General features: G+C 58.9%; 56 protein-coding genes (2 of these 56 running past the window's edge). 23 read left to right on the forward strand and 33 right to left on the reverse strand.

The features are described from left to right. A protein-coding gene (gene purL, locus GHO03_RS00275) for a phosphoribosylformylglycinamidine synthase (protein ID WP_153398770.1) crosses the window boundary here: on the reverse strand, positions 1-2647 show its 5' portion. The gene continues 1250 nt to the left of window position 1, outside the view; the window shows 2647 of its 3897 coding nt (coding positions 1-2647); its start codon is at positions 2645-2647; the stop codon falls past the left edge of the window. A 285-nt stretch (positions 2648-2932) separates the two neighbouring features. Between purL and mltF the strand changes: the two genes are divergently transcribed. Continuing rightward, on the forward strand, positions 2933-4390 hold the full coding sequence (mltF, locus tag GHO03_RS00280; RefSeq protein ID WP_095001239.1) for a membrane-bound lytic murein transglycosylase MltF: 1458 nt from the start codon (positions 2933-2935) through the stop codon (positions 4388-4390). Between the two features lie 87 nt (positions 4391-4477). On the opposite strand, the gene pdxJ is transcribed toward mltF, so the two are convergent. From pdxJ to lptF, 8 genes are all read right to left on the reverse strand, one after another. Then, on the reverse strand, positions 4478-5221 hold the full coding sequence (gene pdxJ, locus GHO03_RS00285) for a pyridoxine 5'-phosphate synthase (protein ID WP_372241690.1): 744 nt from the start codon (positions 5219-5221) through the stop codon (positions 4478-4480). 51 nt (positions 5222-5272) lie between these two features. After that, the gene (gene recO, locus GHO03_RS00290) at positions 5273-5962 is read right to left on the reverse strand and encodes a DNA repair protein RecO (RefSeq protein WP_153398773.1); all 690 of its coding nucleotides are present in this window, start codon (positions 5960-5962) and stop codon (positions 5273-5275) included. Positions 5963-6123: 161 nt separating this feature from the next. Further along, complete coding sequence (gene era / locus GHO03_RS00295) at positions 6124-7026, reverse strand: GTPase Era (protein WP_095001236.1); 903 nt, start codon at positions 7024-7026, stop codon at positions 6124-6126. After that, positions 7019-7708, reverse strand: coding sequence for a ribonuclease III (gene rnc / locus GHO03_RS00300; protein ID WP_095001235.1), 690 nt, complete (start codon positions 7706-7708; stop codon positions 7019-7021). The genes era and rnc overlap by 8 nt, the downstream gene beginning before the upstream one ends. Before the next feature lie 218 nt (positions 7709-7926). After that, positions 7927-8781 (reverse strand): signal peptidase I, encoded by an 855-nt coding sequence (lepB, locus tag GHO03_RS00305; protein ID WP_095001234.1) that lies wholly within the window; start codon positions 8779-8781, stop codon positions 7927-7929. Between the two features lie 5 nt (positions 8782-8786). After that, on the reverse strand, positions 8787-10586 hold the full coding sequence (gene lepA / locus GHO03_RS00310; RefSeq protein ID WP_095001233.1) for a translation elongation factor 4: 1800 nt from the start codon (positions 10584-10586) through the stop codon (positions 8787-8789). A 161-nt stretch (positions 10587-10747) separates the two neighbouring features. Continuing rightward, positions 10748-11809 (reverse strand): LPS export ABC transporter permease LptG, encoded by a 1062-nt coding sequence (gene lptG / locus GHO03_RS00315; RefSeq protein ID WP_095001232.1) that lies wholly within the window; start codon positions 11807-11809, stop codon positions 10748-10750. Further along, positions 11802-12920, reverse strand: coding sequence for an LPS export ABC transporter permease LptF (lptF, locus tag GHO03_RS00320; protein WP_095001231.1), 1119 nt, complete (start codon positions 12918-12920; stop codon positions 11802-11804). The genes lptG and lptF overlap by 8 nt, the downstream gene beginning before the upstream one ends. Positions 12921-13230: 310 nt before the next feature. Between lptF and GHO03_RS00325 the strand changes: the two genes are divergently transcribed. The 5 genes from GHO03_RS00325 (at position 13231) to rlmF (ending at position 19761) form a co-directional block, all read left to right on the forward strand. Beyond that, a complete protein-coding gene (locus GHO03_RS00325) occupies positions 13231-14721 on the forward strand; it encodes a leucyl aminopeptidase (RefSeq protein WP_153398777.1) in 1491 nt (496 codons plus the stop codon). A 59-nt stretch (positions 14722-14780) separates the two neighbouring features. Continuing rightward, positions 14781-15233: a DNA polymerase III subunit chi gene (locus GHO03_RS00330; protein WP_095001229.1), complete on the forward strand. Its 453-nt coding sequence runs from the start codon at positions 14781-14783 to the stop codon at positions 15231-15233. A gap of 7 nt (positions 15234-15240) precedes the next feature. Beyond that, positions 15241-15636, forward strand: coding sequence for a DNA polymerase III subunit chi (locus tag GHO03_RS00335; protein WP_153398780.1), 396 nt, complete (start codon positions 15241-15243; stop codon positions 15634-15636). A gap of 172 nt (positions 15637-15808) precedes the next feature. Further along, positions 15809-18655: a valine--tRNA ligase gene (locus GHO03_RS00340; protein WP_095001227.1), complete on the forward strand. Its 2847-nt coding sequence runs from the start codon at positions 15809-15811 to the stop codon at positions 18653-18655. Between the two features lie 89 nt (positions 18656-18744). Further along, positions 18745-19761, forward strand: a complete 1017-nt coding sequence (rlmF, locus tag GHO03_RS00345; RefSeq protein ID WP_095001226.1) for a 23S rRNA (adenine(1618)-N(6))-methyltransferase RlmF — start codon at positions 18745-18747, stop codon at positions 19759-19761. A gap of 133 nt (positions 19762-19894) precedes the next feature. Here rlmF and GHO03_RS00350 read toward each other — a convergent pair whose 3' ends face one another. Next, a complete protein-coding gene (locus tag GHO03_RS00350) occupies positions 19895-20176 on the reverse strand; it encodes an HU family DNA-binding protein (protein WP_003440137.1) in 282 nt (93 codons plus the stop codon). A 386-nt stretch (positions 20177-20562) separates the two neighbouring features. On the opposite strand from GHO03_RS00350, the gene yejK reads away from it, so the two are divergent. Continuing rightward, complete coding sequence (gene yejK / locus GHO03_RS00355; RefSeq protein ID WP_095001225.1) at positions 20563-21567, forward strand: nucleoid-associated protein YejK; 1005 nt, start codon at positions 20563-20565, stop codon at positions 21565-21567. Further along, on the forward strand, positions 21567-21917 hold the full coding sequence (locus GHO03_RS00360) for a glutaredoxin family protein (RefSeq protein WP_016781886.1): 351 nt from the start codon (positions 21567-21569) through the stop codon (positions 21915-21917). Before yejK ends, GHO03_RS00360 begins: the two co-directional genes overlap by 1 nt. Positions 21918-22033: 116 nt before the next feature. On the opposite strand, the gene GHO03_RS00365 is transcribed toward GHO03_RS00360, so the two are convergent. The 4 genes from GHO03_RS00365 to GHO03_RS00380 all read right to left on the reverse strand — a co-directional run bounded on the left by GHO03_RS00365 (position 22034) and on the right by GHO03_RS00380 (position 24805). Then, positions 22034-22303: a GIY-YIG nuclease family protein gene (locus GHO03_RS00365; protein ID WP_095001393.1), complete on the reverse strand. Its 270-nt coding sequence runs from the start codon at positions 22301-22303 to the stop codon at positions 22034-22036. Further along, positions 22300-22770: a nuclear transport factor 2 family protein gene (locus GHO03_RS00370; protein WP_095018208.1), complete on the reverse strand. Its 471-nt coding sequence runs from the start codon at positions 22768-22770 to the stop codon at positions 22300-22302. The genes GHO03_RS00365 and GHO03_RS00370 overlap by 4 nt, the downstream gene beginning before the upstream one ends. A gap of 66 nt (positions 22771-22836) precedes the next feature. Then, complete coding sequence (locus GHO03_RS00375; RefSeq protein ID WP_095001223.1) at positions 22837-24156, reverse strand: CynX/NimT family MFS transporter; 1320 nt, start codon at positions 24154-24156, stop codon at positions 22837-22839. After that, complete coding sequence (locus tag GHO03_RS00380) at positions 24146-24805, reverse strand: FadR/GntR family transcriptional regulator (RefSeq protein WP_095001222.1); 660 nt, start codon at positions 24803-24805, stop codon at positions 24146-24148. The genes GHO03_RS00375 and GHO03_RS00380 overlap by 11 nt, the downstream gene beginning before the upstream one ends. Before the next feature lie 165 nt (positions 24806-24970). Here GHO03_RS00380 and GHO03_RS00385 point away from each other — a divergent pair, with 165 nt between their 5' ends. Next, positions 24971-25282, forward strand: coding sequence for a type II toxin-antitoxin system MqsR family toxin (locus GHO03_RS00385; RefSeq protein WP_153398783.1), 312 nt, complete (start codon positions 24971-24973; stop codon positions 25280-25282). Then, positions 25279-25749, forward strand: coding sequence for a type II toxin-antitoxin system MqsA family antitoxin (locus GHO03_RS00390; RefSeq protein ID WP_095001220.1), 471 nt, complete (start codon positions 25279-25281; stop codon positions 25747-25749). Before GHO03_RS00385 ends, GHO03_RS00390 begins: the two co-directional genes overlap by 4 nt. Before the next feature lie 67 nt (positions 25750-25816). Here the strand turns inward: GHO03_RS00390 and GHO03_RS00395 are convergent, their stop codons facing one another. The 4 genes from GHO03_RS00395 to GHO03_RS00410 form a co-directional block, all read right to left on the reverse strand. After that, positions 25817-26581 carry an amino acid ABC transporter ATP-binding protein gene (locus GHO03_RS00395; protein ID WP_095018210.1) on the reverse strand — a complete coding sequence of 255 codons (765 nt, stop codon included), beginning with the start codon at positions 26579-26581 and terminating at the stop codon, positions 25817-25819. Between the two features lie 12 nt (positions 26582-26593). After that, a complete protein-coding gene (locus GHO03_RS00400) occupies positions 26594-27691 on the reverse strand; it encodes an amino acid ABC transporter permease (protein WP_095023049.1) in 1098 nt (365 codons plus the stop codon). A gap of 10 nt (positions 27692-27701) precedes the next feature. After that, positions 27702-28883: an amino acid ABC transporter permease gene (locus GHO03_RS00405; RefSeq protein ID WP_095024906.1), complete on the reverse strand. Its 1182-nt coding sequence runs from the start codon at positions 28881-28883 to the stop codon at positions 27702-27704. Between the two features lie 65 nt (positions 28884-28948). Then, positions 28949-29980: an amino acid ABC transporter substrate-binding protein gene (locus GHO03_RS00410; RefSeq protein ID WP_095001216.1), complete on the reverse strand. Its 1032-nt coding sequence runs from the start codon at positions 29978-29980 to the stop codon at positions 28949-28951. A gap of 406 nt (positions 29981-30386) precedes the next feature. Here GHO03_RS00410 and GHO03_RS00415 point away from each other — a divergent pair, with 406 nt between their 5' ends. After that, the gene (locus GHO03_RS00415) at positions 30387-31043 is read left to right on the forward strand and encodes an alpha/beta hydrolase (protein WP_095001215.1); all 657 of its coding nucleotides are present in this window, start codon (positions 30387-30389) and stop codon (positions 31041-31043) included. 86 nt (positions 31044-31129) lie between these two features. After that, the gene (gene rhlB, locus GHO03_RS00420; protein WP_095001214.1) at positions 31130-32626 is read left to right on the forward strand and encodes an ATP-dependent RNA helicase RhlB; all 1497 of its coding nucleotides are present in this window, start codon (positions 31130-31132) and stop codon (positions 32624-32626) included. A gap of 127 nt (positions 32627-32753) precedes the next feature. Here rhlB and moaE read toward each other — a convergent pair whose 3' ends face one another. Genes moaE through moaC form a run of 3 tightly spaced genes read right to left on the reverse strand, consistent with a single transcriptional unit; the run spans position 32754 to position 33921 of the window. Then, positions 32754-33203 (reverse strand): molybdopterin synthase catalytic subunit MoaE, encoded by a 450-nt coding sequence (moaE, locus tag GHO03_RS00425; protein ID WP_095001213.1) that lies wholly within the window; start codon positions 33201-33203, stop codon positions 32754-32756. A 2-nt stretch (positions 33204-33205) separates the two neighbouring features. Continuing rightward, positions 33206-33451: a MoaD/ThiS family protein gene (locus GHO03_RS00430; RefSeq protein WP_095001212.1), complete on the reverse strand. Its 246-nt coding sequence runs from the start codon at positions 33449-33451 to the stop codon at positions 33206-33208. Then, positions 33448-33921: a cyclic pyranopterin monophosphate synthase MoaC gene (gene moaC, locus GHO03_RS00435; protein WP_095001211.1), complete on the reverse strand. Its 474-nt coding sequence runs from the start codon at positions 33919-33921 to the stop codon at positions 33448-33450. Before moaC ends, GHO03_RS00430 begins: the two co-directional genes overlap by 4 nt. 145 nt (positions 33922-34066) lie before the next feature. On the opposite strand from moaC, the gene GHO03_RS00440 reads away from it, so the two are divergent. Then, entirely contained in the window at positions 34067-34513 is a 447-nt protein-coding gene (locus GHO03_RS00440; RefSeq protein WP_095001210.1) for a DMT family transporter, read from the forward strand. On the opposite strand, the gene GHO03_RS00445 is transcribed toward GHO03_RS00440, so the two are convergent. Both GHO03_RS00445 and GHO03_RS00450 read right to left on the reverse strand, forming a co-directional pair. Further along, complete coding sequence (locus GHO03_RS00445) at positions 34502-35413, reverse strand: LysR substrate-binding domain-containing protein (RefSeq protein ID WP_372241691.1); 912 nt, start codon at positions 35411-35413, stop codon at positions 34502-34504. The two genes, GHO03_RS00440 and GHO03_RS00445, sit on opposite strands and share 12 nt — an antisense overlap. Before the next feature lie 183 nt (positions 35414-35596). Beyond that, positions 35597-36991, reverse strand: a complete 1395-nt coding sequence (locus GHO03_RS00450; RefSeq protein ID WP_153398789.1) for a PhoH family protein — start codon at positions 36989-36991, stop codon at positions 35597-35599. Between the two features lie 565 nt (positions 36992-37556). Here GHO03_RS00450 and GHO03_RS00455 point away from each other — a divergent pair. After that, entirely contained in the window at positions 37557-37877 is a 321-nt protein-coding gene (locus GHO03_RS00455; protein WP_095018213.1) for a hypothetical protein, read from the forward strand. 47 nt (positions 37878-37924) lie between these two features. Here the strand turns inward: GHO03_RS00455 and GHO03_RS00460 are convergent, their stop codons facing one another. Next, positions 37925-39052: a polysaccharide deacetylase family protein gene (locus GHO03_RS00460; protein WP_095018214.1), complete on the reverse strand. Its 1128-nt coding sequence runs from the start codon at positions 39050-39052 to the stop codon at positions 37925-37927. Between the two features lie 143 nt (positions 39053-39195). On the opposite strand from GHO03_RS00460, the gene yaaA reads away from it, so the two are divergent. The 3 genes from yaaA to GHO03_RS00475 are packed head-to-tail and all read left to right on the forward strand — an operon-like array spanning position 39196 to position 41331. Next, positions 39196-39975: a peroxide stress protein YaaA gene (gene yaaA / locus GHO03_RS00465; protein ID WP_153398792.1), complete on the forward strand. Its 780-nt coding sequence runs from the start codon at positions 39196-39198 to the stop codon at positions 39973-39975. Positions 39976-40031: 56 nt separating this feature from the next. After that, on the forward strand, positions 40032-40496 hold the full coding sequence (locus GHO03_RS00470; RefSeq protein WP_095001204.1) for a multidrug transporter: 465 nt from the start codon (positions 40032-40034) through the stop codon (positions 40494-40496). Positions 40497-40506: 10 nt separating this feature from the next. Then, the gene (locus GHO03_RS00475) at positions 40507-41331 is read left to right on the forward strand and encodes an SDR family oxidoreductase (RefSeq protein WP_153398796.1); all 825 of its coding nucleotides are present in this window, start codon (positions 40507-40509) and stop codon (positions 41329-41331) included. A 40-nt stretch (positions 41332-41371) separates the two neighbouring features. On the opposite strand, the gene GHO03_RS00480 is transcribed toward GHO03_RS00475, so the two are convergent. Then, positions 41372-42256 carry a LysR family transcriptional regulator gene (locus tag GHO03_RS00480; protein ID WP_153398799.1) on the reverse strand — a complete coding sequence of 295 codons (885 nt, stop codon included), beginning with the start codon at positions 42254-42256 and terminating at the stop codon, positions 41372-41374. A gap of 109 nt (positions 42257-42365) precedes the next feature. On the opposite strand from GHO03_RS00480, the gene GHO03_RS00485 reads away from it, so the two are divergent. Both GHO03_RS00485 and GHO03_RS00490 read left to right on the forward strand, forming a co-directional pair. Further along, the gene (locus tag GHO03_RS00485) at positions 42366-43589 is read left to right on the forward strand and encodes an MFS transporter (RefSeq protein ID WP_095018216.1); all 1224 of its coding nucleotides are present in this window, start codon (positions 42366-42368) and stop codon (positions 43587-43589) included. A gap of 13 nt (positions 43590-43602) precedes the next feature. Next, the gene (locus tag GHO03_RS00490; RefSeq protein ID WP_095018217.1) at positions 43603-43998 is read left to right on the forward strand and encodes a DUF4440 domain-containing protein; all 396 of its coding nucleotides are present in this window, start codon (positions 43603-43605) and stop codon (positions 43996-43998) included. Between the two features lie 109 nt (positions 43999-44107). On the opposite strand, the gene GHO03_RS00495 is transcribed toward GHO03_RS00490, so the two are convergent. Genes GHO03_RS00495 through GHO03_RS00510 form a run of 4 tightly spaced genes read right to left on the reverse strand, consistent with a single transcriptional unit; the run spans position 44108 to position 48916 of the window. Next, positions 44108-44971, reverse strand: a complete 864-nt coding sequence (locus tag GHO03_RS00495; RefSeq protein ID WP_016781860.1) for an HlyD family secretion protein — start codon at positions 44969-44971, stop codon at positions 44108-44110. A 10-nt stretch (positions 44972-44981) separates the two neighbouring features. Beyond that, positions 44982-45182, reverse strand: coding sequence for a DUF1656 domain-containing protein (locus GHO03_RS00500; RefSeq protein ID WP_016781859.1), 201 nt, complete (start codon positions 45180-45182; stop codon positions 44982-44984). Continuing rightward, positions 45172-47358, reverse strand: coding sequence for an FUSC family protein (locus tag GHO03_RS00505; RefSeq protein WP_153398802.1), 2187 nt, complete (start codon positions 47356-47358; stop codon positions 45172-45174). Before GHO03_RS00505 ends, GHO03_RS00500 begins: the two co-directional genes overlap by 11 nt. 46 nt (positions 47359-47404) lie before the next feature. Next, on the reverse strand, positions 47405-48916 hold the full coding sequence (locus GHO03_RS00510; RefSeq protein ID WP_218723003.1) for an efflux transporter outer membrane subunit: 1512 nt from the start codon (positions 48914-48916) through the stop codon (positions 47405-47407). A gap of 223 nt (positions 48917-49139) precedes the next feature. Here GHO03_RS00510 and GHO03_RS00515 point away from each other — a divergent pair, with 223 nt between their 5' ends. Together GHO03_RS00515 and GHO03_RS00520 are read left to right on the forward strand one after the other, a co-directional pair. Beyond that, positions 49140-50072, forward strand: coding sequence for a LysR family transcriptional regulator (locus tag GHO03_RS00515; RefSeq protein ID WP_095001197.1), 933 nt, complete (start codon positions 49140-49142; stop codon positions 50070-50072). A 170-nt stretch (positions 50073-50242) separates the two neighbouring features. After that, the gene (locus GHO03_RS00520; RefSeq protein ID WP_153398807.1) at positions 50243-51232 is read left to right on the forward strand and encodes a D-glycerate dehydrogenase; all 990 of its coding nucleotides are present in this window, start codon (positions 50243-50245) and stop codon (positions 51230-51232) included. Positions 51233-51344: 112 nt separating this feature from the next. Here GHO03_RS00520 and GHO03_RS00525 read toward each other — a convergent pair whose 3' ends face one another. After that, positions 51345-52241, reverse strand: a complete 897-nt coding sequence (locus tag GHO03_RS00525; protein ID WP_095018257.1) for a DMT family transporter — start codon at positions 52239-52241, stop codon at positions 51345-51347. Positions 52242-52359: 118 nt separating this feature from the next. Here GHO03_RS00525 and GHO03_RS00530 point away from each other — a divergent pair, with 118 nt between their 5' ends. Then, complete coding sequence (locus GHO03_RS00530) at positions 52360-53232, forward strand: helix-turn-helix domain-containing protein (protein ID WP_153398810.1); 873 nt, start codon at positions 52360-52362, stop codon at positions 53230-53232. Between the two features lie 11 nt (positions 53233-53243). Here GHO03_RS00530 and GHO03_RS00535 read toward each other — a convergent pair whose 3' ends face one another. The 3 genes from GHO03_RS00535 to GHO03_RS00545 form a co-directional block, all read right to left on the reverse strand. Continuing rightward, on the reverse strand, positions 53244-55661 hold the full coding sequence (locus GHO03_RS00535) for a TonB-dependent receptor (RefSeq protein ID WP_153398935.1): 2418 nt from the start codon (positions 55659-55661) through the stop codon (positions 53244-53246). 182 nt (positions 55662-55843) lie between these two features. Then, positions 55844-56830, reverse strand: coding sequence for a FecR domain-containing protein (locus GHO03_RS00540; RefSeq protein ID WP_372241692.1), 987 nt, complete (start codon positions 56828-56830; stop codon positions 55844-55846). After that, positions 56827-57381 carry an RNA polymerase sigma factor gene (locus tag GHO03_RS00545; RefSeq protein ID WP_095018221.1) on the reverse strand — a complete coding sequence of 185 codons (555 nt, stop codon included), beginning with the start codon at positions 57379-57381 and terminating at the stop codon, positions 56827-56829. Before GHO03_RS00545 ends, GHO03_RS00540 begins: the two co-directional genes overlap by 4 nt. A 182-nt stretch (positions 57382-57563) precedes the next feature. On the opposite strand from GHO03_RS00545, the gene GHO03_RS00550 reads away from it, so the two are divergent. Continuing rightward, positions 57564-57671: the 5' portion of a sigma-70 family RNA polymerase sigma factor gene (locus GHO03_RS00550; protein ID WP_095023060.1), read on the forward strand. 381 nt of this gene lie beyond the right edge of the window; only the first 108 of its 489 coding nucleotides appear in the window; its start codon is at positions 57564-57566; its stop codon lies off the right edge, out of view.

The following is a 57671-nucleotide window of genomic DNA, read 5'->3' on the forward strand; positions in this document are numbered from 1 at the left end:
GGTAAGCCAGCAGGTGACCATCGGCATTCAGGCCCTGGATCACCGCGAAGAAAGCCTTGAGGTCTTCTGCGTCATCAACGTCAGGGGCCTGCTTGCCCAGCTTGCCGTAGGTCTGGGCCAGGATCGAGGCGCCCATGCGGTTCTGGCCACGGCCCAGGTCGATCAGGATCAGATCGGTCAGACCTTTGTCCATGCGCAGTACCGGGGTCAGGGTCTGGCGAACGTCGAGCACCGGGGCAAAACCGGTCACAACCAGCGACAGCGGCGAGGTCACGGTTTTGTCCGTGCCCTCTTCGCTCCAGCGGGTTTGCATCGACATCGAGTCCTTGCCCACCGGAATGGTGATGCCCAGCTCAGGGCACAGCTCCATGCCGACAGCCTTGACGGTGTCGTACAAGCGGGCGTCTTCACCCGGGTGGCCTGCAGCGGACATCCAGTTGGCTGACAGCTTGATGTCGCTGATCTTGCCAATGCGCGAAGCCGCGATATTGGTCAGGGTCTCACCAATTGCCATGCGGCCCGATGCCGGAGCATCCAGCAGTGCCAGCGGCGTACGCTCGCCCATGGCCATGGCTTCACCGGTGTAGACGTCGAAGCTGGTTGCGGTGACAGCAACGTCAGCCACAGGAACCTGCCACGGCCCGACCATCTGGTCGCGGGCAACCAGACCGGTGATGGTGCGGTCGCCGATGGTGATCAGGAAGCTTTTGCTGGCAACGGCCGGGTGATGCAGAACGCGCTCGACGCACTCGCCGATGCTCAGTTGTGCCGGGTCGAAATCATCGCCCAACTCTTCTTCGCGAACAGCCGAACGGTGCATGCGCGGCGCCTTGCCCAGCAACACTTCCAGTGGCATGTCCACCGGGTTGTTGCCGAAGTGGCTGTCGGTCACGGTCAGTTGCGGCTCGGCAGTGGCTTCACCGACGACGGCAAACGGGCAACGCTCGCGTTCGCAGATCGCCTGGAAGCGCTCGAAATCTTCGACGCCCACCGCCAGAACATAACGTTCCTGGGATTCGTTGCTCCAGATTTCGTGCGGGGCCATGCCCGGCTCGTCGTTTGGAATGTTGCGCAGTTCGAAACGGCCACCACGGTCGCCGTCGTTCACCAGCTCAGGGAATGCGTTGGACAAACCGCCAGCACCCACATCGTGGATAAAGCTGATCGGGTTCTTGTCACCCAGCTGCCAGCAGCGGTCGATCACTTCCTGGCAACGACGCTCCATTTCCGGGTTTTCGCGCTGTACCGAAGCGAAGTCCAGGTCAGCCGAGCTTGCGCCGGTGGCCATAGAGGATGCTGCACCGCCACCCAGGCCGATCAGCATGGCCGGACCGCCCAGCACGATGAGCTTGGAGCCCACGGTGATTTCGGCTTTCTGCACGTGTTCGGCGCGGATGTTGCCCATGCCGCCGGCCAACATGATCGGCTTGTGGTAACCACGCACTTCTTCGCCACGGGGGGTGGTGATGGACTGCTCGAACGTACGGAAGTAACCGGTCAGGGCAGGACGACCGAATTCATTGTTGAATGCAGCACCGCCCAGCGGGCCTTCGATCATGATGTCCAGCGCGGTAACAATGCGCTCAGGCTTGCCGTACGGCACTTCCCACGGTTGTACAAAGCCCGGGATCTGCAGGTTGGACACGGTGAAACCGGTCAGGCCGGCCTTTGGCTTGGCACCACGACCGGTTGCACCTTCGTCACGGATCTCACCACCGGAGCCTGTTGCTGCACCCGGGAACGGGGCAATGGCGGTCGGGTGGTTGTGGGTCTCTACCTTCATCAGGATGTGCACTGGTTCCTGCACCGCACCGTACTGGCGGGTTTCGGGATCAGGGAAGAAACGCCCGGCAACACTGCCGACGATAACCGACGCGTTGTCTTTATAAGCAGACAGAACGCCTTCGCTGTGCATCACGTAGGTGTTCTTGATCATGCCAAACAGGCTCTTGTCCTGGCTTTGGCCGTCGATGTCCCAGCTGGCGTTGAAGATCTTGTGGCGGCAATGTTCGGAGTTGGCCTGGGCAAACATCATCAATTCGATGTCGTGCGGGTTGCGACCCAGACCGTTGAAGGCATTGACCAGATAATCGATTTCGTCTTCGGCCAGGGCAAGGCCCAGCTCGACGTTGGCTTTTTCCAGCGCGGCACGACCGCCACCCAGTACGTCAATCGCGGTCAGCGGCTTTGGCTCGGCGTGGCTGAACAAGCCTGCAGCCTGCTCCAGAGTGCCCAGCACGATTTGCGTCATACGGTCATGCAATACAGCGCCGATCAGTTCGGCATCCGCATCGCTGAACTGGCCAGCTACATAGAATGCAATGCCGCGTTCCAGGCGCTGGATTTTAGCCAGGCCACAGTTACGGGCAATGTCGCTGGCCTTGCTCGACCAGGGAGAGATGGTGCCAAACCGCGGCAACACCAGGAACAGTCGGCCGCTCGGCTCTTGGACCGGCACGCTTGGGCCGTACTTCAGGAGACGAGCCAGTACCTGCTGTTCATCGCTGGTCAGCTCACCGGTGGTATCGGCAAAGTGGGCGAATTCAGCATACAAACCAGTGACAGACGGAACCTTGAGGCTCAGTTGTGCAAGGAGTTTGCTGTGGCGAAAGGCAGAAAGGGCAGGAGCGCCGCGCAGGATCAACATCTTCGGGACAGCCTCGGGAGGGGTATGCTTTGAGGCCGGGCATTCTAGCCTAAACCGTTCGCCACGGCACCCGAAACGGCACACCTGAAGCGCACCAGACGTCGCGAATCGACCAAAGCCTTATTCTTTATAGCTATCAGCCGCTTAACGGATGCTCGATTATGATCTTTAAACAGAGCTCTACCCCCCATTTTACAAGGGTTTGAGCGATTTTCGCGGTCAATATCAGAATGACTGGAAATTGTCGAGATATGGCACCCGTGCTGCTTTGCGTATACTGCGCGGATGTTTTCTCTAACTGATATCCGCCCGCGCTGCGCCAAATGGCTGCTCGCAACCGGACTCTTCCTGATGCTCAGTGCCTGCGTTGAAAAACCCAGCACCCTGGAGCGCGTAAAGGAGGATGGGGTACTGCGGGTGATTACCCGCAACAGCCCTGCGACCTACTTTGAGGATCGCAATGGTGAAACCGGCTTTGAATACGAGCTGGTGAAGCGTTTTGCCGACGATCTTGGGGTTGAGCTCAAAATCGAGACCGCGGACAACCTGGACGAACTGTTCAATCAACTGGGCCAGCCTGACGGCCCGGTTCTGGCTGCTGCCGGACTGGTCAGCAGCGAGAAACGCCTGCAACAAGCCAGATTTTCCCACCCGTACCTCGAAGTCACACCACAGATCATCTACCGCAACGGCCAGTCCCGCCCCACCTCTGCTGCAGATCTGGCCGGCAAGCGCATCACGGTCCTTAAAGGCAGCTCCCACGCCGAGCAACTGGCCGAACTGAAAAAACAGTACCCCGGAATCGAGTACGACGAATCCGACGCGGTCGAAGTCGTCGATTTGCTGCGCATGGTCGATGAAGGCCAGATCGACCTCACGCTGGTCGACTCCAACGAAGTGGCGATGAACCAGGTGTACTTCCCCAACGTGCGCGTCGCCTTTGACCTGGGCGATGCACGCAGCCAGCGCTGGGCAGTGGCGGCCGGTGAAGACAACAGCCTGCTCAACGAGATCAACGCCTATCTGGACAAGGTCGAAAAGAACGGCACCCTGCAACGCCTTAAAGACCGCTACTACGGGCATGTCGATGTCCTTGGCTACGTTGGCGCGTACACCTTCGCCCAGCACCTGCAACAGCGCTTGCCCAAGTACGAAAAGTTCTTCAAGGAAGCGGCCAAAAAAGAACAGATCGACTGGCGCCTGCTGGCAGCCATGGGTTATCAGGAATCTTTATGGCAACCCGCCGTCACCTCAAAAACAGGTGTGCGCGGCCTGATGATGCTGACCCAGAACACGGCTCAAGCGATGGGCGTGTCCAACCGCCTGGATGCCAAGCAAAGCATCATGGGCGGCGCCAAATACCTCGCATTGATCAAGAGCGAGCTGGACGATGATATTCAGGAACCGGATCGCACCTGGTTCGCACTGGCTGCCTACAACGTGGGTGGCGGTCATCTGGAAGACGCACGCAAGCTGGCCAAGAAAGAAGGCCTGAACCCGAACAAGTGGCTTGATGTAAAGAAAATGCTGCCTCGCCTTGCGCAGAAGCAGTGGTACAGCAAAACCCGCTATGGCTACGCCCGTGGCGGCGAGCCAGTACATTTTGTGGCCAACATCCGTCGTTACTACGACATCTTGACCTGGGCCACGCAGCCACAGCTCGAAGGTGATCAGGCGGCCGACAGCAAGCTGCATATCCCCGGCATCGACAAGACCAAGCCCAAAGAAGAGCCGCAGTTGTAGAACACAATTCTGTGGGAGCGAGCCTGCTCGCGAATGAGCTTCGCGAGCAGGCTCGCTCCCACAATTGAATGATCCCCGTAGCCGTTTTTAAACCTTGGCCGCAGCCACAATCAGCGCTTTCATTTCAGCCACTGCCGACTTGAAGCCCACGAACAATGCATGCGCCACCAGCGCATGGCCAATGTTCAATTCATTGATGCCCTTGATCGCGGCTACCGCTTCCACGTTGTGGTAATGCAGACCGTGGCCAGCATTGACGATCAGCCCTTGAGCCAGGCCAAACGCAACGCCATCGGCGACACGCTGCAACTCTTCGGCGACTTCGGTCGGGGTCTGGGCATCGGCATAGCGTCCGGTGTGCAGTTCGATTGCCGGTGCGCCTACGCGCCTGGACGCTTCGATCTGACGCTCATCGGCGTCAATAAACAGCGACACTTCACAGCCAATCTTGCTCAGCCGCTCGACAGCTGCCTTGATCCGCGCTTCCTGCCCGGCAACATCCAGACCGCCTTCGGTGGTCAGTTCCTGACGGGTTTCAGGCACCAGGCAGATATGCGCCGGGCGAATGCGCTCGGCAAACAGCATCATCTCTTCGGTAATGCCCATTTCGAAGTTCATGCGCGTTTGCAGGACATCCTTGAGCAGCAACACATCGCGTTCCTGGATATGTCGACGATCTTCGCGCAAGTGCACGGTAATGCCGTCGGCGCCCGCCTCTTCTGCATCCAGCGCTGCCTTGACCGGATCAGGGTAACGGGTGCCGCGAGCCTGACGCAGCGTGGCTACGTGGTCGATGTTCACGCCGAGAAGAATGCGATTGCTTTGGGTCACGGGGGGCTCTCCTGAAGAGTTGACGATTCGGCGCACAGCATACCGGTCTATTCAGGGCTTGCGAAACAACTCACGACTGGCCAGCGGTTTACCAGCCAAATGCACGGCCAATGCCTGACGCATCAAGCGCTTGGCGGCAGATAAGGCTCCGGGCACGGTCCAGTCAGCCTCGGCCATTGCGTGCAGTTCGGTGCCATGAAACAGACCGGGCTGCACCAGATAAATCCGTTCAAGCCCGGCATCTACCTGCAAACGGTACATGCCATCGCTGGCCACCGGTTCGCCTTGAATGTCCCGGGTCAACGAAAAGCCATAGCCCAGATCGTCCAGCAGGCGCCATTCGAACGCTCGCAGCAGAGGCTCGAGCGCGCGTCCTTGCGCAAGCGCCACCAGCGTCGCGGCATAGTGGTCGAAGACCGCGGGATGCGGGTCTTCGGCTGGCAACAGCCTGATCAGCAGCTCATTGAGATAGAAGCCGCTGAACAGCGCTTCGCCATTGAGCCAGGTGGCAATCCCGGCACTCTCCATGCGTCCGACGTTTTTCAGCTCGCCACGGCCGCGAAATTCGATTTCCAGCGGCACAAAAGGCCGGGCCAGCGTCCCCGCCTTGCCCCGCGCACTGCGCAGCACGGCCCGCAGGCGCCCTTGAGGCGTGATGAAATCCACCAGGGCACTGGTTTCACGATAGGGGCGACTGTGCAGGACGTAGGCGAGTTGGGGGGCCGGGGGTTTACTGGACATGGAAGTCAGCTATCTCAAAAGGCAAACACTGCCAGGAAGAACAGCATAAAACTAATGTGGGAGCGGGCTTGCTCGCGATAGCAGCAACTCGGCCTGTCTGAAGTTCCGAGTTGATGCTATCGCGAGCAAGCCCGCTCCCACAGGGGGGGGTAATGCTGTGCTTACAGGTCGCCGTAGCCCAGCGAACGCAGGGCGCGCTCGTCGTCGGACCAGCCACCTTTCACTTTAACCCAAAGGTTAAGCATGATCTTGGAGTCGAACAGCAGCTCCATATCCTTGCGCGCTTCGGTACCGATACGCTTGATACGCTCGCCCTTGTCGCCAATGATGATTTTTTTCTGACCATCACGCTCAACCAGAATCAAGGCATGGATATGCAGGGTTTTGCCCTGCTGCTTGAACTCTTCGATCTCGACGGTGATCTGGTACGGCAGCTCGGCACCCATCTGGCGCATGATCTTTTCACGTACCAGTTCGGCGGCCAGGAAGCGGCTGCTGCGATCGGTGATCTGGTCTTCCGGGAAGAAGTGCTCGTTTTCCGGCAGGTGATCGGCAATCACGCGCTCAAGGGCTTCAAGGTTGTGCCCGTGCTGAGCCGAGATCGGGATGATCTGGGCGTTCGGCAGTTGCTCCTGAAGCCAGCTCAGGTGCGGCATCAGCTCGGCTTTGTCTTCGATACGATCGGTCTTGTTCAACGCCACGATCAGCGGGCCGGTTACGTACTGCACGCGCTCCAGCACCATCTGGTCTTCGTCGGTCCACTTGGTGCGGTCAACAACGAAGATCACCACATCGACGTCTTTCAACGCAGCCGAAGCGGTTTTGTTCATGTAGCGGTTCAGGGCCTTTTCGCCGCCCTTGTGCATGCCCGGGGTATCCACGTAGACCGCTTGCACGTTGCCTTCGGTCTTGATGCCCAGCATGTTGTGGCGGGTGGTCTGAGGCTTGCGCGAGGTGATCGCCAGCTTTTGACCCAGGATATGGTTCAGCAGTGTGGATTTACCCACGTTTGGACGACCAACAATGGCAACGTAGCCACAGCGAGTTGCGGTTGAATCAGTCATGACCATTCTCCACGCCAAGGGCAATCAGTGCTGCGGCGGCCGCTACCTGTTCGGCAATACGACGGCTCACGCCCTGTCCCCGGCTTTTTTCATTCAATAAGGCAATCTCGCACTCGACAAAGAAGGTGCGGCAATGCGGTTCGCCCTGGATATCCACCACTTCGTAACGTGGCAGGTCGCAGGCACGCGACTGCAAGAACTCTTGCAGTCGGGTCTTTGGATCTTTGTTGGTGTCGACCAGGGTCAGCGTCTCGAACTCGCTGGCCAGCCAGGCCAGTACGCGGTCGCGAGCGACATCCATGCCGGCGTCCAGGTAAATGGCGCCGATCAGCGCCTCAAGGGCATCGGCCAGGATCGATTCACGGCGAAATCCGCCGCTTTTCAGTTCACCGGAACCCAGGCGCAGGTACTCGCCCAGCTCAAAGCCGCGGGCCAGTACTGCCAGGGTCTCACCCTTTACCAGCCGCGCACGCAAGCGTGACAACTGGCCTTCACGCGCCAGCGGGAAACGGTCAAACAAGGCTTCGCCGGCAACAAAATTGAGAATGGCATCCCCCAGGAACTCAAGACGCTCGTTATTGCGCCCCGCGAAACTGCGGTGTGTCAGGGCCAGAACCATCAGTTCCTGGTCTTTGAAGGTGTAGCCGAGCTGACGCTCTAAACGTTCTAAAGAAAAACTCACGATTTACCCACGCTGAGTTCGTGGCCGAATGTCACCACCGGACCGATATTAGGGATCAGTGATGCTCGTTTATCGCATAGCAAATGGACAGGGAACAGGCTGTTCGCCGCCGTCACACTTAACGCTTTGTTCAAATCCACATCCTGAATACTCAGGCGCGCGACTTGTTTCGCACACCTGAAAAGCAATCGGCGCTGTTATAAACAGCGCCGTTCTGGCTACTTGATCAGACCAACCCGCGAGAAGTTCGGCAGGTTGCTCGCCTTGGGTTCCGGCCAGCTCATCCAAACAGCGAAGGCCTTGCCGACAATATTCTTGTCGGGAACCATGCCCAGCTCGTCTTTGGGAATGTTCGGATCATCCCAGTAACGGCTGTCGTTCGAATTGTCACGGTTGTCACCCATCATGAAGTAATGCCCGGCCGGAACCGTCCACTCCTTGTCAGGCGGCGCACGATAGCGGCTCATTTCCTTGCGGATCATGTGCTCGACTTCGCCCAGCTTCTCTTTGTACAACTCGGCACTGCCCAGGGTTCCAGGCTCGGCCTTGACCAGTTGCTCGGCAACCAGTTGGTCGTTGACATAAAGATGCTTGTCGCTGGTATAGCGGATCTTGTCGCCCGGCAGGCCAACTACACGCTTGATGTAGTTGACTGTCGGATCGCTTGGGTAGCGAAACACCATCACATCGCCCCGCTTCGGATCACCCACTTCGATGATTTTCGTGTCGAGTACCGGCAAGCGGATCCCGTACGAAAACTTGTTCACCAAAATGAAATCGCCCACATCCAGGGTCGGTTTCATCGAGCCGGACGGAATCTGGAACGGCTCAACCAGAAACGAACGCAACACCAGCACGATAAACAACACGGGAAAGAACGACTTGCCGTATTCAACCAGCAGCGGCTCCTTGTTGAGCTTTTCGACTACCTGCATATCAACCGGCGTAACGCTGGCTTGATAGTTGGCAATGGCCTTGCGCCGGCGCGGAGCCAGGAAGACCAAATCGAGCAGCGCCAGCAAACCGCACACGGCAACAGCAATGACCAGCAACAGCGGGAAATTTAGTGACATAGGACCTAGCTATCCAAACGGAGCACTGCAAGGAAGGCTTCTTGTGGAATTTCCACGTTGCCCACTTGCTTCATGCGTTTTTTACCGGCCTTTTGCTTTTCCAACAGCTTGCGCTTACGGCTAACGTCACCACCGTAGCATTTGGCCAGTACGTTCTTTCTGAGTGCCTTGACGGAGGTCCGTGCAATGATCTGCCCGCCAATGGCGGCCTGGATCGCGACGTCGAACATCTGGCGCGGAATCAGTTCTTTCATCTTCTCGGTCAACTGGCGACCTTTGTAGTGCGCGTTTTCCTTGTGCACGATCAGGGCCAGCGCATCTACCTTGTCACCGTTGATCAGTACATCGAGCTTGACCAGATTAGCTGACTGGTAACGATCGAAGTGGTAATCAAGCGAAGCATAGCCGCGACTGGTGGATTTGAGACGGTCGAAGAAGTCCAGAACCACTTCGTTCATCGGCAAATCGTAGGTCACTTGTACCTGGGTACCCAGGAACAACATGTCGTGCTGCACGCCACGTTTTTCAATGCACAGGGTAATGACGTTACCCAGGTGCTCCTGAGGCACAAGAATGTTGGCACGCACGATTGGCTCGCGCATGTCTTCAATCATTGAAAGATCTGGCAGCTTGGACGGGTTATCGACGTAAATCGTTTCACCGGTCTTGAGCAGCAGTTCGAAAATTACGGTTGGCGCAGTGGTGATCAGGTCCAGGTTGTACTCGCGCTCCAGGCGCTCCTGAATGATCTCCATGTGCAGCATGCCCAGGAAGCCGCAACGGAAGCCGAAGCCCAGTGCGTCAGAGCTTTCTGGCGTGTATTGCAGCGAAGAGTCGTTCAGCGTCAGTTTTTGCAACGCATCACGGAAGTCTTCGAAGTCATCGGAGCTAACCGGGAACAGGCCCGCGTATACCTGAGGCTGAATACGCTTGAAACCGGGCAGTACATCAACATCCGGAGTCGTGCTCAAGGTCAGGGTATCGCCCACTGGCGCACCGTGAATGTCCTTGATACCGGCGATGATGAAACCTACTTCACCGGCTTTCAGGTCTGCAGTGGCGGTGTGTTTCGGGTTGAATACACCAACGCTGTCCACCAGGTGGATCTTGCCGGTGGATTTGACCAGAATCTTGTCGCCCTTTTTCACGCGGCCGTGGCGCACGCGAACCAGGGACACAACGCCCAGGTAGTTGTCGAACCAGGAGTCGATGATCAACGCTTGCAGCGGATCTTCGATATTGCCGGTCGGCGCAGGAATGGTGTGTACCAGGCGCTCAAGCACCTCGTCCACGCCCAGGCCGGTCTTGGCACTGCAGGTCACGGCATCAGTGGCGTCGATGCCAATGATTTTTTCGATTTCTTCCTTAACGCGATCAGGATCGGCCTGTGGCAGGTCGATCTTGTTCAGCACCGGCATGACTTCCAGGCCCTGCTCAATCGCGGTGTAGCAGTTGGCTACGGACTGGGCTTCTACACCCTGCCCCGCATCGACCACCAGCAACGCACCTTCACAGGCCGCCAGGGAACGGCTAACTTCGTAGGTGAAGTCAACGTGGCCCGGGGTATCAATGAAGTTCAACTGGTAGGTATTACCGTCTTTGGCCGTGTAATACAAGGTGACGCTGTGGGCCTTGATGGTGATCCCGCGCTCACGCTCGAGGTCCATGGAGTCCAGTACCTGGGCCTCCATTTCGCGGGCAGTCAGGCCACCGCACATCTGGATGAAACGATCGGCCAGCGTCGACTTGCCATGGTCAATGTGGGCGATGATGGAGAAATTGCGGATATGACTCAGATCACTCACGGGTCAACACTCAAAAAAGTCGCAGGCAGACTGCCCGCCGAAAAATAGCCGGGAATTGTACCTGAACATCGCGCCAAGCGTCACGTTCACAGGCCAATGGGCACCTACAAAAAAGCCCCTATCGCGAGATAGAGGCTCTTGATTGGCTCAATGAGCGCTACTCAACCCGCCCGACGTAACAGCCAGATACCGGCCACGGCACAAATGGAAGCCGGCAGCAGCACCGCAAACAGCGGCGAGAAGCCGAACACCAGGCTCAAAGGCCCCAGCAGGTCCTGGGCGATCTTGAAGGTAAACCCTACCAGCACCCCGGTAAAAACCCGCTGCCCCAGCGTAACAGAGCGCAACGGGCCGAAGATGAAAGATATGGCCATCAATACCAGCGCGGCAGTCACCAGCGGCTGCAACACCTTGACCCAAAAAGCCAGCCAGTAACGGCCGTTGTTCAGGCCCTGATCCTTGAGGTAGTGGATATAGTTCCACAACCCGGAAATCGACAGCGATTCGGGCGCCATGACCACGGTATTGAGCAGTTGCGGGCTCAACGACACGTCCCATTTTTCTTCAGGCGCCTTGACTACCTCAGTGCTGTCGCCATGAAAAAGAGTGGTGCTCACATCACTCAACTGCCAGTCGCCCTGGTGGTACTGGGCCTTTTTGGCAAAGCTTGCCGACTGCATCTGATGGTCTTTGTCGAAGCGATAACGGGTCACACCGTAAAGCAGGCCATCGGGCTGAACGGCGTTGATATGGATAAACTCATCACCCTGGCGGTGCCACAAGCCATGCTTGGAGCTTTGCGAGTCGCCACCGCCCTGGGCCAGCGCGCGGTTGGCCTGGGCAATGTTTTCCGTGGCAGGCACTACATATTCGCCAATCAGCACCCCTGCAACCATCAGCACCAGCATCGGCTTCATCACGGCCCAGACGATGCGCCCAAGGGACACACCTGCGGCACGCATGATGGTCAGCTCACTGTTGCTGGCCAGGCCGCCCAAACCGATCAGGCAGCCAATCAACGCTGCCATCGGCAACATTTCATACAGGCGTCGGGGCGCAGTCAGCATGACAAAACTGAACACATCCAGAACGGTGTAGGTGCTGCTGAGACTGCGCATCTCGTCGATCACGGCAAACAGCAGGGCCAGCCCGAGGATGATCCCCAACACGGCCAGAATCGCCAACAACACACTGCTACCAATGTAGCGGTCGAGCTTAACCACGGGCCATCTCCTCGGCACTACGGCGACTTGCCAGTTTCAAGCGCAGCGGCTCCCAGTACATCAACCCCAGGCCAATGATCAGGAACAGCCCATGCACCCACCACAGGCCCAGCGCCATCGGGGTCTTGCCATCCTGAAGAAGCCCCTTGCCCCAGGTCAGCATGCTCAGGTAGCTCATATAAAGAAGAATCGCCGGCAACAACTTGAGGAAGCGCCCCTGACGCGGATTGACCCGCGACAACGGCACTGCGATCAAGGTCACGATAAAGACCAGCACGGGGAAGGCAATCCGCCAATGCAGCTCGGCAACCACACGAGGATCCGTGCTGCCGAGAAGGCTAGCGGTAGGGATCGCATCGCGGTCTGTCACTTCATTGCTGACTTCCGGCTTGGGCAGCAGCACACCATAGGTGTCGTACTTGATTGCCCGATAATCGGCCTGCCCAGGATTGCCGTCATAGCGATAGCCATTGTTCAGCACCAGCCAGCGACTGCCGTCAGGACGCACTTCCTGATGACCCTTCTCGGCCAGCAGCACGGAAATACTGCGATCCTTGGCCTCTTCTCCGAGTTTCTTCTGCGAAATGAATACGCCGGACAAGAGGCTGCGGTCATTGCTCAATTCTTCGGTGTAGGTCACCCGTGTACCGTCACTCAGCGACTGGAAGCGCCCGGCCTCCAGGGTGTCGAATTCGGTCAGGGCATCCTGCTTGTTGAGCAGCAGCTGAAATTCATTGTTGCCCTGCGGGGCCAGGCTCAGACTGAGCCAGGCCACGATCAGCGCGACCAGCGCAGCCGGTGCCATGGTCATGGCCAGCAACCGCTGACGACTCATGCCGGTGGCCGACAGCACGGTCATTTCGCTCTCAAGGTACAAGCGACCATAAGAGAGAAGAATGCCCAGGAACAGCCCCAGAGGCAGGATCAGCTGCATGAAGCCCGGCAGGCGAAAGCCCATGATCAGGAACAACGAACCCGGGTCCAGGGCGCCCGAGGCGGCCTGGGCCAGATATTTGATGAAGCGACCGCTCATGATGATGACCAGCAGCACAGCACTGACAGCGCTCAATGTAAGCAGGACTTCGCGGGACAGATAACGGAAGACGATCAAACCAGACACTCCAGGGTCGTCAGGCTAAGGCGGCCAAACAAACAGCATAACGAGTCGGCACATACCTCATCATAGATGAGATGGGCCGTCTAAAAAGATGGCGCATTATCCTGTGAATGCCCTCCCCTGTCACTGCACAGTCTTGAAAGTGGCAACTTGGCCCTAAACCGGGGTTGTCAGGCTCCTCCGACGGGGTTCAAACTGCCCGCCTTGACGCCAGCCTTGATCACAGGTGAAGCGCTTCTTCTATATAAGCAAACAAACAGAACTGTTTGTGCGCATGTTGACCATTTGACTCAGGGACCCGGACATGGAACTGGTTGTAAAAAGCGTTAGCCCAGAAACGTTGAAAACGGCCACTCTGGTGGTCGCCATCGGCGAAGGCCGCAAGCTCGGCCCAACCGCCAAAGCCCTCGACGAACTCACCGGTGGCGCCATCAGCGCAGTCCTCAAGCGCGGCGACCTGGCCGGCAAAACCGGTCAAAGCCTGCTGTTGCACAGCTTGCCCAACCTCAAAGCCGAGCGCGTGCTGCTGCTGGGTACCGGCAAGGATGAAGAACTGGGCGATCGCCCGTTCCGCAAAATCATCAGCGGCGCACTGGGTGTACTCAAAGGCCTGGGCGGTAGCGATGCGGTGTTCGCACTGGACGAATTGGTGGTCAAGGGCCGCGACAGCTACAGCAAGACCCGCTTGCTGGCCGAAACCCTCGTAGACGGCGAATACACCTTCGACCGTTTCAAAAGCCAGAAGGCCGAACCCCGCGCCCTGAAAAAAATCACCCTGCTGACCATCAAGGCCGCGCAGGCTGAAGTGCAGCGCGCCGTGACCCACGCCCAGGCAATTGCCGCCGGCATGGCGTTCACCCGCGACCTGGGCAACCTGCCGCCGAACATCTGCCACCCGAGCTTCCTTGCCGAGCAGGCCAAGGACCTGGGCAAAGAGTTCAAAGGCCTGAAAGTCGAAATCCTTGACGAGAAAAAGATCAAGGATCTGGGCATGGGCGCGTTCTACGCTGTAGGCCAGGGCAGCGACCAGCCGCCTCGTCTGATCGTGATGAACTACGCCGGTGGCAAAAAATCCGAAAAACCGTACGTACTGGTAGGTAAAGGCATCACCTTCGACACCGGCGGCATCAGCCTCAAGCCGGGCGCCGGCATGGATGAAATGAAGTACGACATGAGTGGTGCTGCCAGCGTGTTCGGCACCCTGCGCGCCGTACTCGAGCTGAAACTGCCGATCAACCTGGTGTGCATTCTGGCCTGTGCTGAAAACATGCCTAGCGGCGGCGCGGCACGCCCGGGCGACATCGTGACGACCATGAGCGGGCAGACGGTCGAAATCCTCAACACCGACGCCGAAGGCCGTCTGGTGCTGTGTGACGCCCTGACCTACGCCGAGCGCTTCAAGCCACAGGCCGTGATCGACATCGCCACCCTGACCGGCGCCTGCATGGTTGCATTGGGCGCTCACACCTCGGGCCTGATGGGCAACAACGACGACCTGATCAACCAGTTGCTGGAAGCCGGCAAGCAAGCCGACGACCGTGCATGGCAACTGCCGCTGTTCGACGAGTACCAGGAACAACTGGACAGCCCGTTCGCCGACATGGCCAACATTGGCGGGCCTAAAGGCGGCGCCATCACTGCTGGCTGCTTCCTGTCGCGTTTTGCCAAGGCCTATAACTGGGCGCACCTGGACATCGCCGGCACGGCATGGGTCAGCGGCGGCAAGGACAAGGGCGCAAGTGGCCGCCCAGTGCCCCTGCTGACCCAGTACCTGCTGGATCGCGCCAACGCTTGAAGCTGACAATCGAAGACTGCGCCGCTTGAGGGCGGCGCAGTCCCGATTCAGGAACCGCAATGACCCCCGAAGCAAACCAAGAACTCACCAAGATCGACTTTTATATCCTGCCCAGCGCCGAACCCTCTGCGCGGCTGGACTTTGCCTGCAAACTCACCGAGAAGGCCTGGCGCCTGGGCCATCGCGTGTATCTGCATTGCTCTGACAGTGCCCAGCGCCAGGACCTGGATGAACGCCTGTGGCGCTTCAAGGGCGAAAGCTTCGTGCCCCACAGCAACACTGAAGACCAACCCGATGGCGTCGTGGTCATGGGCTGTACGGATGCACCCGCAAGCCACCAAGACTTACTGATCAACCTGGACCTCAAAGTCCCCGACTTTTTCAAGCGCTTCGCCCGCGTGGCCGAAGTGGTGGTCGAAGACCCCGCCGTGCGACAGGCTGCACGGGAGAGTTTCCGTTTCTACCGAGAACAGGGCTATCCTCTGCAGGACCACAAGTTACAACGACTCTGAGCACACGATGGACACCTTCAATTCGCCGCAAAAAGCTGCACACCTGCTTGATGATCTTGAGTCCATTCGCAAGCTGCTCGGCGATGAGGGGCTGCAACCGCCGCTGCTGACAGAGATGGTAGGTCGGCCCGACGAACAGATCCCGTTGCTCGACGAAGTTATCAGCGATGAACCAGAGCCGGAGCCGGTGCCCACGCAAATACCGCTGGTCGGCATCACCCCGGCGCCCGCGACGGAGAAAGCCCCTGACGCACTGCTTGCGCACCTGGACCGAGAGCTGCGCACTGCTGCCCAGGCCATCATGCAGGACGTGATCAACGACTTCGCCCCGCACATCGAAACCGAGATCAAGCGCCGCCTTGATGCCCACATGGAGCGTCTGCTCGCCCAACATCAAAGCTGACCCTGTGGGAGCGGGCTTGCTCGCGATTGCAGCACCTTAATGAAGCCGATGCACCGGGTTGCCCGTATCGCGAGCAAGCCCGCTCCCACAACAGCAATAGGTTCCCCGCGCAGTCCCACCCCGCTATACTTGCCGGCTTTCCTGAATTAATGCCAATAGGGTCCCGCCGCGCATGGATAAGACCTACCAGCCGCACGCCATTGAAACTTCCTGGTACAAAACCTGGGAAGAAGAGAATTATTTTGCCCCGCAAGGCGCGGGCGACCCGTACACCATCATGATTCCGCCGCCGAACGTCACCGGCAGCCTGCACATGGGGCACGGCTTCAACAACGCGATCATGGATGCCCTGATCCGTTTCCGTCGCATGCAGGGCCGCAACACCCTGTGGCAGCCGGGTACCGACCACGCCGGTATCGCCACCCAGATGCTGGTCGAGCGTCAGATCGAAGCACAAGGCCTGAACCGCCACGATTTGGGTCGTGAAAAATTCCTCGACAAGATCTGGGAATGGAAAGATCAGTCCGGCGGCAACATCAGCCGTCAGATCCGTCGCCTGGGTTCGTCCGTAGACTGGAGCCGCGAGCGCTTCACCATGGATGACGGCCTGTCTGAAGCCGTGAAGGAAGCCTTCGTGCGCCTCCACGAAGACGGCCTGATCTATCGTGGCAAGCGCCTGGTCAACTGGGACACCAAGCTGCACACGGCCATCTCCGACCTTGAAGTGGAAAACCACGACGAGAAAGGTTTCCTGTGGAACCTGCGCTACCCGCTGGCTGACGGCGCCAAGACCGCCGAAGGCCTGGACTACCTGGTGGTTGCTACCACCCGTCCGGAAACCATGCTGGGCGACGCAGCTGTTGCGGTAAACCCGGAAGACGAGCGCTACAAGGCCCTGATCGGCAAGTTTGTCGAGCTGCCGCTGGTTGGCCGCCGCATTCCGATCATCGCGGACGATTATTGCGATCCTGAATTCGGTACCGGTTGTGTGAAAATCACCCCGGCCCACGATTTCAACGACTACGAAGTCGGCAAGCGTCACAACCTGCCGCTGCTCAACATCTTCGATAAAAACGCCGCCGTGCTGCCTGCTGCCCAGGTGTTCAACCTCGATGGCACGCTGAACGAGTCCATCGACGGTACCCTGCCGGCCAAGTATGCAGGCCTGGACCGCTTCGAAGCGCGCAAGCAAATTGTCGCTGATTTCGACGAAGCCGGCCTGTTGGTCAGCGTCGATGATCACGCCCTGAAAGTGCCGAAAGGCGACCGTTCGGGCACCGTGATCGAACCGTGGCTGACTGACCAGTGGTACGTGTCGACCAAGCCTCTGGCAGAGCCTGCCATTGCTGCCGTGGAAGACGGGCGCATCGCGTTCGTGCCTAAACAGTACGAAAACATGTACTTCTCGTGGATGCGCGACATCCAGGACTGGTGCATCAGCCGTCAGCTGTGGTGGGGCCACCGCATTCCGGCCTGGTACGACGAGTCGGGCAAAGTCTATGTAGGCCGCGACGAGGCCGAAGTACGCGCCAAGAACAACCTGGGCCCGGACGTTGCCTTGCAACAGGACAACGACGTGCTCGACACCTGGTTCAGTTCGGGTCTGTGGACGTTCTCCACCCTCGGTTGGCCGGAAAAAACCGAAGCACTGAAAACCTTCCACTCCACTGACGTGCTGGTTACCGGTTTCGACATCATTTTCTTCTGGGTTGCCCGGATGATCATGCTCACCATGCATTTGGTGAAAAACGAAGACGGCACCCCGCAAGTTCCGTTCAAGACCGTGTATGTCCACGGCCTGGTCCGTGACGGTCAAGGCCAGAAGATGTCTAAGTCCAAGGGCAACGTCCTGGACCCGCTGGACATCATCGACGGCATCGAGCTCGAAGACCTGGTGGCCAAACGCACCACCGGCCTGATGCAGCCAAAACTGCTGAAGAAAATCGAGAAGCAGACCCGCGACGAATTCGCCGACGGCATCGCCAGCTACGGTACCGACGCCCTGCGCTTCACGTTCTGCTCGCTGGCGTCCACCGGCCGTGACATCAAGTTCGACATGGGCCGCGTCGAAGGCTATCGCAACTTCTGCAACAAGATCTGGAACGCCGCACGCTACGTGCTGGACAAGGGCGAAGACTGCGGCCAGAACGGCGAAGCCTACGAACTGTCGCTGGCTGACCGCTGGATCATCTCGCAGCTGCAGCGCACCGAAGCAGAAGTGACCCGTCACCTCGACCAGTTCCGTTTCGACCTCGCGGCGCAAGCGCTGTACGAGTTCATCTGGAACCAGTACTGCGACTGGTACCTGGAACTGTCCAAGCCTGTGCTGTGGGACGAAAACGCCCCGGTAGAACGTCAGCGCGGCACTCGCCGTACGCTGGTTCGGGTGCTGGAAGTGGCGTTGCGCCTGGCGCATCCGTTCATGCCATTCATCACCGAAGAAATCTGGCAGCGCATCGCTCCGCTGGCCGGTGCTGAAGGCAAGACCATCATGCTGCAACCGTGGCCGGTACCGAACGAAGCGCGCATCGACCAGGCCGCCGAAGACGATATCGAATGGCTCAAGGGCCTGATGCTGGGTATTCGCAACATCCGTGGCGAAATGAACATCGGCCCGGGCAAGCCTTTGCAGATCTACCTGAAAAACGTCAGCAGCGAAGATCAACGCCGTCTGGCCGAGAACGATGCCTTGCTCAAAAAGCTGGCTAAACTCGAAGCGATCACCGTGCTGCAAGAGGGCGCCGAAGCACCGCTGTCGGCTACCGCACTGGTAGGCGAGATGGAAGTGCTGGTGCCCATGGCCGGCCTGATCGACAAAGATGCAGAGTTGGCGCGTCTGGACAAGGAAATCCAGCGTCTGAACGGCGAAGTGGCCCGCGTAGGTGGAAAACTCTCTAACGCCGCGTTCGTTGACAAAGCTCCGGCCGAAGTCATCGAAAAAGAACGAACCAAGTTAGCCGAAGCCGAACAAGCCTTGAGCAAATTGGCCGAACAGCACGCGCGGATTTCCAGCCTGTAATAAAGCTGCGCACCTGATCGCGGGCAAGCCCTTAGCTCTGAAAGGAACTAAGGGCTTGCCCGCGATTGCTTTTGTGGAATGAATTGAACATGACAACCCCACGCACTTCCAAAGCCACACGCCACAAGCCCAAGGCTGTCAGCGACGCCAAGCCGGCTGAGCCACGGGTCAAGCCAAGCCTGCACCCACGTAACCGCCATCAGGGCCGCTACGACTTCCCGCAGCTGATTTCGGTCTGCCCTGAGCTGGCAGAGTTCGTGATCATCAACCCGTACGGCAAAGAAAGCATCGACTTCGCCAACCCGGATGCCGTGCGCGTATTCAACCGTGCGCTGCTCAAGGCGTTCTACGGTATCGCCCACTGGGACATTCCGGCTGACTACCTGTGCCCGCCTGTGCCCGGTCGCGCTGACTACGTGCACTTTCTGGCCGACCTGCTGGCCACCATGAACGATGGCGTCATCCCGCGTGGCCCGAGCGTGCGCGTGCTGGACATCGGTATGGGCGCAAACTGCGTTTACCCGCTGATTGGTCACAGCGAATACCGCTGGCAGTTCCTGGGCACCGAAGTTGACCCTACAGCCGTTAAAGCGGCCAAGGCGATCGTGCAGTCCAACGGCCTGAACAAAGCCATCAGCCTGCGCCTGCAACCCGATCAGAAGAAGATCTTGCTGGACGTCCTGGACAGCGCCGAGCGTTTTGACCTGAGCATGTGCAACCCGCCGTTTCATGCGTCCATCGATGAAGCAACGCGCGGCAGCGAGCGTAAATGGCGGGCACTGGGCAAAGCTGATCCCAAGCGCAAACTGCCTGTTCTGAACTTTGGCGGTCAAGCGGCCGAATTGTGGTGTGAAGGGGGCGAGCAGCGCTTTGTGACCCAACTGATTCGCGAAAGCGTGCAAGTGGGCCGTCAGGTGCTGTGGTTCAGCGTACTGGTGTCCAAGGCGTCCAACTTGCCGGCGATTCAGACGGCACTGAAAAAAGCTGGCGTGCGCGAAAGCCAGGTGGTCGACATGTCTCAGGGCAACAAGCAAAGCCGCTTTGTCGCCTGGACATTCCATGACAAAGAACAGCAACAGCTGTGGCGCGAGAAGAACTGGAAGTAATCTTGTAAATATGCAAAACCTCGTAGCAGCTGCCGAGCTGCGCGAGGCTGCGTTCGGCAGCTGCTACAAGATTTGCAGGCATAAAAAAGCCGCGCTTCGGAGTAATCCGAAGCGCGGCTTTTTTACAGCAGTCTTACTTGTTAACAGCGTCAGTCAGGCCTTTGGCCACAACGAGCTTGATAACTTTTTTGGCTGCGATTTCGATGGCTGCGCCAGTCGAAGGGTTACGGCCAGTACGGGCAGGACGCTCGGTCACTTTCAGTTTGCCAATACCTGGCAGAGTGATTTCGCCGCCATTTTCCAATTGATCAGCAACGATCTGGGCCAGTTGGTCCAGAGCGTTACGCGCGGTAGTTTTCGGCGCGTCGATAGCTTCAGCGATATCAGCGATCAGTTGGTCTTTAGTAATAGCCATTGAGATGTTCCTTCCCTATCAAATTCATTTGGTTTGCAGAGTGCAATGTCAGCCATCGAGCCAGATCTCAAGGGTCTGGCACACCCGCCAGCTTTCACGACGAATCGCGGATGTAGATAGCTAAAACGGGGTTTGGTTCGACCTGACACATGCTGAATGCACGCTTTACGCCGTTTCCGAGCGCAAGACCGGGCAAAACTAGCACAGAGACAGTTAAATATCCGCCTCTACCTGGGCTTTTGGTCAGCTTTATGGCCTTAAAACGGTAAAAAAACCGTCCAGGGCGCCCTCAAGCCCCCCAAACCCCGACCCGAGGCTCAGGTGCGGTACACTTGGCGCCTTTGCGGGGTGTGCACCCTGCCCTCTCATTACACACCGAGAAGCCCATGCCGATCCGTCATTGCATCGTCCACTTGATTGACAAAAAACCCGACGGTACGCCCGCAGTTCTCCACGCCCGTGACTCTGAACTGGCCGGGTCTCAAGCCATCGAGAACATGCTCGCTGACCTCAACGAAAGCTATAACGCCAAGCAAGGTAAAGCCTGGGGGTTTTTCCATGCCGAGTCCGGCGCGCATCCGTTCAGCGGCTGGCTCAAGGAATACCTCGATGGCGGTAAAGACTTCACGGCGTTCAGCCGCGTCGCCGTCGAGCATCTGCAAAAACTGATGGAAGAGTCCAACCTTTCCGTTGGCGGCCACGTGCTGTTCGCCCATTACCAGCAAGGCATGACCGACTACCTGGCCATCGCCCTGCTGCACCACAGCGACGGCGTTGCCGTGACCTCGGAGCTGGACGTGACGCCTTCGCGCCATCTGGACCTTGGCCAGCTGCACCTGGCCGCACGGATCAACATTTCCGAGTGGCAGAACAACAAGCAGTCCAAGCAATACATTTCGTTTATCAAAGGTAAAAACGGCAAGAAGGTTTCGGAGTACTTCCGCGACTTTATCGGCTGCCAGGAAGGTGTCGATGGCCCGGGCGAAACCCGTACCCTGCTCAAGGCCTTCAGTGACTTCGTAGAAAGCGAAGACTTGCCGGAAGAGTCCGCCCGGGAAAAAACCAAGACCCTGGTCGATTACGCCAGCAGTCAGGCAAAAATCGGCGAACCAATGGGCCTGGAAGAGTTGTCCGAGTTGATCGACGAAGAACGCCCCAAGGCTTTCTACGATCATATCCGTAACAAGGATTACGGCCTGTCCCCCGAAATTCCTGCTGACAAGCGCACCCTGAACCAGTTCCGTCGCTTCACCGGGCGCGCTGAGGGGCTCTCTATCAGCTTTGAGGCACACCTGTTGGGTTCCAAGGTCGAGTTCGACGAAGAAGCCGGTACGCTGGTGATCAAGGGCTTGCCGACCCAACTGCTCGATCAGCTCAAGCGCAGCAAGTAATGCTCAACGGTATCTTGAAGAAAGTCCTGTTTGTTCTGGTGGTAGTGGTCATCTTTCAGAACTGGGGCAAGATCGAGCGCGTGCTCAACCCTTCGGGTGTCGTCAGTGAGCAAACCCGGGCCAGCGCCCGGGTGGTGTTGTACTCCACCGAGTGGTGCGGCTACTGCAAGGCCACTCGGCGGTTCCTGGATGAGAAAGGCATACCGTTCAAGGAATTCGATATCGACAAGGATGCCAGTGCCCGCCAGGCTTACGAGGCGCTGGGCGGGCGCGGCATTCCGATACTGGATGTAAACGGCACGCTGATTCGCGACTTCAAGCCCGATGCGATATTGGCGGCACTGAAATAAGCCGGGAACAACTGTTCAATTTCTGTGGGAGCGGGCTTGCTCGCGATGCAGGCGCTGCGGTCAGCCAGACAAACCGCAGAGATACCATCGCGGGCAAGCCCGCTCCCACAGGAAAATCACTCCAGCTTCTGACTTTGCACCAGACACTCCTTGGCACTCTTCCTGAGCTTCTTGATCAATCGCTCCTGGCGCAATGCCTCACCCTTGTCCGGCCAGGATTCGACATACACCAGCGCCACTGCCGGGCTTGAAGCGAAAAAACGCGCGCCCTTGCCCGTTTGATGCTTGGCAAAACGGCGCACCGGGTCATCGCTGATACCGCAATACAAAGAGCCATTAGCGGCCCGCACAAGGTACACAAACCAGGGTTTCTCGACCACTTTCAGCGGCTGCCCTGAAAGGCCTTGAGCCCTTTTTGCGCCTGCGCCCGAATGGCGTTTTGTACCAGCGGTGTCCACCCCAGCAACAGGCCCTTGGTGCCCAGTGCCTGACGCGACCAGCGCCACAGATCGAAATGGTCGTGATGCTCGCAAATCTTGCCATCACGAAACACAAACCGTGCCTGGATATCATTGACCACCGTGGCGCCGGTCTGGCCAAACACATAGGTCGCCACCCAGTGCGCGCTGCCATGCTGGCCGTCAGCCTGAACCTGATCGAAGGTGAGGCTGAAATCCTTGGCCCGCAAGGTCAGCATGCGCCACATGTCAGCGGCGTTGTGGCCACGCAGCTCGCCAAACACAGGGTCGCTGAACACCACGTCAGTGGTGTAACAGTCAGCCATTGCCTCGGCATCAAGCCGCTGGAAGGCCTGGTAGAAACGAGTGATCAATGCTTGGTGGTCTTGGCTCATGGCAGGGTCCGTACAGGTCTGGAATCAGAGCACGATAATCTGCCATGAACAGAAACACTATGGGCCTCAGACTTTCTCGCTTTGTACATTCACATACAGTGAACGGCCGGCGCCAAGCCCGGCGACGATGGCCCCCAGACCGATGACTGCAAATATCCAGCCCACGGCACTCCAGCCACCCGTCACTTCATGCACCACGCCCACCGCCAGCGGCCCCATCGATGCCACGGTGTAACCAATGCCCTGGGCCATGCCCGACAGATTGGCGGCGACATGGGCATCGCGCGAGCGCAGCACGATCATGGTCAAGGCCAGGCTGAATGTACCGCCCTGCCCCAGGCCCAGCACAATCGCCCAGCCCCACAAGCCATCGATAGGCGCATAAAGGCAACCAAACAGCCCGGCCAGGGTCATGCCCATAACCAGCACGATTGCCAGCCGCTGGTCTTTACCCCGCGTGGCCAGCCACGGTGCCGTCAGCGCCGTGATCAATTGCACGATAACCGAGCCGGACATCACCAGCCCCGCCTGGGTAGGCGTCAGGCCGCGACCAATCAGGATTGACGGCAACCAGCCAAAAACAATGTAGGACAACGAGGATTGCAGCCCCATATAGAGCGTCACTTGCCAGGCCAACGGGTCACGCAACAAGCCACGCACGCGGTAGGCAACGTTGTGCGTGCCCTGACGCTTGCCTACCTGTGGCAGCCAGAAAACAACCGCAAGCAATGCGGGCAAGGCCCAGAAGCCAAGCCCCATTGCCCAGCTCTGCCCCAGTGACTCGCTAAGGGGCACCGTGGCCCCCGCCGCCAGTGCCGCACCCAGGCACAGGGCCATGGTGTAAACACCGGTCATGGTTCCGGCATGCCCGGCGAAATCACGCTTGATGATGCCCGGCAACAACACACCGATGACGCCGATACTGGCCCCCGCCAGAATGCTCCCGGCAAACAGCCCCACTTCGCCCAGGCAACTGCGCAGAACGATCCCGCCGCCCAGCGTCAGCAAAATCCCCAGCACTACCCGCTCGGTACCAAATCGCCGCGCCAGGATTGGCGCCAGGGGCGCGAACAGCCCCAGGCACAGCACGGGCAACGTGGTCAACAGGCCAGCCTGCGCCGCAGACAAGCCCAGTCTGTCAGACACCTCACCCAGTAACGGCGCCATGCTCGACAGCGCGGGGCGCAGGTTCAAGGCCACCAGCACCAGCCCCAGGAGCAATAACCACGGACGCAAGACAACAGGCGCAGTGTGCTGAACCTGCTCGTCGTCAATTTCAGCGTCGATCAGCAATTCTTCCAGTTCATCGAGATGACGAACGGGCTCGACGCTGGCATTGGAAATTGACGAAGGGTGGCTCATGGCGTGCTCCGGCTCAAGGTTCATTGATCAACGTCCGGCACAGCGCCATGGCCCGTTGCGGGTTTTGTTGTTCTACGGCTTCCAGTAAATCAACGTGCAGGTCGAACACCACTTGACGACGCGGATGGACGTCCATGGTCTTGCGCAAATGATTGGTCAAGACGCTTGAGGTAAAGCGGTAGAGCTCGCTCAGGGCCGGGTTGTGGGCGGCATCAATCAGTCGTTGGTGAAACACCAGGTCACAGCAAATATAGGTATCGAGTTCACCGTGATAGTGCTGGCCACTGGCGTCCAGCGCCTGATGCAGCAGGCGCAAGTCCTCGTCCGTGCGGCGCAGGGCGGCCAGGCCAGCGGCTTCAACCTCAATGATGTGACGCATCTCCCGGCCCTGCTCCAGAGAGCAGGATGACAGCGCGCGCAGCGTGTCCATCGGGTCGACACGGCTGCGCAAGTAGCTGCCATCGCCCTGGCGAATCTCTATCAGCCCGGCAAATGCCAGCACGCGCATGGCTTCACGCACAGTGTTACGACTGATGTTCAATTGCGTAGCCAGCTCGGGCTCGGTTGGCAAACGCTGACCCACCTCCCAGGTACCGTTGTTTATTCGCGCACGCAGTTGCTCAAGGGCCTGGTCGACCAGCGAGCGTTTGATGATGGGAGAAGCGTCTGTCATTTAATTCGCCTTTTCATCCAATCATAGGATGAATTTTCCGACATGTTACTCAGACACCTCCATACGAGCAATCAAGTACAGATTAAAAGCCCCTTAAAAAACCTTGCTCACTCTTGAACAAAAAACCCTTTAAGGGTACTTTTGATTGCATCGAGGCTGCCTCTTATGGAAAAGAAAACACCTCACTACAACCTCCAGTGCATTCAAGCCGATGTACAACGGCTTGGCGCTGTCGCCTTTACCAAAAGCGCATTGGATGGTGGACGAAGCCTGGGCCTGGTCCTCGCACAAATGCAGAGGGTCATTACCTCGTTGGAGCGCAGTGCGCTGCACAAATCGATGTCGACCCACGCCGACCACAAGGTCTGGCAGGACGTATATCACGCACAGGCCTACGGTTTGGCCATCTCTATCAAGGTGACGTATCGCCCCTGCGGAGGGCCGCCGGTCATCGCTTTCAAGGAGAAAACATCATGAGCAAAAATGACTGCTGCACCTGCGGCGCCGCCAATGCCATGCAAGCGTTCAAGGGCCGCAGCTTCAATGTGAACTTCAAGCAATTGAACCGGGTGGTGCACGGCCTGGACGGGCACGAATGCACCGAGTGCGCCGAGATCGAATTTGATGCACCCAGCGCAGAGCTATATGCCCAGGCTGGCGACGAACTGGTAGAAGATGCCAAACGGGTTATGGCGGAAGAAATGAAGCGTATCCGCCGCAAGCTTCACTTCACCCAAAAAAATGCCGTGCAGTTGCTGTCGGGGGGTGGCCACAATGCGTTCAGTCGTTATGAACGGGCCGAGGTGGAGCCACCAAAACCCTTGTTTGTGTTGATGCGATTGCTCGATCGCCACCCCGAACTGGTCCGCGAATTACAAGCCATCAACGAGTGTGCAGACATCAATGCGCTGCTGGTGCAAAAACAGCAGCAGCGCGAAAACTGACACCTTTGGTTTTGTAGCCGCTGACGAGCGCAGCGAGGCTGCGATCATCAGCGGCTACAAGTCCCGATCAATGCAAAATCTGATTCAGGAACAGTTTGGTCCGGTCATTTTGCGGGTTGTCGAAGAAGTCATTCGGGGCGGCCTCCTCCACGATTTCGCCCTTGTCCATAAAGATCACCCGGTTGGCCACGGTGCGCGCAAAGCCCATTTCGTGGGTTACGCAGAGCATCGTCATGCCGTCTTCCGCCAGGCCGATCATGGTGTCCAGCACCTCTTTGACCATCTCCGGGTCAAGTGCTGAAGTCGGCTCATCGAACAGCATGATTTTCGGTTTCATGCACAGCGCCCGGGCAATTGCCACACGTTGCTGCTGACCACCCGACAACTGCCCCGGGAACTTGTGCGCCTGCTCCGGAATACGCACCCGTTCCAGATAATGCATGGCAATTTCTTCGGCCTGACGCCGGGGCATCTTGCGTACCCACATTGGCGCCAGCGTGCAGTTCTGCAGAATGGTCAGGTGCGGGAACAGGTTGAAGTGCTGGAACACCATGCCCACTTCACGCCGCACCGTCTCGATTTGCTTGATGTCGTTGGTCAGCTCTACACCGTCGACCACGATGCGTCCCTGCTGGTGCTCTTCGAGGCGATTGAGGCAACGGATGGTGGTTGACTTGCCGGAGCCCGAAGGCCCGCACAAGACGATACGCTCGCCCGGCTGGACGTTGAGGTTGATGTCCTTTAGCACATGGAACTGGCCGTACCACTTGTTGACGCCCAGCATCTGAATAATGCCTTCAGAGCTTGCTGGCTTTTTGATTGCTTCACTCATGTCGCACTACTCCTAACGCTTGTGGCCAGTGTCCAGCTTGTGCTCCAGATGCATGGAGTAGCGGGACATACCAAAACAGAAAATCCAGAACACCAGGGCAGCAAACACATAGCCTTCAGTGGCCATACCCAGCCATTTCGGGTCGGCGGCGGCTTGTTTGACGCTATTGAGCAGGTCGAACAGACCGATGATGATCACCAGGCTGGTGTCCTTGAACAGGGCAATAAAGGTGTTGACGATGCCGGGGATCACCAGCTTCAGGGCTTGCGGCAAAATCACCAGGCCCATGCTGCGCCAGTAGCCCAGGCCCATGGCCGCAGCCGCCTCGTACTGACCCTTGGGGATGGCTTGCAGACCGCCGCGCACCACTTCCGCCACATAAGCCGACTGAAACAGGATTACGCCGATCAAGGCCCGCAGTAATTTGTCGAAGTTCATGCCCTCGGGCAGAAACAGCGGCAGCATCACCGAAGACATAAACAGCACGGTAATCAGCGGAACGCCGCGCCAAAACTCGATAAAAGTCACGCACACCACGCGAATGGCCGGCATGTCCGAGCGGCGGCCCAGGGCCAGCAAAATCCCCAGTGGCAAGGCGCCGGCAATACCTACCGTGGCAATCACCAGCGTGAGCATCAGGCCGCCCCACTGGCTGGTAGCCACGTTAGTCAGGCCCAGATAGCCGCCGTGGAGCAAGGTAAACGCCAGGATGGGGTACACCACCAAAAAGCCCAGCCCGTAGATAGCCTTGTGCTTGAAGCGCGAGATAAACAACGGCGCCGCACCCACCACGGCCAGCCATACCGTCAGGTCAACCCGCCAGCGCAGCCCGGTCGGGTAATAGCCATACATAAACTGGCCAAAACGCTGCTGGATAAACACCCAGCAAGCGCCCTCTTTGGTGCAATCAGCTTGCGTGCTGCCTACCCAATTGGCATCGAAAATCGTCCAGCTCAGCAGCGGCGGCACGATCAGCCAGACCAGATAAAAGGCAAACAGGGTCAGCAAGGTGTTGAGCCAGCTGGAAAACAGATTGGCCCGCGCCCAGGCGACAATACCGATGCGGTTGCCAGGCGGCGGCATGTCGGGTTTGAAAACATGAGTCGTCATAGTCCAGTCCTCATCGCTCGATCAGCGCAATGCGCGTGTTGTACCAATTCATCAGCAGCGAAATGCTGATGCTGATGGCCAGGTACACGCTCATGGTGATGGCAATGACTTCAATCGCTTGCCCGGTCTGGTTGAGGACCGTGCCGGCAAACAGTGAAACCATTTCCGGATAACCGATGCCCGCCGCCAGCGACGAGTTTTTCACCAGGTTCAGATATTGGCTGGTCAAAGGCGGGATGATCACCCGCAGCGCTTGCGGGATGATTACCTTGCGCAGCGTCGGCCCCGGGCGCAGCCCCAGCGAGCGGGCGGCTTCGGTCTGACCGTGACTGACGGATTTGATCCCCGACCGTACGATTTCGGCAATAAAGGCCGCGGTGTACACCGTCAACGCAATGGTCAGCGCCAACAGTTCCGGGATCAGCACCCAGCCACCGACAAAGTTGAAGCCCTTGAGCTGTGGCATCTCCCAGTGCACCGGGGTACCGAACAGCAACACGCACAAGCCAGGAATCGCCAGCAGCAAGAACAGCCCGACCCAGAACTTGTGAAATGGCTCGCCGGTGTCTTCAAAGCGCTTGTTGGCCCGACGGACCATCAGCACCACGGCCACGATAGCCAGCACCACACTGGCCACAAACGGCCAGAAGGCATCCGTACCCACCGCGGCCGGCATGTTCAGGCCACGGCTACTCATATAGAAGGTGTTGGCAAAGTTATGGCTGTTGCGTGGCCCTGGCATGGTCAGGAAGACCGCGAAGTACCAGAACAGGATTTGCAGCAATGGCGGGATATTGCGAAAGATCTCCACATACACCGTTGCCAGCTTGCTGATCATCCAGTTCGACGACAGGCGTGCCACGCCGATGATAAACCCCAGGATCGTCGCCAGGACGATACCGATCACGGACACCAGCAAGGTGTTGAGCAACCCGATCAGAAAGACCCGCGCATAACTGTCGGACTCGGTGTAATCAATCAAATGCTGCGCAATGCCAAACCCGGCACTGCGCTCCAGAAAGTCAAAACCCGAAGTAATGCCGCGATGTTGCAGGTTGGTCTGGGTATTGTTGAACAGATACCAGCCCATAAGGACCACCAGCGCGACGGTGACGATCTGAAATAACCACGCACGCACACGTGGATCGCCGAGGCTGAGCCTGGGCTTGGGTGCGCCGACTTTAATTTGCATGAAGTGCCCCTAACAATGGATCAGACAACATCACCCGGCAGTTGGCCTGCCGGATGAAAGGGCTATCAGCGCACAGGGGGTGCGTATTGAATGCCGCCGTTATTCCACAGAGCGTTCAGCCCGCGGTCGATGGCCAGAGGCGTGTTTTTACCGAGGTTTTTCTCGAAGACTTCACCGTAGTTACCCACCTGGCTGACAATCTGCACCACCCAGTCTTTTGGCAGTTTCAGGTCTTTGCCGTATTCGCCGTCAGCACCCAGCAAGCGGGCGACATCCGGGTTTTTGGTGGATTTGGCTTCAGCCACAACGTTTTTCGAGGTGATGCCGGCTTCTTCAGCATTGAGCATGGCGAACAGGGTCCACTTCACAATGCTGAACCAGTCTTCGTCGCCCTTGCGCACGACAGGCCCCAGAGGCTCCTTGGAGATGGTTTCAGGCAATACGACATAGTCGCTCGGGTTGGCCAGCTTGCTACGCTGTGCGTACAACTGGGACTTGTCGGAGGTCAACACGTCGCAACGGCCGCTTTCCAGAGACTTGGCGCTTTCATCAGAGGTGTCGAAGGTGATCGGGGTGTACTTGAGGTTATTGGCGCGGAAGTAATCCGACACATTCAGCTCGGTAGTCGTGCCGGCCTGGATACAGATGGTTGCACCGTCCAGTTCCTTGGCACTTTTTACCCCCAGCTTGTTGTTGACCAAAAAGCCGACGCCGTCGTAATAGGTCACGCCCGCGAACACCATGCCCATGCCCGCATCACGGGAACTGGTCCAGGTGGTATTGCGCGACAACACATCGACTTCGCCCGATTGCAGCGCGGTGAAACGCTCCTTGGCGTTCAACTGGCTGAACTTGACCTTGGTAGCATCGCCAAACACTGCGGCGGCCACTGCACGACAGACATCCGCATCGATCCCCATGATCTTGCCGTCTTTATCCGGTACCGAAAAGCCCGGTAAACCGTCACTCACGCCACATTGCACAAAACCTTTCTTCTTGACACTGTCCAGGGTCGCGCCTGCGTGGGCAAAACCGCTGGCACTGAGTAACACGATGGCTGCTGTGGCCAAAGCCAGGGTGGATTTCAATTGCTTCATTCAAACCTCCAGTGCTGCTTTTTTGTGTTTGAACAAGGCCCGCCGCCCCCTTGTGAGGCACTGTTGACCCATGTTGGCTTTTTATTGGGTCAAGCGGCATAAGCCTTGAGCGATGGGTGCATCGCACGAACCGTCAAACTGAAGCGCTCACTTGAGCTGTTGAATTCCTTGTCTAACTCCAACCTCGGGATTTTTGCAGCCCCCCCTGTTAGTGTTACCGTCCAAAGGGGGCGCATTCACGCCACTGTCCACATAGCAAGGCGCGTACCACTCTTGGCCCCTAAGTAAGTTCAGTAGGTAATGCAGGAAAAAACGTTCAAGCACGCGACATATTCTGTAATCCTTAGTCGATCAAGCACACTTGTAGCGCACCCGATTTGCGCACATGCACAACGATGGAGCAGCCATGACCCAACCCCTGATCATCCAGCCTCAAAAAACCGCAGACGCCTGTGTTATCTGGCTCCACGGTCTGGGTGCCGACCGTTATGACTTCATGCCGGTGGCGGAGATCCTGCAACAGTCGTTGCTGACCACGCGCTTTGTATTGCCGCAGGCTCCAACCCGCGCCGTGACCATCAATGGCGGCTATGCCATGCCTAGCTGGTACGACATCAAGGCCATGAGTCCTGCCCGCTCGATCAGTGAAGAAGAGCTCGAAGAGTCGGCCGACATGGTCATTGCCTTGATCGAAGCCCAGCGCCAGAGCGGTATCGACGCCAGCCGGATTTTTCTGGCCGGGTTTTCACAAGGTGGCGCCGTGGTTTTCCATACCGCTTATTTGAAATGGCAGGGCCCACTGGGTGGCGTTATTGCCCTTTCAACCTATGCGCCAACCTTCAACGAAGGCCTGCCATTGTCGGCCAGCCAGCAGCGAATCCCGGCTTTGTGCCTGCACGGGCAGTACGATGATGTAGTCCAAAACGCTATGGGTCGTACGGCTTATGAGCATTTGAAAGCCGCAGGTGTGTCCGTTACATGGCAGGAGTACCCAATGGGCCATGAAGTGTTACCAGAGGAAATAAGCGATATCGGTACCTGGCTGACGAAACATCTGAGCTAAAACCGAAACATCCCGTCGTTCACTACACGCCGAGCGCCCGACTTGCATTACACTGCCCGGCGTATACTCCTTAACCAACTGATGAGATGACCGTGCTCAAAGCACTTAAAAAAATATTCGGTAAAAGCGAGGCTGAGCCGCTCGCGCCAGCTTCCGTTACACCTCCAGGCAACGCCAGAGCGCGAACCGACGCGCAACAACCTGGCCGTTCTGCTCCTGTTCCAGCCCCTGAGCCGGTGAACACTCCCGACGCACAATCCGCTGCTGAACAACCGCGTATCGAAAAACCCAAAATTGCCAAGCCACGGCGTGAGGCGGCCCCCAAGCCACCGGTCATTCCCTGGAAACTCGAAGACTTCGCCGTCGAGCCACAAGAAGGCAAAGTCCGCTTTCACGATTTCAAGCTCGCCCCCGAGCTGATGCACGCCATCCAGGACCTTGGTTTTCCGTACTGCACGCCGATCCAGGCAGGCGTACTGGGCTATACCCTGAGCGGGCGTGACGCCATTGGCCGTGCCCAGACCGGTACGGGCAAGACGGCTGCGTTCCTGATCTCGATCATTAGCCAGTTGACCCAGACGCCGCCGCCAAAAGAGCGTTACATGGGCGAACCACGCGCTCTGATCATCGCGCCGACCCGTGAGCTGGTGGTGCAGATCGCCAAGGACGCGGCCGACCTGACCAAGTACACCGACCTCAATGTCATGACATTCGTGGGCGGCATGGACTTCGACAAGCAACTCAAGCAGCTTGAAGCCCGCCATTGCGACATTCTGGTGGCCACACCGGGCCGTCTGCTGGACTTCAACCAGCGCGGCGAAGTGCATCTGGACATGGTCGAAGTGATGGTGCTCGACGAAGCCGACCGCATGCTGGACATGGGCTTCATCCCGCAAGTACGCCAGATCATTCGTCAAACGCCACCAAAAGCCGAACGTCAGACGCTGCTGTTCTCCGCGACCTTTACCGAGGACGTGATGAACCTGGCCAAGCAATGGACCACAGACCCTGCCATCGTCGAGATCGAAGCGGTCAACGTCGCCAGTGACATGGTTGAGCAGCACGTCTATGCCGTCGCCGGTGCCGACAAGTACAAGCTGTTGTTCAACCTGGTCAACGACAATGGCTGGGAACGGGTGATCGTATTTGCCAACCGCAAGGACGAAGTGCGCCGCATCGAAGAGCGCCTGGTACGTGACGGTATCAACGCGGCGCAACTGTCGGGGGATGTACCGCAGCACAAACGTATCAAGACCCTGGAAGGCTTCCGCGAAGGCAAGATCCGCGTGCTGGTAGCTACCGACGTTGCAGGTCGTGGCATCCACATTGATGGCATCAGCCACGTGATCAACTTCACCCTGCCTGAAGTGCCGGACGACTATGTACACCGTATTGGCCGTACCGGCCGTGCTGGCGCCAGCGGTGTATCGATCAGTTTTGCCGGTGAAGACGACTCGTACCAGTTGCCGTCGATCGAAGCCCTGCTAGGTCGTAAAATCAGCTGCGAAACGCCACCAGCCGAGCTGCTGCGCCCTGTCGTACGCGCTGTGCGCAAGCCGCAGGACCCGACTGCAACGGCCTGATACGCAAATCTGTAGCCACTGCCGAGGCACGAGGCTGCGATGGGCTGCGATGGGCTGCGAAGCGGCCCCGCTTTTTGAAGGGCCTGCGGCCCTTATCGCAGCCTGCGGCAGCGGCTACAGGGCTTGATTACTTCCAGCGCTGCGCCGCCACTTCATCGCTCACCCGCCCCTCCACCCATCGCGGGCCTGAGGGGGTCTGTTCTTTTTTCCAGAACGGGGCGCGGGTTTTCAGATAATCCATCACAAAACTGCAGGCATCGAAAGCGGCCTGACGGTGAGCACTGGCTACGCCAACAAACACAATCGGCTCTCCCGGCTCCAGCAGGCCAATACGGTGCAGCACTTCAAGCTTGAGCAGCGGCCAGCGCTGCGCAGCTTCATCAATAATTTTGCCCAGGGCTTTCTCGGTCATGCCCGGATAATGCTCCAGGAACATCCCCGCCACGTCACGGCCGTCATTGAAGTCGCGCACATAACCGACAAAACTCACCACTGCGCCCACGCCCAGATTCGCGGCATGCAGTGCATTGACTTCAGCGCCAGGATCAAAGGCCGCCGCTTGCACCCGAATCGCCATGTTCAGCCTCCGGTCACGGGCGGAAAAAATGCCACTTCGTCGCCGTCTGCCAGGGGTTCGGCGAGCTTGCACAGTTCTTCATTGCGCGCACACATCAGGTTGGGCTCGGCCAGCACCTGCCAGGCACCACCGCGTTGCGTCAGGTGCGCGCGCAACTGCTCAATGGAGACGAACCCGCCCTCCACTGCCTCACTATCCAGCCCCAGAACCTCGCGATAGCGGGCAAAGAAAACCACTTTGAGCTTCATGATGCATCCGCCTGAAAGTGCCCGCTCTTGCCGCCGAGCTTTTCCAGTACGCGCACACCTTCGATGGTCATGCCGCGATCGACCGCCTTGCACATGTCGTAAATGGTCAGGGCTGCAACGCTGGCGGCGGTCAGGGCTTCCATTTCGACGCCGGTCTGCCCGGACAGCTTGCAGCGCGCCACGATCAATACCGCGTCGCTGCCTTGGGCACTGAGCTCAACCTTGACGCTGGTGAGCATCAATGGATGGCACAAAGGGATCAGGTCCGAGGTTTTCTTCGCCGCCTGAATCCCGGCAATCCGCGCCACGGCAAACACATCACCCTTGGGGTGACCGCCACTGATGATCATGTCCAGGGTTTCAGGGCGCATGCGCACCACCGCTTGTGCCACAGCCTCACGGGAGGTCACCGCTTTGTCGGTGACATCGACCATGTTGGCGCGGCCTTGGGAATCTAAGTGAGTCAGCACAGGGGGTACTCCAGAGAGGAGTATCGATTGTAAACCCGAGGGTCAGCTTAAGGCCATCGACCCCGCGAATACCGCGCATCAGAACATGGAATTGGCCGCCCGCAGGCAATCGCCGTACAAAGGTCGAAACTTTGGAGTCATACCTATGCCACTTTTTATTGCCATTGCCCTGAGCCTGCTGGCGGGTGCTGCGGTGCCCCTGCAAGCGGGCAGTAACGCTCGATTGGGCGTGGTGCTGGGCCATCCCTTTTGGGCCACCGTGATCTCATTACTGATCAGCGGCCTGGCGATTGCGCTGGTAATGCTGATTGTCAAAGTGCCCCGCCCCAATCTCGCGGCCCTGCTCACCGGCCCCTGGTGGATCTGGCTCGGCGGGCTGGCCGGGGTGTTTTACATCACCGTGGCGCTGATCAGCGTGCCGCGCCTGGGGGCGCTGAACTTCATCATGGCGGTGGTGGTGGGCCAGTTGATCAGTTCACTGCTGATCGATTACTTCGGCTTGCTGGGTTTGCCAAGAAACACCCCCAGCCTGCAAAAACTGCTCGGGGTCAGCGTGGTGCTGGCAGGTTTTGTCATCGCTTCACGCGGCTGAAGGCGCACTCACTTGCCTGACCAGATCCCGCAGCCAGCGGTGAGCCGGGTCTTCGTTGAAACGCTGATGCCAGACCTGCACATAGTTGAACGGCGCTATCATCATGGGAGGCGGCAGTGCCACCAGGTTGTCGCCGAATGACAGATTGTCCAGGGTACGGGTGGCCACAGTAAGAATCAGGTCGGTGTCGGTAATCATCCCCGGTGCCGTGCCCCAGTGCGGCACATTGACCGCAACCCGGCGCTGCAACCCCCGGGCGTGCAACACGTTATCGACCTCACCCTGGGTATTGCCATCCGTCGACACCAGCAGGTGCGGGCGCGCCAGATAGCTGTCCAGATCGAGCACGCCATTGTCCGGGAGCGAACGACGATTGAGCAGGCAGGTAAAGGTTTCTTCAAACAATACATCGCTGCAGATATCTGCTGGCATCGTGGGGAAAACCCCAACGGCCAGATCGATCTTGCCCTGCTCGATCTGCTCCAGCATGCCCAGGCGGCTGTCCTGGATGATCACCAGCGAAGTGTCCGGTGCTTGCTCGCGCAGCAGCACCAGCAGTTTTGGCAACACGATGGTCGCGCCGTAATCGGACATGGCCAGGCGAAAGGTGCGCTGTGATTCTGCCGGCACAAAGTCGATGGACTGACCGAGCAGCGTTTCGACCTGTCCCAGGATGGCCTTGAGCGGCGCCTGGAGATTTTGCGCCATCACGCTCAGCACCACCTCGTTGCCCTGACGGATCAGCAACGGGTCATCAAGCAGCACCCTGAGTTTGTTCAGTGAGTGGCTGATGGCGGGCTGGCTCAAATGCAAACGAACACCGGTGCGGGTTACGTGTTTTTCCGTGAGCAGCGCATCGAGCACCACCAGCAGATTCAAATCGATATTACGCAGTAACACCTGACGCTCCTGTCTTGGCCAACTCCAGGGCAACGCTGCATGATCCATGCGCGCAACCGCCGTCAGCTTACATGAAGCCAAAACGCCAGTGGGAGCGGGCTTGCTCGCGATGAAAGTGGCGCGGTGTATCTGGGATACCGCGTCATCTTCATCGCGAGCAAGCCCGCTCCCACCTTCAGGCAGTTACAAATGTGACTCGGCGTATTCCGCCAGAATCGAGCGAGGCACCCCTTGCAGGGCTATATGCACACCGTTGGGGAAGTCTTTGAAACGCTCCGTCAGGTAGGTCAGCCCCGAACTGGTGGCCGACAGGTAGGGGGTATCGATCTGTGCCAGGTTACCCAGGCACACCACTTTGGAACCGGCACCGGCACGGGTAATGATGGTTTTCATCTGGTGCGGTGTCAGGTTCTGGCACTCATCGATCAGGATCAGGCTCTGCTGGAAACTGCGACCGCGGATGTAGTTCAGGGATTTGAACTGCAATGGCACCTTGCTCAGAATGTAGTCGACGCTGCCGTGGGTATTTTCATCATCCATGTGCAGAGCTTCGAGGTTGTCAGTAATGGCACCCAGCCAAGGCTCCATTTTTTCGGCTTCGGTGCCCGGCAAGAAGCCGATTTCCTGGTCCAGGCCCTGCACGCTGCGGGTACAGATAATCCGCCGGTAGCGTTTGCTGACCATGGTTTGTTCAATCGCTGCCGCCAGCGCAAGGATGGTCTTGCCCGATCCCGCAGCACCCGACAGGTTGACCAGGTGAATGTCCGGGTCGAGCAAAGCAAACAGCGCCAGCCCCTGGTAAATATCCCGCGGTTTGAGGCCCCAGGCTTCCTGGTGCAGCAGCGGTTCCTGATGCATGTCGAGGATCAGCAACTGATCCTTGCGCACCTCCTTGATCCAGCCGACAAAGCCCTGCTCATCAATGATGAATTCATTGATATGCACCGCCGGCAGGTTTTCGTTCATTTGCACCTGATGCCAGGTACGGCCATGCCCCTGGCGGGTTTCGACCTTGTTGACGCGGTCCCAGAACGAACCGGTCATGGTGTCATAGCCGCGCGAGAGCATCGACACGTCGTCAACCAGCTGGTCGGTACTGTAATCCTCGGACTCGATCCCGCAAGCCCGGGCCTTTAGGCGCATGTTGATGTCTTTGGTGACCAGCACCACGCGCAATTGCGGCTCACGGGCGTGCAAGTCGATCAACTGGTTGATGATGATGTTGTCGTTGAGGTTTTCGGGCAGCAACGCGTTGGGCTCGCGGCGCTTGCTCATCATGATCGACAGGAAGCCCTTAGGTGCGCCTTTGCCGCGCTGGATCGGCACACCTTTTTCGACGTCATCGGGGGTGGCAACCCCCAGCAACTGGTCAATGAGGCGAATGGCCTGACGGCACTCGGCTGCCACCAGTAATTTGCCGGTTTTGAGCTTGTCGAGCTCTTCGAGCACCGTCATCGGGATCGCGACGTGGTGTTCCTCGAAGTTAAGCATTGCGTTTGGATCGTGAATCAGAACATTGGTATCGAGTACATAAAGGATTGGCTGGTTGGAAGAAGGAGTGCGTCCGTGATCATCCATACTCGGTCACCTTTGTGGGAGCCATTCGACGCAATACCGCAACAGTGCTGCGCCTCGAAGTGACTGCCGTATACCCTGCCCGATGGCGTCCTGGAAGACGCCACCTGTTTCGCAGGTTTCGGCCGTCTGTCTTCGTAATACTCCTAAATGTGTGACAAAAAAAATGTTTTTTCACATTCCAGCACTTTATTTTTTGAATGACGAACAACCCTTGGCGCATTCCGGGACCGCAACTAAGCTAATAGATCTACCGATATTAAAAAACGCTGCAATCAACCTATTCTTCCTCTGTCGCGGCAGTGAGCAGCGCTCAAACCTGAATTCGACACCCCTTCATTAAAGCCAGTTAATTCCTACATAGATCCAGGACAAACCCTGCGCCAGCATCTTTTCGCCCGCATTAAGCTGCAGCTGGTACTGAGTCCGCTAACCGTCACTTCCGTGGTGATTTTCTGATTCAACTCCGCGCAACACCTTCATTAATGCACGAGGTCACGGTACTGACGCACCCCTCTTCAGGTGACGAATAAATACCGCGACCGCGTTACTGCGAAAGGATGACTGTATGACTCCCATCTCCAAAACACTGGAACAATTGCTGCTCGATATTTACAAGGACGGCAGCGTTTCGTTTACCGAGTACGAACAGCTGCGCGACAATGCTGATGAAAGAATGGAAAGGATCATTGAGCACTTTGGCCATCACAACAATACGACCGCTTTTCAAAAGGCCATGGATGTCGCCATGCAATTGCTGCAACTGGCAGTAATCGATGCCAAGAACGCCAAGCTGACCGATACCGGTGAAGCCATCGTCAAGGATGCAATCACCGCCCAGGTTGAATACCTGCGCGCAGGCAGCCATCTGGCACTGCGCCTGCTGTAACGCCGTGACTCCTGGCCCATCGAAGCCGGCGGGCCAGGAAGAATGGTCTAGCGCTCACCGAGCGCTTCACAACTTTCCCAGCCCAATCCACTTTGTGAGGTAGCGTTCATCAGCCAGGGTAATGCCGTACGCACCTTGTCCTGGGTGTCATGAAACGCAATCACCCCATGCCGCCAAAGCAGCATCAGGGTCAATACTCGATGGGCTGACTGCTCGCCGTTCAAGCTCGTCGCCAAGTCCTGGGCATCGATGCCCCACAAGGCCACCCGCATGCCCTGAGCCTCAAAAAAACCGCCGCTGTCGGCCCGGCGCTGCCCGTAGGGCGGGCGAAACAGAGGCACGTAGCGCTGCGGCACAACCTGATTGACCAGGGCGGCGCTACGCGCAATAGAGTCCTGCCAGTCTTTCCAGTGACTGTGGGAACGGTACTCCCAGCCCTGCACGCCCACACACTGTCCCTTGTAGAGCGCCTGCAAGGCCAGCGCGCCTTCCTTGTCGAGACGCACCTGCAAGCTGTTACCCAGCACGAAAAAAATCCCGCTGATGGATTGCTTGCGCAGGTACCCGGTCAGCCAGTCAGTAGTGCCCGGCAATTGCGTGGGGCCGCTGTCGAAGGTCAACAAAAACAGCCGGTCGTGCATCGTCTCGCCGTTGACTTCCTGGTCGCCCAACAGAGCGATTTCACTGCTGATTTGCGGGAGCAGCGCCGCCATGCGTAATTGCTCATCCAGGTAGCGCTGGTGAAACTCACGGCCGGGCTCGGCCCAGGCCACATAAAACGAGTCATCGGCGATCGCGAACTTGCCCGCCTGCTCACGCAGACTGTCCATGTCATCGACGTAATAGCAGAACGAAGCATCCTGATCGCAACTTTGCTGCGCCAGGTTGTAGTTGGTCAGTAACCGCTGCCACATCCGCTGGCGCAGAGCATCTATTGCCTCAACATTGATTATTTTCAGACCCAACCGCTGTTTCAGGGCGCTTTCATCCAGCGCTTCGCTGACCATCAAGGCATGGGCAAAAGCGAGTATTTCGGCACGCGAGGCAACATCGAACAAGGCCGGGCTGGTCAATTGTTCGGGCCATGTGCTGCGATCCAGCGTCGCGGGCTCGACAGGTGCCGCCACCGCCCCGGCACACACCAGCCAGACCCACAAGAAAAGAGCAATGCGCACTGATCAACCCCCTGTAAAAACTGACTGCACTATAACCCGACCAGTGCCCGACCCCGCAGGCGTTGGGGGATCTACCGCGTTCATAGGTGGAGTCAAACTGCGCCAACGCCTAGAATCCCCCGACGCTAAAAGGAGACAACCCCATGCTGATGGTGATTTCACCCGCTAAAACCCTCGATTATGAAACGCCGCCCGCCACAGCACGTTTCACCCAGCCCCAGTACCTGGAGCATTCCCAGGAATTGATCGAACAATTGCGCGAACTGAGCCCGCAACAGATTGGCGAGCTGATGCATTTATCCGACAAGCTGTCGGGCCTCAACGCGGCGCGCTTTGGCAGCTGGACGCCCGCCTTTACCCCCGCCAATGCCAAGCAGGCACTGCTGGCGTTCAAGGGCGATGTCTACACCGGCCTCAATGCCGTGGACTTCAGCGAGGCCGACTTCGACTATGCGCAAAGCCACCTGCGCATGCTCTCGGGGCTCTACGGCCTGCTGCGTCCGCTGGACCTGATGATGCCGTATCGCCTGGAAATGGGCACCAAACTGGCCAACGCACGGGGCAAGGACCTGTACGCGTTCTGGGGCACGCACATCAGCGAATGGCTCAACCAGGCCCTGGCCGAACAAGGCGATGACGTACTGCTCAATCTGGCATCCAACGAATACTTCTCGGCGGTAAAAAAGTCGGCATTGAACGCCCGCATCATCAATACCGAGTTCAAGGACCTGAAAAACGGCCAGCATAAAATCATCAGTTTCTATGCGAAAAAAGCCCGAGGCATGATGAGCCGGTTTGTGATCAAGGAGCGCATCGACAACCCTGAGCACCTCAAGCAGTTTGATGAGCAGGGTTATCGCTTCAGCGCCGAGCAGTCCAAGCCGGATTTGCTGGTGTTTTTGCGCGACCACGCCCCGCAGTGACCCGCTGCATGCCTCATGCTGGTAAGTTATAGGTATTCCCTGCAAGAGGCCCAGCCATGTTTATCGGCGTTTTACTGATCATCACCTGGCTTGTCCTGTTGTTGCGCTACCCGGCCAAGGCCTTGCCGGTCTCACTGGCTGCCGTACTGGGGCTGGCGATAGTTGCAGCCTCGGTGGCGTGGCTGGACAGCCGTGAGGCGGCACAACTGGCACGTCTGGAACTGCGCATCGTCTATGACCCTGCCCAATGCCCGGCAGACCGACCGCTGCAACTGACCCTGAAAAACAGCAATGACGTACCACTGGTCGAACTTGGCTGGCGCATTGCCGCCTATGCACCGGGCGACACCGTCAATCTTGCCGACAACCTTTACACCGCCCCGCGCTACCGCGGCCCCGGCGAATTGCAAGCAGGGGCAAGCTGGCAGGACTGCTTGCCGATGCCGCCGCTGCGCACGGGTTATCGCCCGCAAACCCTCGAGTTTCGGGCAGAACGCCTGCAAGGCAGTTTTTCCAATTAAGGATGTTCCCATGCTGCGTGTTTTGATCACCGGTTGTTCCAGCGGTATTGGCCGCACCCTGGCCGATGCTTTCAAGGTGGCGGGGCATGATGTCTGGGCCTGCGCCCGCAAGCCTGGGGATGTAGCACTATTGGCTGCGGCGGGGTTTGCCGCTGTGCAACTGGACGTCAATGATCCGCAGGGGTTGGAGCAATTGGCCGAGCGCCTGGAGCAGGCAGGCGGCGGGCTGGACGTGCTGATAAACAATGCAGGTTTCGGCGCTATGGGCCCCCTGCTCGATGGCGGCGTCGAGGGCTTGCAGCAGCAATTTGAAACCAATGTATTTTCCATTGTGGGCGTTACCCGCGCGCTGTTCCCGGCGCTGCGCCGCAACAAGGGCCTGGTGGTCAATATCGGCAGTGTTTCCGGGGTACTGGTCACCCCGTTTGCCGGCGCCTACTGTGCCTCTAAAGCTGCAGTACATGCCTTGAGTGATGCCCTGCGCATGGAGCTGGCGCCTTTTGCCATTGGCGTGCTGGAAGTGCAGCCCGGGGCCATTGATACCAGCTTCGCGAAAAATGCCAGCGCCCAGGCCGAGCAGTTGATTGCCGAGAGCTCCGCCTGGTGGCCCATGCGCGACGGTATTCGCGCCAGGGCCAGGGCTTCACAAGACAATCCCACCCCGGCCACAGCCTTTGCCGACGCAGTATTCAAGGCCGTCATGAAACCCAAGCCACCGATGTTGCTGCGTTACGGTAATGGCAGCCGCGCCTTGCCGCTGCTGGCCGCGCTGGTGCCCGCTGCCCTACTGGAAAAAATCCTGATGAAGCGGTTCGGCCTCAATACCCGTGCCTGACACTCATTATGTAGCAACTGCTACGGGTGATAGCACAGGCCTATGCATACGCCTTCATAAAATCGATAAACACCCGCACCTTCAGCGGCAAATGCCGTGTATCGGGGTAGAGCGCGTACACCCCCTGGCGGCTCAGTTGCCATTCGGGCAGCAGATGTACCAGCCGCCCCGTGCGCAAATCCTCCTCGATCAGCCAGTCGGGCAGGATCGCCACGCCTTGCCCGATCAGGGCAAACGCCTGCAACACCGATGAGTTGTCCGCCCTGATGCGCGCCTTGCAGGGGTTGGGCTGGTAAGGACGGACCACACCGCTGTTCACCTCGGTAATAGTCAACTCCCCAACCCGGCTATGCTCCAGCCACGGCGTTTGCTCAAGCGCGTGCACGCTGTCTATCGGCACCACGCTGGCAACGAACGCCGGCGAGGCCACCGGCAGAATGCCGAAAGTGCTCAACTGCACGGCACGATGGCTGGAGTCGAGCACGCGACCCAGTCGCAAGGCCACGTCAAAACGCTCGGAGATCAGATCCGCGTGGGTCGATGAGGTCGACAGCTGGACGTTGAGGTCAGGGTGCAAGGCACTGAAGAGCTCCAGCGCCGGCACCACCTTGGCCAGGGCATATTCAACGGTGGTGGTGATGCGCAGCGTGCCCTTGAGTTCGGTGTGTTCGCTGCGCGCTTCGTCAATCGCCAGCCGGGCCTCTTCCAGCATGCTCAGGCAGCGCTGGTAAAAACGCTCACCCGCCTCAGTCAGGGCCAACCGTCGGGTATTGCGCGTTAGCAGGGTCACGCCCAGCTCAGCCTCTAGACGCTTGATATTGAAGCTGACCACCGCACGGGTTTGCCCCAGTAAATCAGCCGCGGCGGTAAGGGAGCCAGCTTCGACCACGGCCTTGAAGGTGTCGAACCGGTCGAGGCTGACCATAGAGAAACCTGCCAATTGTCAAAATAATTTTGACAATCTAGCAGCAGACGGACGGTTCCTCCATAAGCCAAAGCTGCTTACTGTGCGCTCTACTGAACAGGAGCCACCCATGGCTTACCGCAATAAAGTCGCGCTGGTGTATCTGCTGGGATTTGCCCTGGATCTGGTGAATATGTTCGCAGCCTCGATCGCCTACCCGGATATCAGCCAGCAGCTGCATGCCTCGGTCACACAACTGGCGTGGATTGGCAATGCCTACATGCTTGGCCTGATCCTGGTCATTGTGCCCAGCGTATGGCTAACCCAACTGTTTGGTGAGAAACGCCTGATCGTGCTTTCACTGACATTATTCAGCGTGGCGTCGTTGTGTGTCGCCCAAGCGACCTCAATTGAAGCTCTGATCGGCTACCGCCTGCTGCAGGGGCTGGGGGGCGGGCTGTTGATTCCGGTCGGTCAGGCTATGGCCTATCGGCACTTCCCGATCCGCGACCGGGCCCGACTGACCTCAGTGATTTTGCTGGTGGCGCTGCTAGTGCCCGCACTGTCGCCAGCACTGGGCGGCTGGATGGTCGAAGCGCTCACTTGGCGCTGGGTGTTTTATGCCAATCTACCACTGACCTTGCTTACCCTGCTGCTGGCAGTCTGCTGGCTGCAACCCGACCCGCCTGCGCAGCCCGTATTGCCCATGACTTACAGGCGCATTCGAGCTGGCGCAGCCAATATGGGCCGCCTGTTCAAAAGCCCGTTGCTGCAAGTGGCAATGCTGACCTACCTGTTTATCCCCGGCATTTTCATCGGCACGCAACTGGTGAGTATCTTGTACCTGCACCAACTGGGTTTTAGCGCCACGCAAACCGGCATGCTGATGCTGCCCTGGGCTCTGGCTTCAGCACTGGGCATCACCCTGAGCCGCTACCAGTTCAACCGCCTTGGCCCCAAACCCTTGCTACTGCTGGGCATGAGCGTACAAGCCGCGGGTATTGCGTTACTGCCCCAAATCGATAGCTCCAGCATCGGCTTGCCCATGGCGCTGTACGCCGTGATGGGCTTTGGTGGCAGCCTGTGCAGCAGCAGCGCACAAAACACAGCCTTTATCGATATCGCACCCGAACACATGGGCCACGCCAGTGCACTGTGGAACCTCAACCGCCAATTGAGCTTCCTGCTTGGCCCGGCCTTGATGATGGCCCTGTTCGGTACATTGACCGCAATCACCTCGACGTCCCACGCCTTTGCCCTATGCTTTGCCATCGGGGGTGCATTGACGCTGGTGCCGCTGGTTCCCGTTCTACGCCTTGATACATCCCGCGTGCTGGCCTTGCTCGCACCCTGACCTGGAGATTTTGATGAGTGACTATAAGCGCTACTTCGATCTGGTAAGCGAAACCCACGTCGAAATTGAAGGCTGGTTTTCCGGTCTGGAACCCGGCGTGCTGCCGGTATTGCTGGCGCGGTTTTCGCCGCAGTTTTCGATGATTGCCCCCAGCGGCAACGTGCTGGACGCCAACGGCGTAGAAACACTGTTTGAACAACTGCGCGGTGCGCGCCCGGGCCTGAACATCACCCTCAGCGAGTTCAAGGGCATTGCCCTGCATCCAGGTGGTGCAGTAGTCAGCTACCGCGAGCTGCAGGAAGAACACAACGGCAACCGCACCGACCGCCGCGCCACCGTGGTATTCGAGAAAGACGCCGACGGCAAGATACTGTGGCGGCATTTGCACGAGACGTTTTGCGCGGCTTGAACCCCGGCCTCGCGCTTGTGGGAGCGGGCTTGCTCGCGATGCCGTCACTGCGGTGTTTCAGTTAAACCGCGTCGAGGCCATCGCGAGCAAGCCCGCTCCCGCATTAACTTTACTCGGCCTTGCCCTGATCCACGATCACCGTACAGGTCGTACCCGCGGCCAGCAGGAAGCCATCGGGGATCTCGTCAATATGGATCCGCACCGGTACCCGCTGGGCCAGACGCACCCAGTTGAACGTCGGGTTAACGTCAGCCACCAGCTCACGGCTTTCGGGGTTATCGCGGTCGTAGATACCGCGCGAGATGCTTTCAACGTGGCCCTTCAACACTTCACCGCTCATCATTTGCAGGTCGGCTTTGTCGCCCACGCGGATATGCGGCAGTTTGGTTTCTTCAAAGAAGCCATAGACCCAGAACGAATCCTGGTCGATCACGGCCATTTTCGGATCACCCACCCGCGCATAGTCGCCGCGATGCACATTGAGGTTGGTCACGTAACCATCGACCGTGGCCAGGACCTTGGTGCGCTTGAGGTTGAGCTGCGCCGCGTCCAGCTGAGCCAGGGCGTGCTGATAGTCGGCCAGGGCCGAGTCGGCGATGTTGCTGGCGTCGTCACGGTTCTCGCGGGAAATCACCAGGCTGTCCATGTCAGCCCGACGATGGGCGTTGACCTTGCGCATTTCCCAGGTTGCCTTGCGGGAGGCCACCAGCGACTGGGCTTGCTTGACCATGATTTCGTAGTGTTCAGGGTCGATTTCCAGCAGCACGTCGCCCTTTTTCACCAACTGGTTGTCCTTGACCGGCACGCCGACCACATAGCCGTTGACGTCGGCCGCGACGTTGATGATATCGGCCCGCACCCGTCCATCACGGGTCCACGGGGTGTTCATGTAATGTTCCCACAGGGTTCGGCCGATCCATATCGCAAGGGCCAAAACCAGCAAGGTGGCAAGCAGGCTGAAGAACTTTTTCATCGGATCGGTCTCAACGGTAAACAGTGAGCGCCATGGCGCCAAAAAGACAAGCAAACAGGCTCAGGCGCAGCAGCGCCGGGTGCCAGAAGAAGCGGTACAGGTCGTAGCCGGAAAACAGTCGGTCAAAGCCCCATGCCAACCCCGCCGCGATAAAAAACATCAGGGTCATGGTGGGCATGTAGACGCCGTGGAAGGCGATTTCACGAGGCATGTTCAAGTCCTTGCGGCTGGGCATAAGCGGCCAGCGGCGATTGCGGGTCAAGCAGTGATGTACGAATAAAATGCAGGTAGCTTTGCACCCGCACCAACGCCGAGGTATCGAAGTTGCGGGCAAAGGGTTCGTCGGTAGACTGCACGCGGCTGATGGCGTGGTCGACGGCAATCAGCGCGCGCTCCAGGTTGCTTTCGCTGGGGGCGATAAACAGCCGCACCAGCGCCCGGCCCATGACCCGAATGGCCTGGCGCCACGGCTGGGCCTCGGCATACGCCGGGTGAACCGGCAGGATCGCCTGTTCCTTGCGCAGCTCGATAATTGCGTGGCCGACTTCCAGCACCACAAACATCCAGCGCAGCAATTGGCGTTGAACCTGCGGCTTGCCAGCGGCCAGGCCATAAGCCTGATGCATCAGGTCGCGGGTACGGCTTTCCAGGCTGGAACTCAGGCCACGTAACTTGCCACTGATGGCATACACCACCTGTTCACGCAGATCCTGCTCCAGACGGCTCCACAACCAGCGGCTGTTGGGCGGCAGGATAATCGCACCGGCAGCGGCACAGACCAGCATGCCCATGACCATCGCGATGTAGTCATTGATGAACTGGTACGGGTTGTAGATCGTCAGGTTGTCGGGGACCGAGCCGGTGCTGAAAAAGATCAGCAAGCCCAGGCCGACACCGGCGTAGTTGGCCCGCGACGTAAGGAACGAACCCAGCACGATCACCGGCGCCAGCACCAGGCACAACAGCGGGAAACCGTCGATATGGGGCAGCACGAAAAACATTTCGACAAAGCCGATCAACGCCCCCAGGAAGGTCCCGCAGGCCATCTGAAAAGCCATGCGTTTGGGGTTGGGCGTGGCTGCCGACAAGCCCACCGTGGCGGCGGCGATCAGGGTCATCATGGCGCCGCTGGGCCAGGCGGTCATCACCCAGTAGGTGCCGAGCACGGCCAGGATAAACGCTGCCCGAATCCCGGAAGCGGCCGCCGACCACCAGTTGGTCTGCGAAATAAACGGTTGGTCCCAACGCTCCCGTTCGTGGGTGTGATCGGCCAGCGAGGCGTGGGTCAGCGCGTAGTTGTGCAGGTCGTCGACAAAGCGGAACAGCAGTTCGTAGGCGGTATTGAAGTCGAGGAAGTCAGACGGGCTGGGTTCGCTTTGCAGAAACCTGACCCGTAACGCACGCACATGCCCTGGCAGGCTCGCCTTGAAGGCATCCAGTTGCTCGGCGAGCAAGGCCGCGTCTTTATCCGTCAACGAGCGACCGGCATAGGTGTCGAGCAACTTCGCCAGGATCTCCAGCTCCGGCTCGATGGCCGACACTACGTCCACCACACCACGGCTGCGCAAACGTGCAAGCAACTGGTGCAAGGCATTGAAGCGCGTAGTAATGGCCATGAACTCGCTGTTCAAACGACTCAGGCGGCCACTGCGACGACGCATATGCGGGTCTTCAAATACGGTCACGCTGCGCATGCCTTCCAGGCCCACGCTTTCACCGATAAAACGCACGTTGCTGGCCTCGTAGGCCTCCTGGGAGGACTGGCCACGCAGGCCTTCGGCAACAAAACCGGCAAATACGCCAAAGCGTTTGTACAGCGCGTCATGCATTGCTGCGCCAGCCGTTTTGGGCAGGATCGCAGCGCTGACCACGGTGGAGCAGAGAATGCCCAGCGAGATCTCCAGCACCCGCCACACCGCGGCCATAAAGGCGCCATCGGGGTGGGCCAGGGCAGGCAGGCCGACCATTGCAGCGGTGTAACCGGCCAGCACAAAACCATAAGCACGGAAGTTGCGGCAGCGAGCAGCACCGGCGGAGCAGATGCCCACCCAGATCGCCATCGCACCGAGAAACAGCACGGTGTTCTGCGCGAACAGGGCGATCAGCGCCACCATTACCGCCGAGCCGGTCAGGGTGCCCAAAAACCGGTAAAAACTTTTGGCGAACACCTGGCCGCTTTGCGGCTGCATCACGATAAAGACAGTGATCATGGCGGTGCGCGGTTGCGGCAGCTCAAGGCGCATGGCCAGCCACAGGGTCAGAAAGGCGGCGACCAGCACTTTGAAAATATGCACCCAGGTCACGCCATCGCTGCGTGCCCAGTCAAAAAAGCCACGGCGCCATTCCAGGGAATACAGCCAGCGTACCGGGGCGGGCAAGTGGTTCATCTACAGGCTCTCAAAATTAGCCATCGAGGGGGATTGGTGGTCAGGTTCAGTGGTTGAACAGCGCCATGACGGCCGGCGGTTTGTCGGGCACATAGCGATCGTCCCTGGGCACATCGTTGCCAGCACCAAGACCGCCACCCAGCGCCGTCACCAGCTCGGCGTGGGCACTCAGGCGGGCGGCCTGGACCTGTTGCTGGATCTGCTGCTGCTTGAACAGCAGGGTTTGTGCATTGAGCACGTTGAGGTAGTCGGTCAGACCACGCTGGAACGCGACCACGGCGATGTCGTAGGTTTTTTGCGCGGCCTGCACCGACTCGGCGGCAAAGACCTGCTGTTTTTCCATCGACTCGCGCTTGATCAACTGATCGGAAATGCCCTTGAGCGCAGTCACCAGGGTCTGGTTGTACTTGGCCACGGCCATGTCATAGCCACCAGAGGCCACGCCCAGTTCCGAGCGCAAGCGACCGCCATCGAAGATCGGCAGGGAAATAGCCGGGCCAACGTTGTAGTTGAGCTTCTTGCCGGTCAGAAAACCCAGCGCGCTACCACCGGTGGCCATAAAGCCGATGCTGCCCACCAGGTCTACGTTGGGGTAGAAACCGGCGTGCGCCACATCGATGCCGCGGGCCTGGGCTGCCACTTCCCAGCGGCTGGCAACCACATCAGGACGCTGTCCCAGCAGTTCAGCAGGAAGGCTCGACGGCAGTTTCAGCGCAGTGGCCAGGGCGAGGGTTGGTCGCTTGAGGCGTGCACCCTCCCCCGGGCCCTTGCCGGCCAGCGCCGACAACTGGTTGCGGGTCAAGGCGATCTCTTCTTCCTGGGCGTCAATCTGGCGATGAATCTCGGGCAGCGGCGCCTGCGCCTGGCTGACTTCAAAATGGGTGCCGATACCGCCGTCCAGACGCTTTTGCGCCAGATCGAGAATCTGTTCTTGCTGGTGCAGAGTCGATTCGACGATATCGAGCTGGGCGTAGTGCAGCGACAGCTGGATATAGGCGCGAATCACGTTGTTCTGCAGTTCGAGCTGGGCCTGACGACCTTCGGCCACACTCATGTGCGCCATGTCCACGGCCTGCTCTGTGGCATTGCTTTCGCGGCCCCACAAGTCCAGGGCAAAGCTGAAGCCCAGCGCGGCGTTGTTGTCCCAGGTTGTGGAGTTGTCCAATGCACCCGGGCCATAGAATTGGTCCGAGGGCCAGTTGTGCCGTTTGAGCGTCGAATCTGCGTTGATTTGCAGCGACTCGGCCGACTCGGCAACCCCGGCCATGGCCCGGGCCTGACGCACACGGGCTGCAGCCATTGCCATCGTTGGGCTACCCTGTACGGCAAGGCTGATCCACTCATCCAGTTGCGGGTCGCCATAAGCGTGCCACCATTGGGCTTTGGGCCAGTTCGCGTCTTTCGCGGCGCTTTGAATCGCCTCGTCGGTGACCAGCGTATTGGCGGGAAGCATGCTGCCCTTGGGCGCGATGCCACCAAAACCAATGCAGCCGTTTAATGCTAACGATAAAGCCAGAACACTGAGGGCTTTAAGCTCTCTGCTGATGCGACGCTGCACTGCTGCAAATTCCTGAAAAGGAGGGAGGATGAGGCTTGAGATAGAGAAGTCTATGACTTGGCAGGCACAACGATAAGCGGGCATAAATGTGAATCTTTATTACCGTTCTTGGGATAATCCGTTGGTCGAATGAAAAGCGGCCTGTAAAGCCTGAAACTTCATGTCACAATTTGTTGCTGTGTAATTGGTTGCTGTCCCCTATATCGCCCCTTGAGAGCACTTCATGGACACTTTGCAAAACATGCGCGCCTTCAGTTGTGTGGCCGAAGCCGGAAGTTTCACGGCCGCTGCCGCCATGCTGGACACCACCACTGCCAACGTCTCGCGCGCGGTCTCCAACCTTGAGGCCCACCTGCAAACACGCCTGCTTAACCGCACCACCCGCCGCATCGCCCTGACCGAAGCCGGCAAACGCTATTTACTGCGCTGCGAGCAAATCCTGGCCTACGTTGAAGAAGCCGAAGCCGAGGCCAGCGACGCCCACTCGCGCCCAGCCGGGCAATTGAAAGTGCACACCATGACCGGCATCGGCCAGCACTTCGTGATCGACGCCATTGCCCGCTACCGCAAGACCCACCCCGACGTGACCTTCGACCTGACCCTGGCCAACCGCGTGCCGGACCTGCTCAACGAAGGCTACGACGTGTCCATCGTGCTGGCCAGCGAGCTGCCGGACTCGGGTTTTGTGTCCCAGCGCCTGGGCATTACCTACAGCATCGTCTGTGCATCGCCCGGCTATGTGAAAGCCAATGGCACGGCAACCAAGCCCAGCGACCTGCTCAACCATTCCTGCCTGCGCCTGGTCAGCCCGGTGATTGCATTGGACAAATGGGTGTTTGAAGGCCCGGAAGGCCAGGAAATGGTGCTGATCAACTCTTCGCCGTTTCTGGTCAACTCGGCCGACGCGATGAAAACCGCGATCACCAGCGGCATGGGTGTCGGCGTGCTGCCGGTGTACGCCGCCATCGAAGGCCTGCGCAACGGCACGCTGGTGCGCATGCTGCCCAAGTACCGCTCCCAGGAACTGAACCTGTACGCCATCTACCCGTCGCGCCAGTACCTGGATGCCAAGATCAAGACCTGGGTCGAATACTTGAAAAGCTCGCTGCCGGAAATTCTGGCGGCGCATCAGACTGAACTGGCCACCTATAGCTGATTGCGATTTTGTGGGAGCGGGCTTGCTCGCGATTGCTACAACGCGGTGTATCTGCCACACCCCGACGATCCAATCGCGAGCAAGCCCGCTCCCACAGGTCAAGGATTGGCAGCGGGCGGGCGAGAATGTTAGCGTGCTTACATTCCCGACAGCCGATGAGTCTTGTTCAGATGAGCCTTTCCAGCACCAAGAAAACCGTACTTGCCTTCAGCCGCGTCACCCCCGAGATGATCGAGCGCCTGCAACAGGATTTCAACGTCATCGCGCCCAACCCCAAGCTGGGCGATATCAACGCCCAATTCGAAGAGGCACTGCCCCACGCCCACGGTCTGATCGGCGTCGGCCGCAAACTGGGGCGCAAGCAGCTGGAAAATGCCCGGCAGCTTGAGGTCGTCTCCAGCGTCTCGGTGGGTTACGACAACTACGATGTCGACTACTTCAACGAACGCGGCATCATGCTCACCAATACCCCGGACGTGCTGACCGAAAGCACCGCCGACCTGGGTTTTACCCTGATCATGAGCAGCGCCCGTCGGGTCGCCGAGCTGGACGCCTGGACCAAGGCCGGCCAATGGCAAGCCAGCGTGCCACCCGCCCTGTTCGGCAGCGATGTCTACGGCAAGACCCTGGGTATCGTCGGCATGGGTAATATCGGCGCAGCCGTTGCCCGTCGTGGCCGGCTGGGTTTCAACATGCCAATCCTGTACAGCGGCAACAGCCGCAAGACCGCACTTGAGCAAGAGTTGGGCGCGCAATTTCGCAGCCTCGACCAGTTGCTGGCCGAAGCGGACTTCGTCTGCCTGGTGGTGCCATTGAGCGAGAAAACCCGGCATCTGATCAGCCAGCGCGAACTCAAGCTGATGAAGCCGAGCGCTATTCTGGTGAATATCTCCCGTGGCCCGGTGGTCGACGAACCGGTACTGATCGAAGCCCTGCAAAACGGCACCATTCGCGGCGCTGGCCTGGATGTTTACGAGAAAGAACCGCTGAGCGAATCACCTTTGTTCGCGTTGAAAAACGCCGTGACCCTGCCCCATATCGGCTCGGCCACCCACGAAACCCGTGAGGCCATGGCCAACCGCGCCCTGGCCAACCTGCGCAGCGCCCTGCTGGGCGAACGCCCGCAAGACCTGGTCAACCCGCAGGTGTTCAAGGGCTGAGGCAAGGTCTGTTGTGGGAGCGAGCTTGCTCGCGATTGGATCGCCGAGGTGTGACTGATACACCGCGTCGCTGCCATCGCGAGCAAGCCCGCTCCCACAGGGGGTTACAGACTCACGCCAGCTTGGCGTTCAATGCCACCGGCTTGGGTTTGCGAAACACCAGCACGTTACCCAGCATCACCAGCACCAACCCGGCCAACGCCGGGGGGGTCCACTGGTAGCCTTCGGCAAAGGCCGACACATTCAGCGCCACCAGCGGGAACAACACCGTGCAATAGGCCGCGCGCTCCGGCCCCATGCGCCCGACCAGGGTCAGGTACGCGGTAAAGCCGATCACCGAGCCCGGTATCACCAGGTACAAAAGCGAACCGATATAGCGCGTGTTCCATTCCATTTCGAACGGGATACCCCTTAGCGCGCAGTACACCGCCAGCATGCTGGCACCATACAGCATGCCCCAGGCATTGGTGGTCAGCGGCTTGAGCCCGGCTTTCTGTTGCAGGCTGGACAGCATGTTGCCCGCCGAAAAACACAGGGTGCCGATCAACGCCAGCCCCAGTCCGAGGGCAATATGCGGTGTGGCGGCATGCCCGCTCAATTCCGGCCAGAACAACAGGCCCAGCCCGAGCATGCCCAGGGCACCGCCAGCGATCACGTTGCGGGCGATTTTCTGCTTGAAGAAAATCCGCGCATTCAGCGCATTCCACAATGTGGCGGTAGAAAACACCACCGCGATCAGGCCTGTGGTCACCCACTGGCTGGCGGTCAAGAAACACATGAAGTTGACACAGAACAGGCACAACCCCTGGGCCAGGCAAATCAGATGCCCGCGCCTGTTCATCACCTGCAACTTGCGGCTGAGCAACAGCACGGCAAACAGCACCAACGCCGCCAGACCAAAGCGGTAAACGATGGACACCGGTATCGCCACCACCCCCAATTGCAATTTCAGGGCGATCCAGGTGGTGCCCCAGATCAAGACAGTCATTACATATAAAAACAGGTTCATGGCGCACTCCAGACAATGGCCTTCAGTCTGGGCCCGCTGCCTGGGCCGCACTTGCAGATTCTTGCGCTTTTGTTGGCCCGGGGCTGGAAGCCGCAGTGCGACGGAGTAGGATGCGAGCATGCCCGCATTCGATACCCTGCAAGTCTTCCAGTCCATGAACAGCTCGCCCAATGCCCGTCTGGTGCACAGTGCCGAGCTGGGTGAAGGCATGGCCGCTGCTGTGTGGACCAACCACCACGATGCCCGTGAGTATGAAGCACCGACGCACCACACCTTGTCGTGCTATATCTCCGGCGGCACCGGTACTTTCAGACGCGAGCAACCGGGCGCCAAGGGCTCACCGGGCAAGCTCTGCGTGCTGCCCGCCGATCATCGATCGGCGTGGGTGATCAATGGCGAAATACGCCTGGCCCATGTGTATGTCAGCCAGGAGCAATTTGCCCTGGGCTGCATCGCCCTGCTCGACCGCGAACCCAGGGAGATGCAATTGCGGGAACTGACCTTTCAGGATGACGAACAGCAAACCCGCCGCTTTCATCAACTGATCCAGACCAACTGGGACGAGCCCGCCGAACGCCTGCTCACCAGCAGCCTGGCCAGCGCCCTGTTCGACCATGCCGTACTGACCCAGGTGGGGCTGCGTGACGGGCTGCAACTCAAGGGCGGGCTGGCGGCCTATCAGCGCCGCCAACTGGTGGAATACATCGAGCACCGGCTGGCCGAACCGCTGAACATCGGCCAGTTGGCAGCGCAGTGCGCGCTATCGCCTTACCACTTTGCCCGCATGTTCCGCGAAAGCTTTGGCGTACCGCCCCATCAATACCTGCTGGCCCGCCGCCTGGCCCGCGCCCGCGACCTGCTGCGCAACAGCACACTGGCGTTGGGCCATGTTGCACTGGCCTGTGGCTTCGCCAGCGCCAGCCACTTCGCCAACCGCTTCAAGCAAAGCCTGGGCGGCACGCCGGGGGAGTTTCGGGCGGTGTTCAGGTAACCCTGGCGGCCTTAGAACTCCAGAGTGCTGGAAAATGTGAGTTGCCGCGCATCGCCGATGGAGACAAAGGTGCGGCTGGCCGCCGAGGTGTAGTAAGTGCGGTCGAAAAGGTTTTTGACGTTGAACTGGAATTTGACCTTTTGCCCCTCAACCTTGGTGTCGTAGGTAGCAAAGGCATCGGCCACGGTGTAACCCGGCAGATCGAAGTCGTTCAGGGCATCCCCCGCCCGTTCGCCCACATAGCGCGCGCCTGCGCCAACGCGTAGCTTGTCACCGCCCACGATGCTGCCAAAGTCATAGACCGCCGACAGCGAACCGCTGTTCTTGGCCACGTTCTGCAGACGCATGCCCTGGTAGGTGGTGTCTTTGGTCACCTCGGCATCGGTATAGGCATAGCTGCCGATCAGGCTCCACTGGTCCGTCAACTGGCCGCTGACGTCCAGTTCCAGGCCCCGGGAACGAACTTCACCCGCGGCCGAATATGCGGTGACATCGTCCACCGTGGAGGACACCAGCACATTGCGCTTTTTGATGTCGTACAAGGCCAGGGTGCCAGTGATACGGCCCGGGATATCCAGCTTGGCCCCCAGTTCCCAGGATTTTGACTGCTCCGGTGCGATGGAGGAGTCCAGTACCACGCCGCCCGTCAGCGGAGCGATCGAGGAGTTGGGCTTGAACGATTCGGTGTAGCTGCCATAGAACGACAGTTCATCGGTGTAGCGGTATACCAGCCCGGCCCGCGGGATCCATTTCACCCCGTTGGTATCGGTACTGGCCTTGAACGGAATGCTTTTGCCCGCCAGTTGGTCGTACTTCTGAAAGCGTGCGCCCGCCACCAGAATCCATTGGTCGGTGAGGTGGATCGAGTCCTGGGCAAACAACGAGTCGCTGCGCAGCAGGTCGGTCTGGTTGCTGTCGCTGGCGCTCACGGTGGTACCGGCGACTTCATTGCCATACACCGGGTTTTCGTAATTGAAGGTGGACTGGCTGTCCTGGCGGATCAGCTCGGCGCGATAGATTTTGCGGTATTCGTCGTCCACGCCAAACACCAGGTCATGCTGCATGCCAGCGGCCTGAACCTTGCCCTGCAAGCTGAAGGTGCTGAAACGGTCGGTGGTGATGGCGCCTTTGGTGCCGTCCATTTTTCGCGTCAGGGTGCCGTCGGAGTTGACCTTGGTAACCCGAACCTGGCTGGCGTCGTAGGTTTCGCGGTTCCAGCTGTAGCCGAAATGGGCTTTCCAGTCGTCGTTGAGGTCGTGATCGACTTCAAGGCGGTACAGGTCCGAGCGCCCTTCCATATTGTTGAACGGCTCGTCCAGGCGGCGCGTGGCCGGAATGTCCAGCGGATGGTTGGTCGCCGGATTGATGGCCGTGCCACGGTCGAAGGGGGTCAGGAACTCGCGGTGTTCGTACGCCAGCAGTACTTGGGTGTTGTCGCCATACCAGGCCAGCGACGGCGCGATCAGGGTTTCGCGATGCACCCCAAAATTGCGCCAGTAATCTTCATCTTCATGGTCGATGATCATCCGGTAGGCCAGCCCCGAGTCACCCAGCGGGCCGGTGCTGTCGAGGCTGCCACCGCCGCCGTTTTTACCCGAACCGTAGGTTGACCCACGCACCGTCACCGCGTTGTACTGCTCCAGCTGCGGCTTTTTGCTGACCACGTTGACGACACCACCCGGATCTTGAATCCCGTAGAGCAACGAGGCCGGCCCCTTGAGCACTTCGACCCGTTCGGTGGTAGCGTTCATCGCCCGGCCCTGCACCAGCGGCATACCGTCGCGCATGATCGAACCGTCACGGTTGTCACCAAAGCCGCGCTTCATCACCGAGTCCTGGGTACTGCCCAGCGTGTTGCCCTGGGTGATGCCGCTGACATTGTTCAGTGCATCATCCAGATTGCGCGGCGCCTGGTCGCGAATCACCTGGGCGGCAACCACATTGATGGTTTGCGGCACTTCCATGGATGAGCCCGTGCCGCGCATCACCGAAGTGGTGGCTGGTGGCTGGTAGCTGGTGTCGGTTGTGGCCAGCGAGGTAATGCTGGTGGCCCCCAGGTTCAGGGCGTCTGCGGTGGGCTGGGGTTCGAGGGCAAAGGTGTTGGCGTCGGTACGCCGCCCATTGAAGCCAGACTGTGCGAGCAACTGCTGCAAAGCCTGCCCGGCGCTCATGCGCCCCTTGATCGCCTGAGCCTGAAGGCCAAAGGGGGCTTCATCGGTGTAGACCACGCTCAGGCCGGTCAGCCGGGAAAAGTCGTTGAGCGCCTGGGGCAGAGGTTTCGCCGGCTGGTTGAAATCGAACAAGGCTTCGGCCTGCTGTTGCGGCGCCTCGGCAGCCATGGCCGCATAAAGCGGGTTTAGCGCCAACCCGGCCATCACGAATGCAGAAGCTCCCAACCACTGTTTCACCGAACTTGCCCTGGACTTCATGCTCATGACCTGTGTGTTGACCTGATACGGAATACGAATTTTTCGCATTTTCAAGCACTACACGGATTGGGCCGGGGTTTACCTCACCACGCAATGAAAAAAAATCCGCGATGACGCCACAGACCGCCTGTGGGAAAACGGAGGGAGCAAACCCGCTCCCACAGGGATATGTGGAGGGCGCGTCAACGCAACACAATCAGCCCTAACACGCTGTGCTGCTCAAATCCGAGCACGCCCTGCAACGAATTGAGCACGGCTTGCGGGTCCTGGCTGGGGAAACTGCCGCTGATTTTCCTGGCACCCAACTGGCTGTTGAGCAACACAATCTGCCCCGGGTAATAACGCCTGAGATCGGCCACGACATCAGCCAGCGGGGTTTTGTAATAGCTCAACCAGCCCGAGCGCCAGCCCAGACGGCTCTGGCTGTCAACGTGATGCACGGCATCGGTAACCCCAACGTCGTAGGCAATTTGCTGATCGGCAGTAAGAATCTGCTGAGCCGAATCCTTGCCAGCCTTGACCCCTACCCGCCCGGACAACACCGTGACTTGCGCCCCGCCCGGTTGCAGGCGCACCTCAAATTCGGTGCCCAGGACCCGCGCTTCACCGCCGTCGGCATCTACCACAAAGGGCGCGCCGGTATGGGTGACGTGAAAGAAGGCCACGCCTCGGCGCAATTGCACATGGCGTTCACCACCACTGAAGTTCACCGCAATGGCGCTGTCGGCATCCAGCGTGACCTGCGTTTGATCGGCCAGCAGCACAGTGCGCACTTGCCCAGGCGCGCTCACATAGTCAGCGCCCAGATCGTCCACCCAGCGCGCCGGTTGCCAACCGGCAAATACACCGACCATCAGCAGCAGGCATGCAGCAATGGCCAACCCACCGGCCCAATGCCGCAGGCGACCGCGCCGGGATGTATCCATAGCCGACAGATAACGCTGAAGGGCCAGCGACTCTTCGTCAGCCAGGGTACTGGCCGCCACTTCACTCAGCTCCCACACCACCTGCGCCTGGACATAGGCCTCGGCATGGGCAGGGTCAGCCTGCAGCCAGCGACTGAAGGTGGCCTGATCGCCACTGTCGGGCCGGTCGTGCAGCACACTGAGCCAGTCCAACGCGGCACGCTCTTGCTCGGCTGTCACGGCAACTCTCGAATGGCGGTTCACAATGCTGTCCCTGATGGCGGCTCACGCAGACTGGCCTTGCAGGCCTCCAGGGCACGCATCATGTGTTTTTCGACAGCACTTTGCGACACGCCCATGACCTTGGCGATCTCGGCATAGGTGCGACCGTGAATACGGTTGAGCAAAAAGATATGCCGCGTGCGCTCGGGCAGGCTGCGCAATGCCGCCTCGACCTGGCGCAAGTCATTTCCGGCTTCCAGAGCGGCCTGGGGCTCGCAGCTTCTGGCGTCCGGTTCAGGCTGCCAGTGATGGCTGACCCGCTCGCGCGTACCTTCGCTGCGCAAATGGTCGATGGCGATATTGCCCGCACAGCGCAACAGATAGGTGCTCAGCTCTTCAACCTGCACCAACGGCCGCCGCCAAAACCGCAAAAACAAATCCTGCACCAGATCCGCGGCCGTAGCCCGGCAGCCCACGCGGCGGCTCACCAGCGCTTCCATCTGCGGACGTTGGCTAAGAAACACCTGCAGGAAATGCGCTCGTCCCTGGCGCGGTTCGCTGGTAGGGCCATCCTTGAGTTCGGGTGGGGTCATGGAGATCGATGCGCAGGCAAAAGGAAAGCGATACTAATGATAAATATTCTCATATGCAAAAGCAGATGACGGGCTGCGCGACCGCCCTTGATAAGTGGTGATTGCTCAATGCATAAAGCCACCCCTACAATGCGAACAATTCTTGTTCTCTAAAGCGTTATTCAGCGCAGCCGGAGTGGTCGTTGTCGCAGTCAAACACCGTCGAGGTTCTGTATCAGGACCACCACAGCTGGCTCACGGGATGGTTACGGCGCAAGCTCGGCTGCCCGCAGAATGCCGCCGACCTGGCC

Origin of the sequence: Pseudomonas sp. FSL R10-1339 (genome assembly GCF_009600545.1) — a bacterium.
In the GTDB taxonomy this organism is placed as follows: domain Bacteria; phylum Pseudomonadota; class Gammaproteobacteria; order Pseudomonadales; family Pseudomonadaceae; genus Aquipseudomonas; species Aquipseudomonas bubulae.

Coding starts and splice junctions, on each gene's coding strand:
- mltF (WP_095001239.1), top strand. CDS start 2,933: ATGTTTTCTCTAACTGATATCCGCCCGCGCTGCGCCAAATGGCTGCTC.
- recO (WP_153398773.1), bottom strand. CDS start 5,962: ATGTCCAGTAAACCCCCGGCCCCCCAACTCGCCTACGTCCTGCACAGT.
- era (WP_095001236.1), bottom strand. CDS start 7,026: ATGACTGATTCAACCGCAACTCGCTGTGGCTACGTTGCCATTGTTGGT.
- lepB (WP_095001234.1), bottom strand. CDS start 8,781: ATGTCACTAAATTTCCCGCTGTTGCTGGTCATTGCTGTTGCCGTGTGC.
- GHO03_RS00325 (WP_153398777.1), top strand. CDS start 13,231: ATGGAACTGGTTGTAAAAAGCGTTAGCCCAGAAACGTTGAAAACGGCC.
- GHO03_RS00330 (WP_095001229.1), top strand. CDS start 14,781: ATGACCCCCGAAGCAAACCAAGAACTCACCAAGATCGACTTTTATATC.
- GHO03_RS00335 (WP_153398780.1), top strand. CDS start 15,241: ATGGACACCTTCAATTCGCCGCAAAAAGCTGCACACCTGCTTGATGAT.
- GHO03_RS00340 (WP_095001227.1), top strand. CDS start 15,809: ATGGATAAGACCTACCAGCCGCACGCCATTGAAACTTCCTGGTACAAA.
- rlmF (WP_095001226.1), top strand. CDS start 18,745: ATGACAACCCCACGCACTTCCAAAGCCACACGCCACAAGCCCAAGGCT.
- GHO03_RS00350 (WP_003440137.1), bottom strand. CDS start 20,176: ATGGCTATTACTAAAGACCAACTGATCGCTGATATCGCTGAAGCTATC.
- yejK (WP_095001225.1), top strand. CDS start 20,563: ATGCCGATCCGTCATTGCATCGTCCACTTGATTGACAAAAAACCCGAC.
- GHO03_RS00360 (WP_016781886.1), top strand. CDS start 21,567: ATGCTCAACGGTATCTTGAAGAAAGTCCTGTTTGTTCTGGTGGTAGTG.
- GHO03_RS00370 (WP_095018208.1), bottom strand. CDS start 22,770: ATGAGCCAAGACCACCAAGCATTGATCACTCGTTTCTACCAGGCCTTC.
- GHO03_RS00375 (WP_095001223.1), bottom strand. CDS start 24,156: ATGAACCTTGAGCCGGAGCACGCCATGAGCCACCCTTCGTCAATTTCC.
- GHO03_RS00380 (WP_095001222.1), bottom strand. CDS start 24,805: ATGACAGACGCTTCTCCCATCATCAAACGCTCGCTGGTCGACCAGGCC.
- GHO03_RS00385 (WP_153398783.1), top strand. CDS start 24,971: ATGGAAAAGAAAACACCTCACTACAACCTCCAGTGCATTCAAGCCGAT.
- GHO03_RS00390 (WP_095001220.1), top strand. CDS start 25,279: ATGAGCAAAAATGACTGCTGCACCTGCGGCGCCGCCAATGCCATGCAA.
- GHO03_RS00395 (WP_095018210.1), bottom strand. CDS start 26,581: ATGAGTGAAGCAATCAAAAAGCCAGCAAGCTCTGAAGGCATTATTCAG.
- GHO03_RS00400 (WP_095023049.1), bottom strand. CDS start 27,691: ATGACGACTCATGTTTTCAAACCCGACATGCCGCCGCCTGGCAACCGC.
- GHO03_RS00405 (WP_095024906.1), bottom strand. CDS start 28,883: ATGCAAATTAAAGTCGGCGCACCCAAGCCCAGGCTCAGCCTCGGCGAT.
- GHO03_RS00410 (WP_095001216.1), bottom strand. CDS start 29,980: ATGAAGCAATTGAAATCCACCCTGGCTTTGGCCACAGCAGCCATCGTG.
- GHO03_RS00415 (WP_095001215.1), top strand. CDS start 30,387: ATGACCCAACCCCTGATCATCCAGCCTCAAAAAACCGCAGACGCCTGT.
- rhlB (WP_095001214.1), top strand. CDS start 31,130: ATGACCGTGCTCAAAGCACTTAAAAAAATATTCGGTAAAAGCGAGGCT.
- moaE (WP_095001213.1), bottom strand. CDS start 33,203: ATGGCGATTCGGGTGCAAGCGGCGGCCTTTGATCCTGGCGCTGAAGTC.
- GHO03_RS00430 (WP_095001212.1), bottom strand. CDS start 33,451: ATGAAGCTCAAAGTGGTTTTCTTTGCCCGCTATCGCGAGGTTCTGGGG.
- GHO03_RS00440 (WP_095001210.1), top strand. CDS start 34,067: ATGCCACTTTTTATTGCCATTGCCCTGAGCCTGCTGGCGGGTGCTGCG.
- GHO03_RS00450 (WP_153398789.1), bottom strand. CDS start 36,991: ATGGATGATCACGGACGCACTCCTTCTTCCAACCAGCCAATCCTTTAT.
- GHO03_RS00455 (WP_095018213.1), top strand. CDS start 37,557: ATGACTCCCATCTCCAAAACACTGGAACAATTGCTGCTCGATATTTAC.
- yaaA (WP_153398792.1), top strand. CDS start 39,196: ATGCTGATGGTGATTTCACCCGCTAAAACCCTCGATTATGAAACGCCG.
- GHO03_RS00470 (WP_095001204.1), top strand. CDS start 40,032: ATGTTTATCGGCGTTTTACTGATCATCACCTGGCTTGTCCTGTTGTTG.
- GHO03_RS00475 (WP_153398796.1), top strand. CDS start 40,507: ATGCTGCGTGTTTTGATCACCGGTTGTTCCAGCGGTATTGGCCGCACC.
- GHO03_RS00480 (WP_153398799.1), bottom strand. CDS start 42,256: ATGGTCAGCCTCGACCGGTTCGACACCTTCAAGGCCGTGGTCGAAGCT.
- GHO03_RS00485 (WP_095018216.1), top strand. CDS start 42,366: ATGGCTTACCGCAATAAAGTCGCGCTGGTGTATCTGCTGGGATTTGCC.
- GHO03_RS00490 (WP_095018217.1), top strand. CDS start 43,603: ATGAGTGACTATAAGCGCTACTTCGATCTGGTAAGCGAAACCCACGTC.
- GHO03_RS00495 (WP_016781860.1), bottom strand. CDS start 44,971: ATGAAAAAGTTCTTCAGCCTGCTTGCCACCTTGCTGGTTTTGGCCCTT.
- GHO03_RS00500 (WP_016781859.1), bottom strand. CDS start 45,182: ATGCCTCGTGAAATCGCCTTCCACGGCGTCTACATGCCCACCATGACC.
- GHO03_RS00505 (WP_153398802.1), bottom strand. CDS start 47,358: ATGAACCACTTGCCCGCCCCGGTACGCTGGCTGTATTCCCTGGAATGG.
- GHO03_RS00515 (WP_095001197.1), top strand. CDS start 49,140: ATGGACACTTTGCAAAACATGCGCGCCTTCAGTTGTGTGGCCGAAGCC.
- GHO03_RS00520 (WP_153398807.1), top strand. CDS start 50,243: ATGAGCCTTTCCAGCACCAAGAAAACCGTACTTGCCTTCAGCCGCGTC.
- GHO03_RS00525 (WP_095018257.1), bottom strand. CDS start 52,241: ATGAACCTGTTTTTATATGTAATGACTGTCTTGATCTGGGGCACCACC.
- GHO03_RS00530 (WP_153398810.1), top strand. CDS start 52,360: ATGCCCGCATTCGATACCCTGCAAGTCTTCCAGTCCATGAACAGCTCG.
- GHO03_RS00535 (WP_153398935.1), bottom strand. CDS start 55,661: ATGAAGTCCAGGGCAAGTTCGGTGAAACAGTGGTTGGGAGCTTCTGCA.
- GHO03_RS00545 (WP_095018221.1), bottom strand. CDS start 57,381: ATGACCCCACCCGAACTCAAGGATGGCCCTACCAGCGAACCGCGCCAG.